Annotated in this window: 44 protein-coding genes and 1 pseudogene (1 of these 45 running past the window's edge); 21 read left to right on the plus strand and 24 right to left on the minus strand. The window is 60.5% G+C overall.

From position 1 onward, the window contains the following. The coding region (locus tag J5J09_RS18085; protein WP_208553635.1) for an Ig-like domain-containing protein at positions 1 to 2,651 on the minus strand (2,651 nt) is incomplete at its 3' end. Here J5J09_RS18085 and J5J09_RS18090 point away from each other — a divergent pair. Further along, complete coding sequence (locus tag J5J09_RS18090; RefSeq protein ID WP_208553636.1) at positions 2,631 to 3,044, plus strand: hypothetical protein; 414 nt, start codon at positions 2,631 to 2,633, stop codon at positions 3,042 to 3,044. The genes J5J09_RS18085 and J5J09_RS18090 overlap by 21 nt on opposite strands. Positions 3,045 to 3,059: 15 nt before the next feature. Further along, positions 3,060 to 3,810, plus strand: a pseudogene (locus tag J5J09_RS18095) (IS6 family transposase). A gap of 66 nt (positions 3,811 to 3,876) precedes the next feature. On the opposite strand, the gene J5J09_RS18100 reads toward J5J09_RS18095, so the two are convergent. The 15 genes from J5J09_RS18100 to tssA form a co-directional block, all read right to left on the minus strand. After that, positions 3,877 to 4,569 carry a GntR family transcriptional regulator gene (locus tag J5J09_RS18100; RefSeq protein WP_208553637.1) on the minus strand — a complete coding sequence of 231 codons (693 nt, stop codon included), beginning with the start codon at positions 4,567 to 4,569 and terminating at the stop codon, positions 3,877 to 3,879. A gap of 843 nt (positions 4,570 to 5,412) precedes the next feature. Beyond that, positions 5,413 to 6,378 carry a serine/threonine-protein kinase gene (locus J5J09_RS18105; protein ID WP_208553638.1) on the minus strand — a complete coding sequence of 322 codons (966 nt, stop codon included), beginning with the start codon at positions 6,376 to 6,378 and terminating at the stop codon, positions 5,413 to 5,415. Further along, positions 6,371 to 7,060, minus strand: a complete 690-nt coding sequence (locus tag J5J09_RS18110; RefSeq protein ID WP_208553639.1) for a protein phosphatase 2C domain-containing protein — start codon at positions 7,058 to 7,060, stop codon at positions 6,371 to 6,373. Before J5J09_RS18110 ends, J5J09_RS18105 begins: the two co-directional genes overlap by 8 nt. A gap of 3 nt (positions 7,061 to 7,063) precedes the next feature. After that, positions 7,064 to 7,795 carry a type VI secretion system-associated protein TagF gene (tagF, locus tag J5J09_RS18115; protein ID WP_208553640.1) on the minus strand — a complete coding sequence of 244 codons (732 nt, stop codon included), beginning with the start codon at positions 7,793 to 7,795 and terminating at the stop codon, positions 7,064 to 7,066. Positions 7,796 to 7,808: 13 nt separating this feature from the next. Further along, a complete protein-coding gene (tssM, locus tag J5J09_RS18120) occupies positions 7,809 to 11,411 on the minus strand; it encodes a type VI secretion system membrane subunit TssM (RefSeq protein WP_208553641.1) in 3,603 nt (1,200 codons plus the stop codon). Between the two features lie 9 nt (positions 11,412 to 11,420). After that, positions 11,421 to 12,221 carry a type IVB secretion system protein IcmH/DotU gene (gene icmH / locus J5J09_RS18125; protein WP_208553642.1) on the minus strand — a complete coding sequence of 267 codons (801 nt, stop codon included), beginning with the start codon at positions 12,219 to 12,221 and terminating at the stop codon, positions 11,421 to 11,423. A gap of 89 nt (positions 12,222 to 12,310) precedes the next feature. Further along, a complete protein-coding gene (tssK, locus tag J5J09_RS18130) occupies positions 12,311 to 13,651 on the minus strand; it encodes a type VI secretion system baseplate subunit TssK (protein ID WP_208553643.1) in 1,341 nt (446 codons plus the stop codon). 62 nt (positions 13,652 to 13,713) lie between these two features. Then, positions 13,714 to 14,196, minus strand: a complete 483-nt coding sequence (gene tssJ, locus J5J09_RS18135) for a type VI secretion system lipoprotein TssJ (RefSeq protein WP_208553644.1) — start codon at positions 14,194 to 14,196, stop codon at positions 13,714 to 13,716. Beyond that, positions 14,193 to 15,923, minus strand: a complete 1,731-nt coding sequence (gene tagH, locus J5J09_RS18140; RefSeq protein WP_208553645.1) for a type VI secretion system-associated FHA domain protein TagH — start codon at positions 15,921 to 15,923, stop codon at positions 14,193 to 14,195. Before tagH ends, tssJ begins: the two co-directional genes overlap by 4 nt. Continuing rightward, complete coding sequence (gene tssG, locus J5J09_RS18145; protein ID WP_208553646.1) at positions 15,920 to 16,978, minus strand: type VI secretion system baseplate subunit TssG; 1,059 nt, start codon at positions 16,976 to 16,978, stop codon at positions 15,920 to 15,922. The genes tagH and tssG overlap by 4 nt, the downstream gene beginning before the upstream one ends. Further along, positions 16,975 to 18,723, minus strand: a complete 1,749-nt coding sequence (gene tssF / locus J5J09_RS18150; protein WP_208553647.1) for a type VI secretion system baseplate subunit TssF — start codon at positions 18,721 to 18,723, stop codon at positions 16,975 to 16,977. Before tssF ends, tssG begins: the two co-directional genes overlap by 4 nt. 13 nt (positions 18,724 to 18,736) lie before the next feature. Then, positions 18,737 to 19,147: a type VI secretion system baseplate subunit TssE gene (tssE, locus tag J5J09_RS18155; protein WP_208553648.1), complete on the minus strand. Its 411-nt coding sequence runs from the start codon at positions 19,145 to 19,147 to the stop codon at positions 18,737 to 18,739. Between the two features lie 80 nt (positions 19,148 to 19,227). Further along, a complete protein-coding gene (gene tssC, locus J5J09_RS18160; RefSeq protein ID WP_208553649.1) occupies positions 19,228 to 20,709 on the minus strand; it encodes a type VI secretion system contractile sheath large subunit in 1,482 nt (493 codons plus the stop codon). Between the two features lie 93 nt (positions 20,710 to 20,802). After that, positions 20,803 to 21,309: a type VI secretion system contractile sheath small subunit gene (gene tssB, locus J5J09_RS18165; protein WP_208553650.1), complete on the minus strand. Its 507-nt coding sequence runs from the start codon at positions 21,307 to 21,309 to the stop codon at positions 20,803 to 20,805. A gap of 172 nt (positions 21,310 to 21,481) precedes the next feature. Beyond that, positions 21,482 to 23,197 (minus strand): type VI secretion system protein TssA, encoded by a 1,716-nt coding sequence (gene tssA / locus J5J09_RS18170; protein WP_208553651.1) that lies wholly within the window; start codon positions 23,195 to 23,197, stop codon positions 21,482 to 21,484. 154 nt (positions 23,198 to 23,351) lie between these two features. Between tssA and J5J09_RS18175 the strand changes: the two genes are divergently transcribed. Genes J5J09_RS18175 through J5J09_RS18190 form a run of 4 tightly spaced genes read left to right on the plus strand, consistent with a single transcriptional unit; the run spans position 23,352 to position 25,489 of the window. Continuing rightward, positions 23,352 to 23,708 (plus strand): STAS domain-containing protein, encoded by a 357-nt coding sequence (locus tag J5J09_RS18175; protein ID WP_208553652.1) that lies wholly within the window; start codon positions 23,352 to 23,354, stop codon positions 23,706 to 23,708. A gap of 9 nt (positions 23,709 to 23,717) precedes the next feature. Continuing rightward, entirely contained in the window at positions 23,718 to 24,155 is a 438-nt protein-coding gene (locus J5J09_RS18180; RefSeq protein ID WP_208553653.1) for an ATP-binding protein, read from the plus strand. A gap of 57 nt (positions 24,156 to 24,212) precedes the next feature. Beyond that, positions 24,213 to 24,656 carry a hypothetical protein gene (locus J5J09_RS18185; RefSeq protein ID WP_208553654.1) on the plus strand — a complete coding sequence of 148 codons (444 nt, stop codon included), beginning with the start codon at positions 24,213 to 24,215 and terminating at the stop codon, positions 24,654 to 24,656. Between the two features lie 56 nt (positions 24,657 to 24,712). Beyond that, on the plus strand, positions 24,713 to 25,489 hold the full coding sequence (locus J5J09_RS18190) for a MinD/ParA family protein (protein ID WP_208553655.1): 777 nt from the start codon (positions 24,713 to 24,715) through the stop codon (positions 25,487 to 25,489). On the opposite strand, the gene J5J09_RS18195 is transcribed toward J5J09_RS18190, so the two are convergent. The 4 genes from J5J09_RS18195 to J5J09_RS18210 form a co-directional block, all read right to left on the minus strand. Then, positions 25,486 to 26,940, minus strand: a complete 1,455-nt coding sequence (locus J5J09_RS18195; RefSeq protein WP_208553656.1) for a serine/threonine-protein kinase — start codon at positions 26,938 to 26,940, stop codon at positions 25,486 to 25,488. The two genes, J5J09_RS18190 and J5J09_RS18195, sit on opposite strands and share 4 nt — an antisense overlap. 97 nt (positions 26,941 to 27,037) lie before the next feature. Continuing rightward, on the minus strand, positions 27,038 to 28,693 hold the full coding sequence (locus tag J5J09_RS18200) for a sigma 54-interacting transcriptional regulator (protein ID WP_208553657.1): 1,656 nt from the start codon (positions 28,691 to 28,693) through the stop codon (positions 27,038 to 27,040). Positions 28,694 to 28,805: 112 nt separating this feature from the next. Beyond that, on the minus strand, positions 28,806 to 31,490 hold the full coding sequence (gene tssH, locus J5J09_RS18205; protein ID WP_348646489.1) for a type VI secretion system ATPase TssH: 2,685 nt from the start codon (positions 31,488 to 31,490) through the stop codon (positions 28,806 to 28,808). A gap of 308 nt (positions 31,491 to 31,798) precedes the next feature. Further along, the gene (locus tag J5J09_RS18210) at positions 31,799 to 32,311 is read right to left on the minus strand and encodes an Hcp family type VI secretion system effector (protein ID WP_208553658.1); all 513 of its coding nucleotides are present in this window, start codon (positions 32,309 to 32,311) and stop codon (positions 31,799 to 31,801) included. A gap of 431 nt (positions 32,312 to 32,742) precedes the next feature. Between J5J09_RS18210 and J5J09_RS18215 the strand changes: the two genes are divergently transcribed. From J5J09_RS18215 to J5J09_RS18275, 13 genes are all read left to right on the plus strand, one after another. Beyond that, positions 32,743 to 35,943, plus strand: a complete 3,201-nt coding sequence (locus J5J09_RS18215; RefSeq protein WP_208553659.1) for a DUF2169 domain-containing protein — start codon at positions 32,743 to 32,745, stop codon at positions 35,941 to 35,943. After that, a complete protein-coding gene (locus J5J09_RS18220) occupies positions 35,936 to 37,048 on the plus strand; it encodes a pentapeptide repeat-containing protein (protein ID WP_208553660.1) in 1,113 nt (370 codons plus the stop codon). Before J5J09_RS18215 ends, J5J09_RS18220 begins: the two co-directional genes overlap by 8 nt. Position 37,049: 1 nt before the next feature. Next, entirely contained in the window at positions 37,050 to 37,454 is a 405-nt protein-coding gene (locus tag J5J09_RS18225; protein WP_208553661.1) for a PAAR-like domain-containing protein, read from the plus strand. A 48-nt stretch (positions 37,455 to 37,502) separates the two neighbouring features. Then, a complete protein-coding gene (gene tssI, locus J5J09_RS18230) occupies positions 37,503 to 39,020 on the plus strand; it encodes a type VI secretion system tip protein TssI/VgrG (protein ID WP_208553662.1) in 1,518 nt (505 codons plus the stop codon). A 42-nt stretch (positions 39,021 to 39,062) separates the two neighbouring features. Beyond that, on the plus strand, positions 39,063 to 40,085 hold the full coding sequence (locus tag J5J09_RS18235; protein ID WP_208553663.1) for a hypothetical protein: 1,023 nt from the start codon (positions 39,063 to 39,065) through the stop codon (positions 40,083 to 40,085). Positions 40,086 to 40,120: 35 nt separating this feature from the next. Next, positions 40,121 to 40,774 carry a DUF3540 domain-containing protein gene (locus J5J09_RS18240; protein ID WP_208553664.1) on the plus strand — a complete coding sequence of 218 codons (654 nt, stop codon included), beginning with the start codon at positions 40,121 to 40,123 and terminating at the stop codon, positions 40,772 to 40,774. A gap of 10 nt (positions 40,775 to 40,784) precedes the next feature. Beyond that, positions 40,785 to 42,647 (plus strand): tetratricopeptide repeat protein, encoded by a 1,863-nt coding sequence (locus J5J09_RS18245; protein ID WP_208553665.1) that lies wholly within the window; start codon positions 40,785 to 40,787, stop codon positions 42,645 to 42,647. Position 42,648: 1 nt separating this feature from the next. Continuing rightward, positions 42,649 to 43,011, plus strand: coding sequence for a hypothetical protein (locus J5J09_RS18250; protein ID WP_208553666.1), 363 nt, complete (start codon positions 42,649 to 42,651; stop codon positions 43,009 to 43,011). 92 nt (positions 43,012 to 43,103) lie between these two features. Continuing rightward, complete coding sequence (locus J5J09_RS18255) at positions 43,104 to 43,892, plus strand: hypothetical protein (protein ID WP_208553667.1); 789 nt, start codon at positions 43,104 to 43,106, stop codon at positions 43,890 to 43,892. A 10-nt stretch (positions 43,893 to 43,902) separates the two neighbouring features. Further along, a complete protein-coding gene (locus tag J5J09_RS18260) occupies positions 43,903 to 46,047 on the plus strand; it encodes an MFS transporter (protein WP_208553668.1) in 2,145 nt (714 codons plus the stop codon). A gap of 34 nt (positions 46,048 to 46,081) precedes the next feature. Beyond that, the gene (locus J5J09_RS18265) at positions 46,082 to 47,113 is read left to right on the plus strand and encodes an ABC transporter substrate-binding protein (protein WP_208553669.1); all 1,032 of its coding nucleotides are present in this window, start codon (positions 46,082 to 46,084) and stop codon (positions 47,111 to 47,113) included. 2 nt (positions 47,114 to 47,115) lie between these two features. Then, positions 47,116 to 49,200, plus strand: coding sequence for a hypothetical protein (locus tag J5J09_RS18270; RefSeq protein ID WP_208553670.1), 2,085 nt, complete (start codon positions 47,116 to 47,118; stop codon positions 49,198 to 49,200). Then, positions 49,190 to 50,887 carry a PP2C family protein-serine/threonine phosphatase gene (locus tag J5J09_RS18275; protein ID WP_208553671.1) on the plus strand — a complete coding sequence of 566 codons (1,698 nt, stop codon included), beginning with the start codon at positions 49,190 to 49,192 and terminating at the stop codon, positions 50,885 to 50,887. The genes J5J09_RS18270 and J5J09_RS18275 overlap by 11 nt, the downstream gene beginning before the upstream one ends. A gap of 62 nt (positions 50,888 to 50,949) precedes the next feature. Here J5J09_RS18275 and J5J09_RS18280 read toward each other — a convergent pair whose 3' ends face one another. The 4 genes from J5J09_RS18280 to J5J09_RS18295 form a co-directional block, all read right to left on the minus strand. Continuing rightward, positions 50,950 to 51,909, minus strand: a complete 960-nt coding sequence (locus tag J5J09_RS18280) for an ABC transporter permease (RefSeq protein WP_208553672.1) — start codon at positions 51,907 to 51,909, stop codon at positions 50,950 to 50,952. Positions 51,910 to 51,917: 8 nt separating this feature from the next. Next, entirely contained in the window at positions 51,918 to 52,967 is a 1,050-nt protein-coding gene (locus tag J5J09_RS18285; RefSeq protein WP_208553673.1) for an ABC transporter permease, read from the minus strand. An 8-nt stretch (positions 52,968 to 52,975) separates the two neighbouring features. Beyond that, positions 52,976 to 54,508 (minus strand): ATP-binding cassette domain-containing protein, encoded by a 1,533-nt coding sequence (locus tag J5J09_RS18290; RefSeq protein WP_208553674.1) that lies wholly within the window; start codon positions 54,506 to 54,508, stop codon positions 52,976 to 52,978. A gap of 122 nt (positions 54,509 to 54,630) precedes the next feature. Next, positions 54,631 to 55,767, minus strand: a complete 1,137-nt coding sequence (locus J5J09_RS18295) for a sugar ABC transporter substrate-binding protein (RefSeq protein ID WP_208553675.1) — start codon at positions 55,765 to 55,767, stop codon at positions 54,631 to 54,633. A 745-nt stretch (positions 55,768 to 56,512) separates the two neighbouring features. Between J5J09_RS18295 and J5J09_RS18300 the strand changes: the two genes are divergently transcribed. Continuing rightward, on the plus strand, positions 56,513 to 57,541 hold the full coding sequence (locus tag J5J09_RS18300) for a four-carbon acid sugar kinase family protein (RefSeq protein ID WP_208553676.1): 1,029 nt from the start codon (positions 56,513 to 56,515) through the stop codon (positions 57,539 to 57,541). A 3-nt stretch (positions 57,542 to 57,544) separates the two neighbouring features. Further along, positions 57,545 to 57,671 carry the 5' end (the start) of a FadR/GntR family transcriptional regulator gene (locus J5J09_RS18305; RefSeq protein WP_208553677.1) on the plus strand. The gene runs 596 nt beyond the window's last position, so 127 of the gene's 723 nt are visible here — the first part of the coding sequence; the start codon lies at positions 57,545 to 57,547; its stop codon lies beyond the right edge, outside the window.

Raw genomic sequence — 57,671 nt, forward strand, 5'->3', positions numbered from 1 at the left:
TACTCCCCAGCAGTCGGACCGAATAGCGTCCCGATGCTGACCGTCGGCGGCGTCGTGTCATAAATGGCGCTGGCGGTGTTGGAGGCCGTGTTGAGGTTGCCGGACCCGTCGGTGAATGCTCCAGCCGGGACCGTCACGGACACCGTTCCATCGCCAATCGGCGTCAGCGTCACGGTGTAGGTGGTACCGGAGCCGGTGAGGGTTGCCGTCGCGTTGACGAGCGTCAGGTCGCTGGCGACAAAGTCAGTTGAGGCCTCGCTGAGGGTTATCGTTGCGGTGTACTCGCCGCCGGCAGGTCCGGACAGTGTTCCTATGCTGACGGTCGGCGGCGTTACGTCGTAGATCGCGGACGCCGTGTTTGATGCAGTGTTGGGATTGCCGGCCCCGTCGGTGAATGCCCCCGCTGGCACCGTGACAGAGACCGTTCCGTCGGCAACTGGCGTCAGCGTCACGGTGTAAGTGGTACCGGAACCGGTGAGGGTTGCGGTGGCGTTGACCAACGTGAGGTCGCCGGAAACAAAATCGGTAGAGGTTTCCGAAAGCGTAATCGTCGCGGTGTACTTGCCGGCGGTCGGACCGGATAGGGCTCCTATGCTGACGGTCGGTGGCGTGGAGTCATAGGTGGCGGACGCGGTGTTCGACGCCGTGTTGGCGATGCCGCCGCCGTTGGTGAAGGCACCGGCGGGAACGGTGACGGAGACCGTCCCGTCCGCCGCCGGCGTCAACGTCACGGTGTAGGTGGTGCCGGAGCCGGTCATGCTTGCCGTGGCGTTGACGAGGCTGAGGTCGCCGACGACGAAGTCCGTGGAGGCATCGCTCAGCGTGATGGTGGCCGTGTACTTGCCGCTGGTCGGTCCCGTGAGTGCGCTGATCGTTGCGGTCGGCGGCGCGGTGACATAGGTGGCCGATGCGGTGTTGGATGCGGTGTTGGCATTGCCGGCATTGTCGGTGAAGGTGCCGGCCGGAACGGTCACCGACACGGTGCCGTCGGCGGAAGGGGTGAGGGTGACCGTGTAGCCGGTGCCCGAGCCGGTCATCGTCGCGGTGGCGTTGACCAGGGTGAGATCGCTAACGACGAAGTCGATCGACGTCTCGGAGAGGGTGATGGTGGCGGTGTATTTGCCGCCGGTCGGTCCGCTGAGCACGCTGATCGATACAGTCGGCGCGGTCCGGTCGGGGGTGATCGAAACGGCATTCGACTGAGTGTTGCTGTTGCCGGCTGCGTCCGTCGCCCTGTTCTGCGGCACGATCACGTTGAGACTGCCGGTGGACCCGGGCGTCAGGGTGATCGTGTAGACCGCACCCGAACCGGTAAGCGTCGCCGTGCCATTGACGACGACAAGATCGCTCGCGGTAAAGCCGGTGACCGGTTCGCTGAAGGTCGCCGTGGTGGTGTAGACACCGGCGGAGACCGTGATGGGGCTGAGGACGACGCTTGGCGGATTGAAAACGAAAAAGCTGGAGGTCGTGGCATTGCGGACGAGTGCGTTGCCGCTCGTGTCCGTGATGCTGGGGGTCGTGGCCTGCGCGAGCGCCACCGTGCCTTCGAGCCCTGCCAGATCGCCTCCCGAAACCGTGACGCGATAGACCGAACCCGACACGGCATCCACCGAGACCGTGCCTCCGGTCACGCCGGTGACGGTGAAGTCCTCAGGACCGACGCCGGTCACCGCTTCGCTGAACGTCACCTCCCAGACCAGCGAGTCAGCGGTCGTCGTCGACGTCGTGGGGCTGTAGCGCGTGATGGACTGCACCTGTGGCCCCACGATGTCGATGGCGGTGCCCTGCAGGCGAATATAGGAACTCGCCTGATCCGGGTCGTTCGATGGAATGATCACGTCGAAGGAAAACGGACCGGGCGACGTCGGCGTATAGGTGAAGTCGTGCGTGCTTGTCGCCCCCTGGATCAGCGAGAAGCTTTTCGCCGATGTGAAGGCCAGGTTGCTGACATTGGTGACGTTGGCGAAGGAAAGGTTGCCATTGCTGGCGAGCACATTGCCGCCGGAGTTCTCGACCGAGATATAGTTGATGCGGGCAGTGCCGGCCTCAACGTTAGAGAATGTGAACGTCGCCCCGTTGGGCAAAGTGGTCGCGCCCTGCTTCAGGTTGATGTTGGGTGGGGCGCAGTCGGGGTCCGCAGACATGTCGATCCCCACATAGTTGGCCGTGCCGGTCTCGGGCGGGGCAATGTCGGGGGACAGCAGCGGCGATCTGTTTTGAGACCAGCTCGAAAGGTCTCTCCAGGCATCATAGAGACCCACATAGTACCGCGACAGGCCCGTTCCCGTGAGGTAGGTTCGATTGACGTCGACCAGGGTTGTCTGGGTCGGCAGTTGTCCGATTGGCACGTTAACATAGCTACCGAGGGAAGTGATCGACCCCGCGCTCTCTATCCAGCCCGCGAGAGTCAAGCTTCGGCCCGGTTGCGTATCAACATTGTAGGCGGTCCAGTTCACCTCGATGTTCGCGGACGTCGCGTTGGCGTATGGCCCCACCATGCAAACGCCGTCGATTACGTAGGTGTAGGTGATGGATGGATTGATCCAGCCTGCCGCCAGGGCGGTCTGCGGAGCCGCGACGACCGACGTCATCAGCGTGACGGCGCAGGCGACCCTCAATGAGAGGCGGGAATGCGTTCGGCTGCCGTCCATCGGGCGACGACACGCGCCCGCCATCCCGACTGCCAACCGCAGGATAAGAACAACGAAACCCAGAACCCGAACCAACATAAGTTTCCCCCCGGCGGCCAAAACCAGGACGTGGCCGCGTGGACGTTTCTTTTTTTGTTGGGACTACAGAACCGGGATATCTTGCGGAATACCAATAAAGCGAATGGTGCATCATCAGGATTCCGAATGATGCACGCTGAATATTTGGAGTTTGACGCAAACGACTGCAGGCGGCGGATGTTTTTTCTGGGTGTCGCAACCCGGATCGAGCGTCACGATGGCTGGCTAGCGGTTAGGCCGTGGACGGGCCTGTCGCAAATTTTCGTGGTTAACGCGCTGTTGACTACGACCGTGGAAATTCCGCTCCCGATGTAGCGGAGCGTAATCACGATTCTGAATGCCATTACCGAGAAGTTGAAGCGCCAGTCGAAGGATGATTTCAAAGGACGGCATTTCGAGGCATGGCTAATAGTGCGGGCAGTGACTTGGTATCAGCGCTATCCGCTCAGCTACCGAGACTTGGAGGAGATGTTCCGGGAGCGAGGCTTCGAAGTGGACCACAGTACGATCAACCGCTGGTCCTTGCCTATGCGCCAGCCATCGAGAAGCGGCTGCGCCAGTTTCGGCGCCCGCATTGTGGTTCGGTCCGGATCGACGAGACTTACGTCAAGAGTCGGGGCAAGTGGCGCTATCTGTATCGCGCCATCGACAAGCACGGAAACCTGATCGACTTCCTGCTTACCGCCAAGCGTGATCTCGACGCTGCCAAGCGCTTCTTCCGCAAAATGCTGAAGGACGAGCCGCTACTCTCCCCGAGAAAGATCTCGGCACCGATGGTGCCAACACCTTTCCCTCAACGATCAAGACGGCCGTCGATGACGGGCTCCTGCATCTCAACCCGGTACATTATGTCACCAACCACCTCCAGCAAGGCATCGGGAGCGACCACTTCCGGGTCAAGAAGAACATGCCGAAGATCGGCGGCTTCCAATCTTTCAATACCGCGCGCAGAACGATCGCGGGCTTCGAAGCGATGCTGTGGCTTCGGAAAGGCTTTGGTTTCACCAGTGATTGGACCGTCAACGATCAGAATGATCTACTCGCGCGGCTCTTCGGACTTCAAAAGGTTAACAAAGCGTGAAAATGCTACCGTTCGCGGGGTAGTCTCAACCTACTGCAAGGTTTGCGACAAGCCCGTTCATATCGATCAGAAATACTGAGGGTACTGCTCTATGATCTGGGGAACCGCCGCGAGTGTCCCGCTTAGGTGTTCCCGGATGGCTCTCGACGTCTCCTCGACATCGCCGGCGGCGATGGCCGTCAGAATTGCGTGGTGATGCTGAAGCACGGACGCCATCTTGCCGGGATCGGGCAGATTAAGCCGCCGCAGGCGGTCGATGTGGCCGGAGCGGCTGGCCACCAGATGATACAGCGAGACGACACCGGCAGCTTCCGCCAGCGAGAAGTGGAACACCCTATCGAGGGTGGTGAACTCGTTGATATCCAGATCCTCACCGGCCATCTTCTGAAGCGCCAGCACGCGCCGCGCCGAGCTGAGCAGTTCCGGTCGTTTCGACATCGCCAGCGCGCGCCCCACTTCGAGTTCGATCGCGATCCTCAGAAACTGGGTTTCCCGCGCGTTGTCGACGTCGATCTTGGTGACCACGGTGCGTGATTGCGGATAAGAGGCCACCAGGCCCTCCTGCTCAAGCCGGTGAATCGCTTCCCGGATCGGCGACTGGCTGAGATTGTAGCGCTCCGCGATCTCGCTGCGCACCAGGTTCGAATGGGGCTCAAGTTCGAGAGAGACAATTTGCGAGCGGATGCCGGTGTAGACGCGAGCGGCGGCGGAGCCCAGCGAACTCGGCCGAAAGAGTTCTTCCTGTGCACCTGTCAGCACCGAGTATAGCGGGTCGGCAGGTCTCAGTCGCCTCCACGAGTGATAGCCGACTTTGCGGGTGTGGCGGCGATCCCAGATATCATGTGGGTTTCCGGATTGTACGCCGCAGTGATACGTTGTTCCGATCTTCTGGAGCGGCAGCCGTTATAGTGTAGAGCGTCAGCTCTCAAGAATTCACCGTTGCTGCTCGGATGATCGATATGTGCGCGCATCCACCCCATCAGTTCAGATCGATATTGGGTCAGAGATTTTGAAACTGATGGCGACGCTCTTCATCACGAGCTGCTCTCGTTTCCGGGGGCGTGAGTTTTCGTCTGTTCAAGCCCGGGACGAGCTTACAAGTCTCGGTGCAATCAGGCCCCCGCAACCAAACGCAAAATTTACTCCCAAACACGCCGAAACCGGATTTCAATCAGATGGGCTAATCTGTCCGATCTAAGCCGATCAGGTGGCCGTTGTACGGTCACAGTGATCTGCAGATTTGCGGGGCTCCTTTTTTTTCCCATGTCGGATGGTTTCACTTACCGCAGATGAACTGCCGACAGGAGGCCATCTTGTGCAGTTAGTTGGGACGGAATTCCTCTCGTCTTCGATCCATCCGTCTTTTCGTCGGAGTGCCGCTTCGGCCTCCGGTAGAGCCGGGATGCGGGCGGAAACATACCGGCTTTCGCTTGGGGCGGATTCATCACGGTAGGGTGGTGGTCCGTGTTGTTCAACCTGCGCTGGCGCTCTGATGGGCGGGAGTTCGGCTGCGGGAAGGCGAGGTTATTCGTCACAGCTTCATCGTCGACGCCTTTTTCAGGGAGATCACAGCTTGGAAGGCGGTCGCCAACCATCGAGCCGTCAACGCAGCCCTAGCCGCCAGGCCGTCTGCGCCCAAGGGCCGCCTGTGAAGAGCCGAGCGAACAATTGGGCATCGGACAGGCGCTTTGCGTCGTCGAGCTTAAGGGCGGCCGAGAGCGCCTGCCATCGCCACCATGACAGACCCTCCGGTCGCTTGATCATCTCGTTCGCTGCAATCGCTTCGGATGCGTCCTTGGACTCGAATGGTCGTCTGCCAGTGAGGGCGATAAAGGCAACCAGGCCCAGCGAAAAAACGTCGTCGCCAGAACTCGGTTCGGCGCCTTGAAGGCGTTGCGGGGATGCATAGGCTGGTGTGAGTGCCCCGAGCCGGGCGAGGATCGCAACGGTATCCTCTTCACTGATCTTGATCGGGCGTGCGACAGGGTAGGCGATATTGAAGTCGATGAGTTTTACCCGACCATTCGTTTCTATGAAGATGTTGGCGGGTTTCAGGTCAGAGTGCACAATGCCGCAGTGATGGGAGAAGTGCAGCGCTGCAGCAACATCCCGCACCAGCCGATCCACTTGAGGTGGATGCAGCCGGTGTCCCTCTGTCTCGCGCAAGACTTTCGCAAGCGATCTGCCTTCGAGATATTCCATGACCATGAAGTGCAGACGACCTTCGCTGTCGATGTCGTAGACGCGGACAATATTGGGATGGATGAGATCACGCAGCCGCCGCGCCTCGCGATGCATCAGAGAAATTATGTCGTCACCGACCTCTGGACCGGCCGTCATGACCTTTACGGCAACCGATGTTTGTGAAAGGCCGGCCTTCACGGCAACGAGGTCGCGCGCCCTGTAGACACGCGAAAGACCGCCACGACCAATTTCCTCGACGAGTTCGAAGCGGCCGCGCAAGGTGCGGGGCATCTTGCCTGATGTTTTTTTGGGTCCAGCCTTGTCGGTCTCGGCTGTCAAATTCGGCTCAGGTGGCGGCCTGGCCCGGTCTTTTTCGTCAGCCATCGTGCCGCGCCCACACGACCACAAGTGTGATGTCGTCGGTCGAACCGCCGGCAACCGCCTTGGCGAGCAGCCGGTCGGCAACACTGTCGCCCCCGGCGGCGAGAATATCGATCATGATCTCCTCCGTCATCCCCTTCAGCAGGCCATCGCTGCACAGGACGAACACGTCGCCATCGGCGATCTCCACCAGACGACGCTCGACGGATACAGTGCCGGCCGAGCCGACGGCTCGGGTTAGCGCCCCACCCTCCGCCGAGTGGTCATCGCTAATCAGGTACAGCCGACCTCTCCGCATCAAATAAAGGCGCGAATCCCCGACCCAAAGACAGCAAGCGTAGCCCTCGCCAACGACGAGGACCACGACCGTCGATCCGCTGATACCGAGGGTCGGGTCGATGATTGTCTCGTTGTACAGTGCGGCATTTGCCTCCTCGATAGCCGTCTGTGCAGCGACAATACGGTCTTCGAATGGCAATGGCTGTTCTAGATTTTGGGCAAGCATCGAGACAATCAGGCCGCTTGCCTTGTGACCGTCGCGATGGCCACCCATGCCGTCGGCAACCGCGAAAACATGCGCGTCGAGGCTGACCATATAGGCGTCCTCGTTGAAACTGTGAGAATAGCCGCGCCGGCTGGCGGCTTCCGCGTCAACTATTGGCGGGTGTCGGGTCGGTTGCACCATGCTCTACATCCCCTCCGTTGTTGCGCGAGGCTGCCAACCTTCTTTCCAGTTGCTGCTGAAAAGCGGCGCGGCGGCAGCACCTACCGGAAGGCCGCGACTGACAAGATGTTGGGGACCAATGGATTCGCCGAGACCGTCGTGCCACCAGTGGCACTCCTGCCGCGTCTCGTCGCCGGTGGCGGTGACGAAAAAGCTCTCCATAGGGACCGTCATCCTCCAGGCTGGCTCCGTGCCGAGAAATATCGCCGCCGCCTCACCCGCGCGCAGGTAGCTGGACGGAGCGGGCGGGTGATGACGAGGGAAGTGTCGAAGCGCGGTGTGCAGTTCAGCGAGGAAAGAATCGCGGTGGCTTTGTGTCTCCATGAAGCCGAGCATCCTGGACTCGATACCGTCCATGATGTGATCGACGGCGGCGTCCGGCTGGCTCGGTATGCCGGCCCCATCAGTCGCAAGCATCACGCAGAACGGAAATATACGTCCTGCGCTATCCACCGAAGTTGCGACGAGGCCCGCCGCGCCGCCGAACCCGCCGCCAGGTATGCCCTCTGGCAACAGAAAGCGCCAAACGGGAGATCGCAACATATCCCGCGCCCAGTCCGGCCCGCCATGGGTACGTCTTTCGGACAACCAGCTGGAGACGATGCCGGCCCAGGCTTCCGTCAGGCGCACCGGAAGGCCGTGAAAGACAAAGTCGCGCGCCGCCGGTACCTTGCCGAAAAATCCAACGGTGTCCACTTGCACCTCCTCCCTAGAGCGACGGGGGGCAGCGGAAGGAGGCAAGCAGACCGCCGTTGAACGGGTTGACAAGGCTCGCCGCCCGCAATCTGAAGGTGGCGCGGATGTTTTCCGTCACCTCGGCGTTCCTGACGGTCTCGGAAGTCTTTTTCTCGATTCCGAATTCGAACTGTTCCTGGCCTGCCGTTCGCGACAGCCCGGAACTCGTCAGCATGCGGAAGACCGCCCAATTGCCGGTCTTTTCTACCGTTTCCGACGTATTATCGAGCAAGGTGATTCGCAGGACGGCGGTACTTGCGTCGCGTTTGCTCGGCCAGACGAAGTCCTGCGCGCGGATAGGGCCATGCCTGTAGATCATCTCGACATCGTCCAGGATGAAAGCTGAACGGAGCGCCTTCGGGTCCAGATAAACCGGTTCGACCGTGAACTTCACTTCTGGCGTTGTCCCCGCAGCACCGAAAAAGGCATCGCGGATTTGCTGCGCCCGGCCGAACTGGGTGAGCGCCTCTGGCGACAAGCCGATACCGCTGCCGCGCGCATCGACCGGAACAATCTGCCGGCCCTGAACGACAACAAACGGGGAGATGTTTTCCTTATAGAACTGATCGACGATGCCGGCCGGTTTAAAGATATCCGCGAAGTCCTGCAGAGATACTTCGTCCGGAGAGGCCGGCGCGAACGGATATCGGTCCCGCAGCATCAGGTCGCAGACAGGAAGCACTTCCTGCTGCCAGCGCTGGTTTATGTGATTATAGGCCAGCCGCCGCAACAGCGTCCATGTTCGGTTGCTTACAAACTCCACCATCGGCCGCACCGGGATCGGTTTGGTGGATGCTTCGGCCCTCAACCTTGAGAAGCTGTCATTCGTCGGGCTCTTTGCCCGCTGCATGACGAAATCGAATGCAGCTGCTTCCGGACTTGGTGCCGAGGCAATGCTTGCGACAGTGCCGTAAAGATCTGCGAACAGTTGCTGCACCTGGGCAAGACTCTGTCCTCCCTGCGGATCGACGAGGGCCGTCAGCGGCGTGAAGGCATCGCGGATCGTGGTACCCGGCCAGGGCGCGTCGCCGAACGCAGTGGAGAGCGCTGTCTGCGCAAGTGCGTCGGTAACAGCGCCCGCGACCGGTTGGGCTACACCCGGCGGCGTCACCGCTTGGGCTGCCTGATCGGCGGCAGTCGGCGTCGGATTGCTGCCCGGAAGCGGCAGCTCGGTATTTTCCCGCAGCTTGGTGAGCAGCGCGATCAGCGGCGATTGCGGGCTGGAGAGATCGCGCAAGACGCCCTGGCCTCTGTTCAGCGTATCGAAATCGGCGGCGCGGACCTGGTTAACCGCATCGCGCCACTTGTCGATGTAATCGCGCACATAAGCCTCGGCGATCTCTCTCGCCAACTGCTGATAGGTATTGTTGGAAAGCCCGCCATCGCCGAGCACCCAGTCCGTTCCCGTTGAACTGCGGATATATTCCGGCAATCTCGGCAGGAAGAACTGGTAAAACCCGTTCTTGGTATAGAGACCCGGTATCACGCCGTTGCCACCGGCCGATGCATCGACCTGCAGCACGCCCGGACCGAGGATGTTTACGATGCTGATCGGCGAGAGTTGATAGCGACGTTCGGCATCGGTCACCATACGAGCATAGATCTCGGTCGCCTGCGGTAGGTCATTCAGTCGCTCCCGCGCCACCTGGACGGTCGGTTGATCCGTCACCGCGGTCGCCGGCAAGAGCTCGACCAGCCTTTCGCTATGGCGATCCATGCGTTGCTTGGCGTCCGGTGACAGGACGAATGCTGCTTCGTTCTGGCGCTGAAACTCGGTCTCGACGCGGTCGCGTTCGTATCGCTGGCCGGTCGTCAGCATCAGGTATGTCTCAAGCTGGTCGCGCAGCAGAAGGTTGTTGGGATCGGCCGACGTCGAAAGCAACTGGATCTGTGTCTGCAAGCGGGCTACCGCGGAGGGCAGGAGGTAACTGCTGAGCAGCTTGTCATAGGTGTCGTCGACTGCAGTCTCCAGCGCCGGACGTGCATTGATCGCAAGCACATCCGGTAGCCCCCAGACCGGCTGGACCATCTCCTGCAGTTCGCGAGCGCTGTCGAGAATCGGCAGAATCGCCTCGAGCGTACGGCTGCCCCCTGCCTGCGCGATTTCCGTCGATATCTTGTCCGCGGCGAGATTTGCGCGGCTGATGAGGTTAAGGGACGAATCAAGTCCAGCCAGCCAGTAGCCGCAAAGCAGCAGTGTCACTGCAACGACACCCGCGTAGGCGCCACTTCTCGCCGCGGCCAGCCGACGTTCCAGCTTGGTATTGCGTCCAACGAGGTTCTGCTCGACGAAGACGATGTCTGTCAGGAGTTTGTTGATAAAGAATGCCTTGCCCTTGCCACTCATCGGCGGCTGGTGGCTGGGAGCGAGCGCGAAGCTGCGCCCCATGGCGCCGAGCAGACGGTCAAAGGGTGTACCCTCCTGCGTGCCGGACGTGAAGTAGACGCCGCGCAGCAGCGGCTGCGCCTCGTACCGATTGAGGCGAAAAACGTCGGTGATGAAGCCCCGCAGGACGGTCGACAAAGATGCAAACTCATGCGGGAAACCATAGATGCGGCAGCGGCGACCGTTGTTGCGCTCTACGGCCAGCTTTGCCGGCAGCCGCTTTTCGATCCGGTCGACGAGATCGGCGAAACCGTTCTCGAAAGCCGCGCCGAATGTCATCTGCTCCTCATCGCGGGGGAAGGTGATACCCCAAACCTGCTCACGGTCAGCCTCGGCTGTGTCGTCGAAGTACTCCTCGAAGCCGGCAATGAGGTCGCACTTGGTCAGAAGCACGTAGACCGGCAGCCGCATCTCGAAGCTGCGGTGGAGTTCGCGCAAGCGTTGGCGCAGGATTTCCGCATGACGTTGCCGTTCGGTGTCGCTAGCCAAGGCGATATCGGCAATGCTGATCGCCAGAAGCACTCCGTTTACCGGTCGCCGGCTGCGGTTTTCCTTGAGTATCTTGAGAAATCCGTTCCATGCGGCGGCATCGATACCCTGGTTGACGTCCTGAGTGGTATAGCGGCCGGCCGTATCGATCAGCACCGCGTCGTTCGAAATCCACCAGTCACAATAGCGGGTGCCGCCCATGCCCTGAAGTGCCGCACTTCCCTCCTCGGCCAGCGGAAACTCGAGCCCGGAGTTCTGGAGGATCGTCGTCTTGCCGGTGCCGGGCGGTCCGATGATGATATACCAGGGCAGATCAAACATGTATTCGCGCTTGCGGCGCCCGTCGAGCGGCCGGTCGCGCAGAGTGGTCAGCGTCTTTTCAAAGCGCTCGCGAATGAGCTCAACCTCGTCGGACGACAGATTGCCACCCATGGAGACCAATTCATCATTGGCGAGCATCGAGTTGATCAGGCGGGCATTGGCACGCCGTGCAAGAAAATAGCGCAGGAAAGTGAAGACGAAGAATGATGTCACCACACCGATTGCGATTGACAGGCGCAGTATGTCGCCCGCGAGTGGATGGTAACCCGCTACTGTGATAGAGGCTCCGAAGAGCCATAGGAGCGTTGCCAACAGAATCAGCAACATCAGGATAAGCAGGTTCGACAGACGCAGCAGATTGGCAAAGTAGGTTCTCAGCATGACCTCATCCTAGCCTGGTGCGAGCGCCGCGATTTTCGACAGCACCGGGGCAAGTGCGCCGGACAGATGAAATTCCAGCGCCAGATAGACGATGACGAGCAGGAGGCCTGCAAGTGTTGCGGTCATCCAGAGCGGCATAAAAGCCCGCACTTTCTTGCCGCCACGTTCACCCTTCGTCACGCGGGAAAGCGGTTGGTCCGATGTCATCTCCGAGGACGCGCGACGGATGGTGCGCGAAATCTCGTTGCGTAGGTCCTCCAGCTGATCGCGACCCCGCTCCAAGACCCTGTAGCGACCTTCGAAACCAAGCATCAGGCAGGCGTGGATCAGTAATATGAGGGGCAGACGCTGCGCTGCCGATTGCTTCACGCGGTCAAGGATGACGAACACTTTCTCGCCGCCCCAAGTTTCGTTGTGATAATGGTTGAGAAGGCTGTTGGAGCTCCACTCGCTACGGCTGCCCCACGGCGTCATCAATACCGTCTCATCTATGGTCGAGCACAAGACATACCGCGCCGCGATGATGTCGCCTGCCTCGATGCCTGTTTTCTGCGCCACTTGTTGAAATCGGTCCATTTCCTCAATGACCTGCCGGCGCAGCGCGGTCACATCGGCGCGCTCGGTCGACGCGCGGAGCTGCGCGACGATGAGCAGCAGCGGTGCCGCCGCACGCACCAGTCTGCGTTCAGGCGCGCTTTCGAGTTGCTGAACAAGTGTGACGGCGCTTGTCAGCGAGTTGCCGTCTGTGGCCGGAGCGGATGTGCTGGCCACCGCAGGCTGCTGGCGGACCACAACGGTCGGCTCGTCCATGCCCGTCTCCGCCCCGGCGAGCGCCGTACGCGCCCGCGGACTGAGTTGGCGCAGGACTGTCGGCGCGTCGTCGTCGTCGCCCGATGTGCTCATGAGCCAGTCTCCCGCTGGATCGCCCATAGCTCAAGAGCGAGCCCCGGATAGTCGCCGCTGATATGCAGGGCGATCGCGGCAGACTCGCGGAAGCGAGTCCACAGCTGATTGCGCGTGTCGACCTCAAAATACACGGCGTTCTGAATGAATGGAATCTCACGCGGCGCGACCGAGAGCGGCTGGATCGCGATACCGGGCAATTGCAGGTTAACCAGGTCGCGGATTTGCTCCACTGGGCCGATCTTGATCTGGATCGGCAGTTGCTGCCGCACGATTTCGAGTGCGACGTTGGCACGCGCGATCAGGACGAAACGGCGTTCGACGAAGGTCATGCGATCTTCGATTGGGCCAATCCAGATGCCGAAGTCGCGCTCGCTCACAGGTATGCTGATGGCGTTTCTTTCGACGATTACGCTGAGCATGGTGCGCAATATGGCAAGAAGCGGATCGAACGTCGCCCTCAGATCAAGATGCTGATAGGCTGGAAATTCAGGAGGCAGGCGCGAGGGTGCAGCGTACGCGGCTAGCTCTGCCGCAAGCGCGATAATCTCCCGATAGATACTTTCCGGCCCATGCAGGCCGACGCGCACCGAATGGGCGAGCGTTGCCTCGAACCGGTTGGCTATGCCCAGCGTCATGATGTCGAGCATGCCGGATCGACCGTCGCCCCCCTGGCCCGCCGCGCCGGCCGCGAGGGACGTCGCTCGGCTGCGCAACAGCCCTCGGATCTGCTCGATGATCGAGACGAGCCGGCGGCTCGCGCCTGTCGCCGTTACCGGCGGTATGAACGTTTCCGATAGTGTCACCTGAGCCAGCGCGTCGACGGCGTCAATCTCGGCGATCGGCAGGACCGTCATTTCGTCGAGAGGCTGATCGTCGAGCATGATGCGTGCGTTCAGCAGGCCGACGGAGATGTCTGCGGCGGCACGGGTAGCACGCGTCGTGTCGATTGCCTGGACGGAGCTGTTGCGGAAACGCTGCGTACCGCCATCGGTTTCGGCTACCTCCACACCTCCGGGCGCGCGGATCGGCAAAGTCAGAAAGACACGCTTGCCCTGGGCTGGCGGACCGACCTGGATGGCGGCCGGAAGCGGCTGCTTTTCGGGCGCGGCATAGGTCGTTCCGTCAGGAAAAACGACATCGATCTCCAAAAGGCGAATCTGACCCACCTTTAGCGCATCCAGGTCGAATGACAGTTTGCGAATGCCCCACGGAAAGGCCGCAAGCGATGCCACTCGCTGGTCGAGATTGCTTTCGATCCAACGATCATACTGTTGTAGATGTTGCGGCCTCAGGAACATACCCTCGAGCCAGAGCGGCTTACCTGTCGATGTCAACCGGACCCCCTTGGGGCCGGTGGCCCCTGCAATGCTTCGAATAAGTCAATCACGCGCCCTGACTAGCCCAAGGTGAACCGCGAATATTTCTGAATTCTGACGGCAAGACTGGTTATGTAAATCATGAAGCGGTTCTGCTTGCTCTTTCGGAGTTCGATACTATCTCGCCAAGTTGCCGATTGAATGTTTCGGAAACTGACGACCACACCGATATAGGCGGCCTCGCTGGAAATCTTGGTATCGTATTTCCGCTCGGAGCCAGGCGTAAGTTCGTATTCACGGCTGGATATCAGGTCCGCGCCCAGCAGTTTCGCGTCGTCGTCGAAATCGAAAAAGCTCGCATTGTTGAAGGCCTTGATGCCTTTGAGCTCATATATGCGCACGACCACTGGAGAGGGCTCGCCAGTGTCGCCTGGATTGACATTGGCATCAGCGCTTATCGACACGTCCACGGGCGTCGGCTTCGGAAGTCCGCTGCAGGCGGCAAGTACCCCCGTAAGCGACAGGCCGGCGACGAAAAGAAGGCTGCGACGCGACTGGTTCATTTGTTGCTCTCCCGGAACTGTGACGCTGAACGCCTTGCCTGTTCTTCTTGCACCTTGGCAAAGGCAGTGCTGATGATCTGGCGTGTCATGCCTTCCAGATTCCCGCTGAGGCGCTGGTGCAATTCACTGTAGATTTCCCACTTGCCCTTGCGGGCGCCGAGTCCGCGCAGGCGCGCGGCGCCTTCGTCCTCCTCACGGGCGATCAGCTTGGGATCGAGTCGTTCAACGATCAGGCGTATGGCGTGCTGCATGGCCGCCATGGTGAGCATCACATGCCCCTTTACGTCGTCGAGCGCCGATGCGGCCGCTTCAGCGGGGGCCTGAAAACCGCCCGAGCGCGTAACGAAAAGCTCGTCCAGCGCCAGTTCCGCGATCTTGAAGTGCTTGAACGGATTGTTTTCCTCCGGCTGGACCTGAGTCTCATCCATTCGGAATTCGGATTTCAGCATCTTCCGCGCCGCCAGCAGGCTCACGAGCCCTTCCGACATCGCGCGGACCATCTCGCCGACCTCGTGCAACACCGCCATTTCACGGCCGGCCGGGATCACCGCGTCCGGGAATCCCATGCCGCGAAACAGGGCCTTTGCCGCCTCCTGGGAATTGGCTTCAGTGGCGATGGCGGCAACGTACGGAGAGGCGGGTGCCGAGGAAGCCGGATTGGTCGCCGTCGACGGGAAAGCTGGTGGCGTAGGGGGCGTGGATGCCATTGAAGGGGCGGCCGACCTTCCTGGCAAGGGTGGGAAGCCGGCGACCGCCGACTTTTCGATCAAGCGGCTCTTCCGCTCGACGCGTCGCGCCCGCATAGCTTCCACCGCGTCCAGCGGATCGGCCGTGCCGCCGCGCGCTTCTGGCGTGACGACCTGATGATCGTCAAGCCGTGCGAGGTCTGCCATCAGCTCCGGGGCGAGCGGTTGGCGCGTCGATGGGATTTCGACGGGTATAAGGGCTGCTGCTGGAGATGGCGTCGGCAAGGGCCGTTGTTCGGCGGCAACCGCCGGCGAGGCGGCAAAGGACGACGGCGATGCCGGCCCACCACGCGGCCCGACAATCATCGAGAGCGGGTCGAAGTCGTCGGGAATCAGTTTTGCGGGTCTTGCCGACGGTGCCGGCGTTTCAACAGGCAGGGCGGCGCCCCGCAACTCCGGCGTGGGCAACGGGTCGCCGATCTGGGGCATTCCCCGTGGCATCGAGATCGGCATCGGGGCGATGGGCGTGGCGGGCGGCGCTGTGAGGGGCCCCATAGTTGCCGACATCGGCGCTGCCCCGCTGGCGCCATCCAAGTAAGCCAGCGGGTCCTGGCTGTTCCTGCCCAAGAGGTCTCCCCATACTTCACGCTCGCGCAGCGCCTGCTCTGCTCCTTGCGGCGTCGAAGTCATCGGAGCAGAAAACGATATCGGGTAGCTCATCGTATGCTTCACGTCGGCAGCCAGCAGCTCCGCACTGATGATGAGTCGCGCTGCCCGGAAGGTGACACCGGATGCCAGCACGATCGTATTGCCTCGTCCGAGCGGTTCGCTGCGGTCGCCGAGGAAGATGCCATTGGTGCTTTCATCGACCAATATGAATCGGTTGGTGTCGAAGAGGATGCGGCCGTGTACCGACGAAAGAATGCGCTCAGGATCCGGCAGAACCCAGTCGCATTTGGGCGAACGGCCAAAAACGCCGCCCTCGGGGCCGAACACGTGACTGGTCGCGTCGCCACCGATCGTAGAAAGGTGGAGTCTCATGCCCGCCCCCCCTCTGTTTCGGCAACCGAATAAAGCCGGTCGTTAACGAAAACCAAAACATCGCTCTCCAGCGCTCCCGGCTCGTCAGCTTGCAACCAGGTGGTCCAGCCTAGCTGGCTGGAGCCAAGCTGAGCAGTTGGCAGCGTGTCCGGCGCGAATGCGAACTTGAGGTCCCATTCCAGCGGCTCACGAGTCGCCATCAGCAAGAGTTCGCAGAACTGGCGGTGACGGGATCCGTTCGGCAGGAACGCCGACAGCCTGTCGAAATCGGCAGGGCCAAGGTGAATGCGAAACTTGCCGAGATCGTCGTCGAGCTCGTAACCAAGGATAGCATCTCCGCCGAGAAGATTGTTGGCCATACCGAGAGTAAGACGGGATTCCCTACCCACATTCACTTTGCGCGGTACGAATTCCTCAATCTGGCAGGGAATGTTGAAGAAGTTCGACAGTGTCGCGCCGACTACCTCCGAGGAGTTGGAAAACAGGGAGATAAGACCAAGGTGCGGCAGAAGAGCGGAGCGGGAAATAACGCCAACCTGGTCTCTATCTTCGATCGGGAAGCCGCAAAGCGCTAGAAAGCGGCGCGATAACGGGTCGCTGCCGCCCGGCCGGTAGCGCAGATAGTAGCGGTTCTTGCGCCAGATCACGTGCAGCAGGCTGATAAGGCGATGATTGAAAAGATCGAGGAAATCCTCAACCGGATCGAGGGTCGCATCGGCCTCGATGATCGACTCGGTATACGCTGGAGGCAACGGCGAGGCGGGGCCGTATAGCCCAAAGAAGTTAACCCGCACGTCGAGACGATCGGTCTTTTCGTCGTAGTCCACCTCGCTGATGTCTGCCGGGCCAAAGCTCAGCGAGCGAGTGGCGCGAAAACGGAGATATTCGGCCGTCGGATCGCCAAGTTCCCCGATTGGCCTCGCGTCGCGTCGCCGCAGTTCCATTAGTGCGACGAGCTGATGGAAGCGGAACTCCCGGAGACCGTCGATATTGGCGGCGGCTATCGGTTCGACACCGACTTCCGTCTCGTCCAGAATGGTGACCGGCTCGTTCATAGGGTTGCGGCCTCGCCCCATTTCGCTGCCCAACGGAAAACGATGTTGGTGTCCAGACCGATCATCGAAAATCGGTGAAGGCTGTTGATGCTCGAATACGATTTCAAAAAGCGGTCAAGGATAGTTCCGAAGAGATACATCTCGCCTTCTCCGCCCATCATGCCCTCCGACACCGATAGAGCCAGTTCAAAGCCGCGCACCGGCCGGCCATGCGTTATGACGTCGACGCCGCGGCGCTCGAAGGTTTTGAAGCTCTGCAGCAGAGTGTCGCGTTGCAGCGCTGCCTGTCGGTCGGTCCGCGCGCGGAAGTCATAGGCGCCAACGACTGTTCGCAGAGCCTCGACGTCGATCATCGAGGAGAAGTTGCGGGCGAGATTGGCGATCAGCGTCCAGAGCACGTCGTCGTCGATCGGGGGAGGAACTTCCGCGAGCACTGGCGTGATGTTCTCAAAGGCGAGTTTCGCCGGCGTGGTGGAGGTTGGCTGGTCGATAGAACCAACCCCCAGGCGCGTCGCCAGCGCGCCATTGGAGCACATCAGCTTCATCGAGATCGTCTCGGTCTCGGGAAGTCCGACCTTACCCAGCCTGGTGACGAATGACAGGTGATGGTCGATGCCATTGCCGAGCAGCGCCGGACGGACCTGGGTGCGAAAATACAGCTTGCGTACGCCGTCTTCGTGCACGTCATGGCGGAAGCTCTCAAAGGGCTCGTATGCAACGCGCCGGCCGCTGCCCTGGACCCATCCTTCCACGCTCTCCACGGTGTGGACGCTGAAATGGCCGGCATCGCCGACGGGACGGACCGGGTATTCCGAGCGTTCATGCGAGACGGTCAGAGCCCGGCCTTCGGTTTCCAGAAGATTCACGGCCGGGGTTGCATTCAGCACGAACACCTCGGCCCCGATGCGGCTGGTATCAGGGAAAGGCTGGCCCAACTCGAACGATAGACTGAAGCTGTCTGCGGCTCGCTCCGACAGTGCCTCAAGGCCGCGGATTCGCAGGAACATGAACTTCTCGGGGCAAGAGAAGTATTCCTGCATCACGCGAAACCCGTCGAAGGAGCCTTCGGGGTAGGGGAGCACCGCCTCCGAGGGCGAGAAGCCCATCGGTTCGATACGCAGGTCGATTGCCTCCGGTTGACGCCCCGGAGTCGAAACGGTCACGGTACGGCGGCGTTCCAGGAGAAACAGGTAGAGCTGGCGCGCCATCGCCACATCCTTCACGCTGTTGAGGAACAGCGTCAGCGGCGCAACTGCAAGCGGCTGCAGTCCGCTGCCGGCGACCCGGTGGATGGTGAGCGTCAGGCGGCTTGAATTCTTCCGGTTGTCCAGTTCGGCGGCGGTCATCTCGAACGGCAGCACCGTGGTGTCGTAGGAGGTGCTGAAGGGCACTGCGTCACCGTCGATCGGACGCGATTGCACCCGCGTCCCGCGCGGTACTTCGATCGAAGTGCCGCTTGCGCCTTCGGCGAAACGGAAGCCTAAGACGGTGATTGGCGGCACAGGACGGAGATAATGCGGCCAGACAAGTTGCAGGAGTGACAAAGCCAGCTCCGGCATTTCGGCGTCGAGACGCTGACGCAGCCGACCGACCATGAAGGCCATGCCTTCGAGCAGGCGCTCGACGTCGGGGTCGGTGGAGTCGCGGCCGAGATGGCGGGCCAGGCGCGGATTAGCCTTGGCGAACAGCGCGCCCATCTCGCGGAGATAGGATAGTTCGTCTCGATAATAGGTGTTGATCGCCATCGCCGCTGCCCCGCTAGCTGTTAAAGCGGATGCGGCCGTCCGAGCCGAGAACGGAGTCGAAACGAACGCGCACTGTTCGGTCCTCGTGCGCCAACTCTCCATCGACATGGAAGACGAATTCGAGAAGACGTGCCTTATCCTCGATCGGTTGCACGAAAACGTTGCGCAGTCTCGGTTCGAAAGCGCGGATCTGCCGCTCCACGTCGCGAGCTATTGCCGTCAGGGCGCTGCGATACTCACCGGTTGCGTTGAAATCCGACAGGCCAAAGTCTGGACGTGTTTCGCAGCAGCACTTTCGGCTGTTCAGGATCATCTGGAGATTGTGCAAAATGCTCTCCAGCACGGCGGAATCTTCCGTGTATTCGCTTGTCCCCGCATTTGCGCCGCCATGGCCAAGCCGCTGCAGAAGACTCACTGATACCATTTCACGACCTCGATCCCCAAAGCGGTTGGCCGGGCATCATCATGCCCGGCCTGATAGCCTCTGCCCTCGACTCGTTTCGATCAGGCCTTGTCCAGCTTGCCCTTGAGCGACAGCGTGAAGTCCGCGCCCATGTATTTGAAGTGCGGCTGAACGGCCATGCTGACACTGTACCAGCCCGGTTCGCCCTCGACGTCCGCGACGACAATTTGCGCCTTGCGCAAAGGCCGCCTGGAGCGAACTTCAGCGGACGGATTTTCCTGATCTGAGACGTACTGACGGATCCAGTTGTTCAGTTCTGATTCCAGTTCGCCGCGGTTTTTCCAGCTGCCGATGTTTTCGCGCTGCAAAACCTTGATGTAGTGTGCCAAACGGTTGACTATCATCAGATAGGGCAGTTGCGTCCCGAGCTTGTAGTTGAGTTCGGCCGCCTTGCCTTCTGTCGTGTTTCCGAAGAACTTCGGCTTCTGAACCGAGTTTGCAGAGAAGAACGCGGCATTGTCGCTGCCCTTGCGCATGGTGAGGGCGATAAAGCCCTGCTCCGCGAGCTCGTATTCCTTGCGGTCCGAAATCAGGACCTCGGTCGGGATTTTGCTCTGCAGCTGGCCCATGGCTTCGAAGGTGTGGACAGGTAAATCCTCGACCGCGCCGCCGGATTGCGGGCCTATGATGTTGGGGCACCAGCGGAACTGGGCGAAGCTATCCGAGAGACGCGTGGCGAGGGCAATCGCCGCGTTGCCCCACAGATAGTTCTCCGTCTTACCGGCCGCGCGCTCCTCGTAATTGAAGCCCTTTACCGGAACCGTGTCTGACCCATATGGCGTCCGCAGCAGGAAACGCGGCATGGCGAGCGCGAAATAGCGGGCGTCCTCAGTCTGACGGAACGAATTCCACTTGGCGTATTTCGGTCCCTCGAAGATCGACTCCATGTCCTTGAGATTGGGGATTTCCTCGAAGCTATCAACGCCGAACATCGACGGCGCGGCGCCCGCGATAAACGGGGCATGGGCCATGGATCCCACGCTAGAGCAATATTGGGCCAGCTTGACGTCCTGGGCACCAGAACCGAAGGCGTAGTTGCAGATAACGGCACCGACCGGCTGGCCGCCGAACTGGCCATACTCGGCCGTATAGATATGTTTATAGAGGCCGGACTTTGCTACCTCCGGGCTATCCTCGAAGTCCGTCAGAAGGTCTTCCTTCGAGACGTTCATGATCTCGATCTTGATGTTCTGTCGGAAGTCGGTCCGGTCGACGGCGAACTTCAAACCGCGCCAGGCCGATTCCAGTGCCGTGAACTGCTCATGATGCAGAACCTCGTCGACCTGCACGGAAAGCTTGCGGTCAATTTCGGCGATCATCTGGTCGATTGCCGCGCTATTGACGGCCTGATCCTGTCGGGTTGGCTTCAGCAGTTCGGCGATGAACGCGCTCACGCCCTTGCGGGCCGTGTCGTATCCATCATCACTCGGCGCTAGCCGGGTCTCCTGCAGGATCTGATCGAGCAGCGACGCCTCCGTCGTTTCGACGGCCACCTGCTGCTGGGCGGATTCTCTCTCAGTCATGGAACGGCTTTCCTTGAGATGAATATCAATGTGCAAGGTCTCACCGGCAATCGCGTCTCCTTGGCCGGAGAGCGCGTCCGCCAGTGGCAAGATTTATTTTTCGGTCTTGCTGGCGGCCATAGCGGTGAGTTCCGCCATAAGGCGTTCGCGCGCCTCGTCATCACCGAGCACGCCTTGAATTGCCTTGCGGAAGGCCGGCATGTTGCCGAGCGGCCCCTTGAGGGCGACCAGAGCCTCGCGCAGTTCGAGCAGCTTGCTGAGTTCCGGGCTCTGGCGGACGATCGCTTCCGGATTAAAGTCGTTAATGCTATCAAACTTCAGCGAAAGTGTCATATCTCCGGCATCTGGATCGTCAGACAGCTTGTTCGGCACTGAGATGTCCAGCGCCAGGTCATGACCCTTCATCACTTCGTTGAAATTGTCCTTGTTGACGTTCACCAGAGCGCGGTCTTCGACGGGCGTGTCGTCAGCGCGAAGTGTATAATCGCCGAGAAACACCATCTTCAGGGGGAGTTCGACTTCTTCCTTCGCGTCGCCGGTGGCCGGCTTGTAACGAATATTCACACGCTCCTTCGGTGCAACGGTCGAGTCTTTCGACATGTTCAAGTCCCCCGGTAAAATCGCCACGATAGTCAAATAACTAGCAAATTCAGGGTATTAAATATTGATCAGTGAAGCTGATCGTCCCTTTAACCCCGTAACCCCGCCTCGATGCATCTTGGTGGCAGTTTGTTTAACTTTTATAACGCCTCGAAAAATTCTTGTGGTTGTGTTATCCGGCAGTTAGCCGCACCGCTTGTACGATGTCAAGGCTGCTCAACTGTTCGGCAAGTCTGTTCTTGCCCTGCTGCGCGGCCTGTTCACCGATCACACGCACTGCGTTCTTGTGGGCGTGGCATTGCCAGGCGAGCACCAGGAGCTTGACGGACAGCGCAGGCTCCCAACGCGCCAGTCCCTGGTTTTCGGCAAGCTTTTCTAGCGACTGCACGAGGGCCAAGACCGGTTGGATCAGATCGTGACGAAGGCAGAACTCGCCAATCTCGAGTTTCGCGAGAAAGTGTTCCCGGCCGCTGGGAGCCGCGTCGGCAAAATCAGATAGAAGTTTCAGCCCTTCGAGAACCTTGCCTTGCTGCGCGAGACGCGCGGCGTCGCCAGACAGCTTGTCGATCGCGCCTGCGGCCGAGACACTCCCGCCGCCGACCAATACTTCCTCGTCGATCCAGGCCCGGGTCTCGGCGTCGGCGAACGGCGTGCCGTCGGCGAAGCTCAGATCAACCAAAGCCGGCACGCGTCTCAAAAGCACGGCGAGCGTGCCTGCGATTGCCTCCCGAGCCGCGTCATAATCGCTGCCGAGAGCGCGCATCATCGCTGTAGTGGTGTGCTGCATCGTCAGCCAGTATGGGGAGGTCACGAAGGCGCTTTCGGCTGCGAGAAGCAAACCCTGGTGGTTATTGGCTGCGGTCAGCGCGGCGAGTTCCTGGAGTTTGTTTCGCTGCGGCGGCGGAAGGGTCGTTTTGCCGGCCTTGTCCGGCGGGGCGATCATGATGCCGCTCCAGGCGCCGAAGCGGGACGCGAGGTAGATACGCGGATCGGCGGGTGCCGCATCGCGCAATGCGCCGGACACCTTGGTGGCGGCGGAGAACAGCGCCTCGAACGCGGGGTCAATTCCGGCGGCGACCGGCATGTCGGCGAGAACCGGCGCCACGACCGGGGCGGCCGTTGCGACCGGAACTGGCGCGTCCGGCGGCGGCGCTTCGGCTTTGGCCGGAGGCTCGGGCGCTGGGGCTTGCTGTAGAGGCGCCTCCGCGATCTCGTGTGCGGCGGCCTCGGCCCTTGCCTTCGCCTCCAGTTCGCCGCGGACTTCCTGGGCAACCGATCTTAGTGCCCGGACCAGGGGGCCGAGCGCGACCGGAAACTTCTGCATCTTCTCAGCCAGCAAACCGTCCAGTTCGACCAGTCGCTCATAGGCGACAAGCGCGGCAAGCCTTGCCTCGGCCCCTACCGGGGGCTGCGCCTCTACGAGCTGCCCTAGCCGCTCGGCCATCCAGTCGACCGTACCGGCTCGAGCGCGCTCCCGCTTCACGCCGGGAAACAGAGTGTCCCAGTGCCCTGCCACCATGCCGCGAACGATCGAGCTGCCGACCGCAAGGCCCTTATAGCCTTCCTCGTGGTGAAGCCCGTAGACGAGCCGACATGCGAGTACGATGTCCTTGGAACGGCCAGCGAGGATATCCAGGGTGCGACGGTTCAGCTGCCGCCAGTCGACCGCCTTCGGGCCATCCGTTTCCATTTTCCGGAATTCGGTCTCCAACTGGTCAAATTCCGGGTCGTCCCGTAGATCGATACCGCTGGGCAGATCGTCCGAGATGGCCGCTAAGCCAATGGTAGAACGGGGATCGGCAAGAAGTGCGTCGAGGTCGAGGTCTAGCATTGCGAGGCTTGAATCCTTGTTGCGGGCAATGGTCACGACGCGCAAAGCGAGATACACATGCGGTTGCTGCGACCACTGATACGTGTATCTAAAAATCAATTTATGGTCATAGTCATGTAAATTGTAACTTCTATGAACAGTGTAGGAGGGCGCTCCGTGCTACAACGCGTGGGTGTGTTCCGTTCGAGATGACGAAAGGCTATTTCCAAAGATGATCGAGATTTCTGACAGTGTCGACGATGGTGTGGTCGTCGTCCGTCCCAGAGGAAAGATCGACACGTTGACCGCAAAAACGTTCGAAGCCCATCTGAAGAATCACATCGATACCGGTGACGGCGCGTTGTTGGTCGATATGGCTCACGTCGACTATGTCAGCAGTTTCGGTTTGCGTTCGATGTTGGTTGCAGCAAAACTTCTGGCGCCGACGGGCCGCAAATACGTGCTTTTCGGCCTCAATCCGCAGGTGCACGAGGTCCTGCGCGTGTCTGGTTTTCTCCGCATCATTCCGGTCGTTGCCGCCGAGGCGGAGGCTCTCGCACTGGCAAGCCCTCCGGGCGGCTCTAGCTAGGACAATTCCATGGCGGGCCCCTCTTGCACGATCGAGGTGACCAACGGCCTGGACCAGCTCACGACGGTCCAGGATGCACTGGAAGATTTCGTGCAGAACAGCGGTCTTGACGACGACGTCCGGCATACCCTGTTGCTCGTGGTCGAAGAACTCTTTGTCAACACGGTGCATTACGGCTATGAGGAGGCGGAACCGGACACGATCGCGATTTCGGTCGGTCTGCGCCAGAATGGCGACGTTCACCTGACCATCTGCGACCAGGCACGGCCTTTCGATGCGTCGCAGCCGCCGCGCGTTCCGAGCGGCGAGGAAAGCCTTGAAGATATCCAGATCGGTGGCCTCGGGCTTTTTCTGGTCCATGAATTGGCGCGCCAGATTCTGCACCGGCGGCAGGGAAACTCGAACATTACCGAAGTAATCCTGCCCGGCGTCGGGACGGTGGCATGAGAGGGGACGCTGCAGCCTGTGCGCTTCGGGCAGGGTCTGGAACTTGGGGGAGCCAAGATGGAAAAGCGTGAAAGAGAAGATGGTGAGGCGGACCGGCGGCGGGCGATGGGCAGCCTGGTGTTGACATGCGAGGCGATCGCCGGAGGACAGTTCGACGACATGGAGCAACTGTTTGCCATCCTCGCCGACGAGATGTTGCCGGGAGACATTCGTGAACTGGCTGAAACCTTTGCAAGCATGGTGGTTCAGATCGAGGCACGCGAATTTCACGCAAACCAGCTGATCGAGCAATTGCGCGAGACGCAGCGACAGCTCGAGGCAGCTGAACAGGCGCTGCGTAAGGAAAACAAAGACTTGAAACAGCGCCTGAAAAAGCTTGAGGTGCAGTTCGATCAGGAGCAGGCCGCACAGGAAATCCGGGAAATCGCCGAGAGCGAGTATTTCGTCGACCTGCAGCAGCGCGCCAAGTCGCTCCGGCAGCGCTTCAAGCTCAAGGACTGATTTTCCAACGCGGTCGCCGCGTTCTCTGTTCACGTTCCAATCACGGCAAGGCTTGAATGACCAAAATCATTTCCACACATTCCTACCGCGGCGGTACCGGAAAATCGAACCTCACGGCCAATCTGGCGGCAGGACTTGCGCTGCGTGGTCACAGGGTCGGGGTCGTGGACACCGACATCCAGTCACCTGGCATCCATACCCTGTTTCGGGTCGATCCCCACGCTGTCCATTTTACCCTGAACGATTATCTCTGGGGAAAGTGCGGCGTTCGCGAGGCCGCGCTCGATGTGACCTCGGGCGTCGTCGATGAGTCGGGCAAACCGTTGGTGCCCGATGAGGGCAAGGTCTTCCTCGTGCCGTCGAGCATTAAGACGGGCGAGATAGCCCGCATCCTGAAGGAGAAGTATGATGTCGAGGATCTCAACAACGGTTTCCACGATCTCTGCCAGGAGTTGAACCTCGACTATCTACTGATTGACACCCATCCGGGTGTAAACGAGGAGACCCTTCTATCAATTGCGATATCGGACACGCTGATGTTGCTTCTGAGACCTGACATCCAAGACTATCAGGGGACTGCCGTGACGTTGGAACTGGCGCGCAAACTCGAGGTTCCCCAATTGCTTCTGGTCGTCAACAAGGCGTTGGACAGTTTCGATTTCCGGGAGTTGGCGCAGCGGGTATTCGCTAGTTATCGCACGCCGGTTGCGGCGGTTCTACCGCTGTCGACCGACCTGATCCGCGTCGGCAGCACAGGGCTGGTGCGGGCCATGTATCCGGATCATCCTTTTTCGAGCGGCATAGAGACCCTGATCGACGCGATCGAGGACTAGGTTTCGAACAGCGCAGCGGCAAACGCATCGACAGACTCCGGACGCTCGCTGCGGTCAAAACTCAGTGCCTTCCTGAGCGCATCCCATGCCATCGGGTCGAGGTCGGGAATTTGCTCCGGCGCAAGTCCCCGGTCGCGCGCCTCGTTCGAGGCTTGCATCGAAAAGGGATGGAAACCGACGAGCATCTGATAGGCGATGCAACCGAGGGCGAAAATGTCGTCGCGCGGGTCGCGCTCGGCGCCCTCGAACATTTCGGGGCTTGCATACGCGGCCGTCAGCGCGCCGAGCTGCACAGCATCAAATCCCGCTCCGTTCCCAGCCGTGGCGAGACCGAAATCGAGGAGCTTAACCAGCCTGTCATCGCCTACGAAGATGTTGCCCGGTTTCAGGTCGGAATGCACAACGCCGTTGGCATGGGCATGGGCAAGTCCGCCGCAGATGCCCCTCAGGACGGCGGCGGCAAGAGATGCTTCCATCGCCTGGCCTGTCCTCTCCGATAGCAGCCGGTTCAGCGGTTGGCCGGTCAGGAGTTCCATAACGATAAAGACCTCGGTCTTGTCCCGATCGAAATCGAAGACCGTTGCAATGTTCGGATGGGCAAGACTCTGCGCCTTGCGCGCCTCAGCCTCCAGCGTGCGTAAGGCGTTGGAGTTTGCGCGGAAGGCATCGTTCAGAAGCTTAAGCGCGACATAGGGTTGCTGGCTCCCTGCCTCCAGCCTGCGGCGGTCGACGGCGGAGTAGACGACGCCCATCCCGCCTCGGCCGATTTCCGTGTCCAGGATGAAACGGTCGCGCAGGATAGAACCCACTCCGGCGCGCTGGCTCGAATAGTCCGCCAGCTTGTTGAGAGGTGTACCATCGCCGGCGCCCTCGCGTACCACTCGGCGTGCCGTGGAACGGAAGCGGGCACTGCGATACGTTCCGAGCAGATTGTTGAGCTGGTCTGGGCGGCGGCCGTTGGCGTCGTCAGCGGGTGGATTCGACGATCCGCGCAACGCCTTGTAGTCGCCTATTAGCCCTGAGAGTACGACATCATCGACGCGGGTGCGCAATTCGTCAAATCCCGGCAGAGCTTCGGCCGCATGCATCGGCTGGACGGGAGGCAGGACGCCGACGGCAGGCGTGGGCGCGCGGGATGGAACCTCGGTGGCGAATGTCTGGTTCACAGCGGTTGCCGTAATCCGTCCGTCTGCCGCGGGCCATGCCGGCACGAACGCGTGCGGAATGGTCGCTTCCTCGAACAGCTGCATTTCCCTCGATTGACCTTGGTTGTCGCCTGGCGGCGGCGCCATCTTGTCGTCTGCCAGCAGAGGCAACTGGCCGAGCAAGATAGCGGCAATATCAGCCGGCAGACGGCCCGTTTCGGCGACGTCGGACACGGCTCGCACGACGGCTGGTGCGTTGTCGGCGGCCGCAGCCTTCAATCTTGAGACCAGGATCTCATAGCTCATCCGCCCGCCAAGAAATGCATTAAGAGCCTCCTCGGGCCGATCGGTCCCAAGATTGTCCTGACGTCCGCTCGCCTTGCTTCCGAACAGTCTCAGTGGTCTAGTCTTTCGACGTTGCAGTGTCCGTCGCGCCGGGACGGCGGATGGAATACCGGTTGAGCTTCTCGACCATCGTGCGCCGACTGACGTTCAGGTTCCGTGCCGCGTGGCTCTGATTCCAGTTTGCCTCGCGCAGTCTCGCCTCGATGACCATTGCTTCGTATTGTCCCACAATCGACTTCAGATCGCCATGGGGAATGTGGTTTGGATGCGCGCCGTGTAGGGTCTCCTCGCGGAATCCAGAGATTTCCGCTGGCAGGTGTTCACGGTCGATCGCCTGACCCCGGTTGGCAAGCAGGGCGGCGCGTTCAAGGATGTTCTTGAGTTCGCGGACATTACCGGGATAAGCCCAGCGCAACAGGGTGTCGAGCGCATCCGCTGTGAGCTCCGGCCGCTCGCCGTCTCCACCGACCGCCTCGGTCAGAAAATGGTCTATCAGACGCGGAATGTCGGAGGGTCGCTCCCGCAAAGGGGGCACGACGATCGGAAACACGTTAAGCCGATAGTAGAGATCCTTGCGAAACTCGCCGCGTTCGATCTTTTCCTCAAGATTGACGTTCGTGGCCGCCACTATCCTGACATCGACGATTTCGGTCTTCGTCGACCCGACCCGGCGAATCTCGCCCTCCTGCAGTAGGCGCAGCACCTTGGCCTGGAGACCGGGGGGCATGTCGCCCACCTCGTCCAGGAAGAGGGTGCCTCCATGCGCCTCGTGGACGAGGCCAGGCTTGTTGGCGAGGGCGCCGGTGAATGCACCCTTCACGTGGCCGAAAAGCTCGCTTTCCAGCAGGCTCTCCGGCAATGCCGCGCAGTTCTGCGCGACGAAGGCGCTGCGGCTGCGCTCGCTGGAGAGATGTATGTAGTTTGCCATCATCTCCTTGCCCGTCCCCGTCTCGCCCCGCAGTAGGATTGGCACCGAAGATCCGGCAGCACGCTCGATCAGGTCGAACACTTTCTCCATTGGCGCGCTGTTGCCAATCAGGCCCTTTGGCTTCTTCGACTTGAAGGCCGCGGCCTTGCTCATCAAACGAGTGTTTTCCTGCTGCAATTCGTCATTCATCCGGCCGAGTTGTCGGATGAGCCTCTGGTTTTCCTCGAACAGCCGGGCGTTGCGGATGGCGGCTGCGGCATGGGAAGCCAGTCCCTGCATCGGTCGCACCACGTGCTTCGGTAGCGTTCCGGAGGAACCGCCAGCCCTGTCCGGCAGGTTAACCAATTGCAGAATTCCAATCGTTTCCTCACCGCCCACCGTCAATGGGAGGATTGTGAGCGAACGCGTGCGAAAGTTTATCGCCTTGTCGGAGTCGCGAATGACGTCGAATTCGAAGCCCGGCGCATTGTCTATGTCGGCCACGGCGACCAGCGTGGAAGTCGAAACGGCGAAAGTGGCAGGATCGCGCAGGTTCGGCGCCAATGACTTGTCGTAAATCGAGATGCGGGCTTCGGACTGATTGGCGGTGGTGATGCCGCGATAATTGAAGCAGACGCGGTGCAGGTGACGGGCGAGGCGGTCCAGGGTAAAGATCGCGGCGCCTTCGGCCCGAGATAGACGGAGCGCGGCGTCGAGAACATGCACGAGAAGTGCCTCCACCCGCCGCTCCTTGGCGAGCGTTATCGTCAGTTCCAGCAGATCCTCGTAGATCGTCTCGTTGCTCATCGCCCAGCTTTCACGATCACGCCGCTTTGCCTGCCGGTCAGAGTTGTCCCGGTCCGCCGAGCAGGCCGGTGCCCTGAGCGGCGCCCCCCGGATGGCGTGCCTGACCTGACCATCATGACAGGCTATAGACGAACTGGCCCTGCTCCCCGACATTGATGGATACTCCGCTGAAGGATTTGCTGTCGTCACCCATGTTGCTGAGCAGTTCCGTCGCCATGTCCGGAAGGATGGTCCGGTTCACGATGTGGTCGATGTTGCGCGCACCGGTTTCCACCTCCGTGCACCGCGCCGCGATGGCGCTGACCACGGCATCGTCATACGAGAATTCCATCTTCTGGCTTTCACGTAGCCGCTTGCCCACTTTGTTGAGCTTCAGACGGACTATCTTTTCGAGCGGAGCGCCCACCAGCGGATAGAACGGGATGATCTGCATGCGAGCGAGGAGCGCCGGCTTGAAATGGGCGCTGAGTGTCGGACGTATCGCGTCGACAAGTTCCTCGACTGTCGGTCGCGCTTCGCGTGTCCCAAGTTGGGTCAGCACGTCGGTCGCGAGATTGGAGGTCAGCACCACGATCGTGTTCTTGAAGTCGATCTGCCGACCTTCGCCGTCCGACAGGACACCTTTGTCGAACACCTGGTAGAAGACGTTCATCACTTCAAGATCGGCCTTCTCCACCTCGTCGAGCAAGACGACGGAGTACGGTCGCTGGCGCACCGCCTCGGTCAGAACGCCGCCCTCACCATAGCCGACATATCCTGGGGGGGAGCCGACGAGCTTGGAGACGGTGTGCTTTTCCTGAAATTCCGACATGTTGATCGATATCAGGAAACGCTCGCCGCCGAACAACTGGTCGGCAATGGCGGTGGCAAGCTCGGTCTTACCGACGCCGGAGGGGCCGACGAACAGGAAGACGCCCATCGGCGCATCGGGGTTTTGCAGACCCGCCTTGGAAACGCGTACGCCATGGTCGATGGCCTCGACCGCCTGGTCCTGGCCGATGACACGACCCTTCAGGTTTTCCGACAGGGTCAGGATCGACTGGGCCTCATCCTTCACCATGTTGCCGAGCGGGATACCAGTCCATTCTGCGATCACCTGGCCGACAACCTCTTCGGTCACCTCGAAGGCGACAAGAGGATTGCCTTTCTGTATCTTCTTGAGCGCGTCGACAGCGTCACGGAATTCTACGCGCAACTTTTCCTGATCGAGGTCGACGATCGAGTCGGCTGCGGCTTCGTCCGCCCTCTCTGTCTCGGCGCTGTCAACTTCGAGCGACAGTCCGAGCTTGCCACGGATCTCCAGGATCTTGTGGACCAGGGCAAGCTCATTGTCGCGTTTCTCCACCAGCGTGGCGATTTCCGCCTTGAGCCGATCAATGTCCCGCTCGATCGCCTCGATGCGCGCCTCGTCTCCGTCCTGGCTGGAATGACGGTCGCGCTTCAGCGCCTCGAAAGCCCGGCTTTGCTCGCCGACCCGTTTCTGTTTGAGTTCGATCGACGGCGGCGTGGAGGACAGGGACAGCTTGACGCGGGCACAGGCCGTATCGAGCACGTCGACAGCCTTGTCCGGCAATTGACGACCGGAGATGTAGCGCGCCGACATCTTGGCTGCGGCCTCGACGGCGCTATCACGAATATAGACGCCATGGGCCTTCTCGTAGGATTTTCTCAGGCCGCGCAGGATGGTGATGGCTTGGTCCGGCGAGGGCTCGTCGAGCTTGACGAGTTGGAAGCGTCGGGCGAGGGCCGGATCTTTCTCGAAATATTTCTTGTACTCGCTCCAGGTCGTGGCGGCGACGGTGCGCAGTTCGCCGCGCGCCAGCGCCGGCTTCAGCAGGTTCGCGGCATCGGCGCCGCCCGCCGCGCCACCGGCGCCGATCAGCATGTGTGCCTCGTCGATGAACAGTACAATCGGCTTCGGCGAGGCCTTTACCTCGTCGATAATCCCCTTCAGGCGGTTCTCGAACTCACCCTTCACGCCAGCACCAGCCTGCAGCATGCCGAGGTCCATGCCAATCAGCTCGACGTCCTTCAGAAAGTCCGGTACGTCACCCTCGGCGATCTTCAGTGCCAGGCCCTCGACGACGGCGGTCTTCCCGACACCCGGCTCGCCGACGCAGATTGGATTGTTCTTGCGGCGCCGGCCGAGAATGTCGATCATCTGCTGGATTTCGCGGTCGCGCGTGAAGACGGCGTCGATCCGTCCGCTTCGCGCCTGCTCGGTGAAATTGGTGCAGAACCGTGCCAGCGCCGAGTCTCCGCCGATGCCCGGGACGGCCGCCGTCTGCGATTGATCCCCGCCGGCCATTGCGCCCGCGGTCGTTTCCTGCGAGCCGGCGGTGGCGGCGTTGAATTCCGATTTGAGCCGCGCATATGTGATTGAGTCTAAACCGGTCAGCCACCGGTCGTCGCCGAAGCGGTTCGGTCGCGCGAAAATGGCTGCGAACAGGGCGCCGGAACGGCATTGGTCGAGCGAGAACTCGATCGATCCAATCAGCCATGCCTCGGTCAGCCATTCAACCAGCAGGGGCGAAAAGACCGGCCGTCCCTGGTTGCCGGTGCGAAAAGTCTCAATGACTGTTTGCAGACGGCGCTTGAAGCCAGCAATATCGATCTCGAAATGACGACATGCCGCCTGGACGTCGTGCTGGCTATCCTCCAGGAATACCAGGAGCACGTGCTCGATCGACACTTCATAATGACCACGGGACACGGCAAGACCGGCGGCCGACTCAAGGGCGCGACGCGAATAGGTGTTAAGGCGGTTGATGAGACGGCGGAGATCGATATCTATCACTGCTTAAATCCGGTTTCGGGGCCGCGGGCGGCCAAAAAAGTATTTTCCAATCCGTGCTGCGGTTTAGGCCTCACAACGCTTTTCTGCGATGCGCGGGCTTTTGACATGCGGCGAGGAAGCCGTCACTTCGTCTGTTATTCCCCCATGAAGCCGCCAATGGCGGCACGCCTGATCGGCGGGCACCCAGTCCCGACATCCTTGGTTCAGGCTATCGGTAAGGCGGTCGTGTGACAAGAATTTTTCAATCCCAGATAAAGCCTGTGGACGGGAGGGTGGCCAGAAGCGCCACCCTCGGATGTGACTGCCGGTCAGACGGCGGGCTTGCGCCAGTCGTCTGTGGCTGACGTGCCGGCGACCTCATGGGTCCAATCGCATTGGCGATAGGCAAAGGACCACTGTTCTTGGTGAACGCGATTGGCATTTGCGTCGTCATTGGTGTCGGGCAGGATGATCTTGCCACCGACGAGGACGGCATCGGTCCACTTTATGGTGTAATAATGCTGCTGCTTGCCGTCGATCGCCGTGCGGAAGAACTGCATTTCGATCTCCAGGTTTTCGCCGGTCGCCAGAGCCTGCCACAGGAGCGGCGAGGCCTTGTCGAGCGGCTTGATGAAGGTCGAAGGCTCGTGACGGCGCGAGCCGATTGCGGTGCCGGAATTCGGGTCGCGCGGAACGATGGCGTTGCTTTCGAAGAAGAAGACCATAGACTGATCAGCATGGCCTTCCTGCCACATGTTGCCGATCGACTTGTCGCTCGATGCTTCCTTAGTGATCTCACCCTGGGTTTTGCCGGTGATCTTGACGTATGCGATGGTTGCCATTGTGCTCTCCAACAGGTGCTTGGGACTGTGAAACTGCTATCAGCCGCAGCCGATAACAATGAGTTTGCAATGGCTGTGCCAGTTCTGGTTGTGACAAATTTTTTCTTTCTAAATCAATATATTAAGTGATTTTTGGTAGGCTTCTGTGTCAATCGGGACTGCGCAGTTTTCTTCTCAGTTCTGATGGCAACCGCGCAGATTTTCACCGTTTCCTGGGGCTGAAAACCATCGAAGAGGATGGAGACGCGACCGGAGTGGAGAAGGAGGCCAATTGAAAATAAAGGAGAATTCCTGTTTTCTGATAAAAGCTGCTGCCGTGGTGCGCGAATTTTTGCGAATTGACCGCGTCGCGAACCGGTGGAATTCTTTCAAGCCATTGACGGCGCTTCTGGCAACCAGAAGTTCATGGGCCTCTGGAGGATGTTTGAAGAATGCCTGCGATCATCAAGCCATCACGCCTTGCGGCGGCAGTGCGCGCCGAGCCGGCGCCACACGGTGGCCTGCTCACAGTCTCGGCCTTTCTGCTGTCCGACTTCGAACGTCCGCGTGATTTCCTTAGCGAGCAGGCGCTCTGGCCAATGACGGTCGAGCAGATGAATGGCGGCATCTTCGACAAGGGCTATCTGAAGCCACGCGGCGAGTGGATCGTGGCGGGTGCGGCGATGGCGCCAGGCGAGGAAGCGGTGCGCGGTATCACGGTCATCGCAAGACTGGGTGGACTGGAAAAGCGCCTCTCCGTGTTTGGCGACCGTTACTGGCGGCAAACCGAGCGGGGAATCGAGCTGATCCCAGCGGTTCCGTTTCACAAAATGCCGATTGTTGAGGGCAACGCCTTTGGCGGGCCGCGGTTCGCTGCCAATCCCCGCGGCAAGGGACACGGCGCGCGGGCGCTCCTCGATGCCGGGCTCGACGCGCCGCTTCCCAATGTCGAGGACGCGGCACGGCCCGTGCGCTCGCCTGACGACGCGCCCAATCCCGCCCATCTAGGACCGCTCGCTCCGGATGCCGCGTCGCGCATGCGCTATGTCGGCACCTATGACGAGGCTTGGTTGAAAACGCTTGCGCCGCTGCGTCCAGCCGACTTCAATCCGCTATTTCACTGCGACGCCCCGGAAGAGCAGCGCATTTCGGGCTATTTTTCCGGCAACGAGACCTTCTCCATCTCGGGAATGACCCGCGGCGGCATCGCCGGCGGTCAGCTGCCGGCAGTAACGGTCCGGGGCTTCGCCCACCGTCCTGTCGACGGCAGTCTGACCGAGTTCCGGCTGGTGTGCGATACGGTTACCCTGTTTCCGAACATCACCAAGATGGCGCTGGCCTTCCGCGGCGTGGTTAAGTGCGTAGACGCGTTCGCCGAGGATATCGGATCGATTATGCTGGCGGTCGAGCATATCGAGGACCAGGCCCGGCCTTCTGCCTATTTCGGAGAGATATTTGGGCTTCGCACGGATCCGGCCCAGGCTCACAAACATGCGCTTTCGGACTTTCAGTTGATGCCGAAACGCGACGAGGCGGTCGTCGGCTTACGCCGCGCCCAGCGGCTGGAGAAGGCGAAAGCCGACCGGGAAAGGTTCATGGACAATCAGGAGTGGATGGCCCGCAAGCTGATGTCCGAACAAGGCATGTCGCCGGATCTCGTTCCCCCATCGGACAGGACCATGTTCACCGAACTGCCGCTGGTCGCGATGCCGACCAGCGAGGATATCGCGAACGGCGATCTGGATCTTGCCGAAGTGCTCGATGACGTCGAGAGGCTGTCGGACGCCTTGATGGAAACGGGCCGCAAGGAAATGGCGCGGGCCGAACTTGTCCGCCGCACCATGGCGGCGAAAGCGCCCGCGGGCAAAACGAGGTCAGCACTCGAAAAGCCCGTCGTAAATGACGAGGAGCTTTCACACTACCCCGAACTCGCCGACGAGCTCGCCGAGCAATACGATGTCGACATCTCCTGGCCAGACGCGGCCGCTTTCGCGAACGCGGACCTGTCGGAATTCCCCGAGGACGCCATCGATAGTCTTAACGCCACGCTCGATGACATGTTTGCTACCCTCGACGAGGCGTCCGGGTTCAACGAGGCGGAGGCCGACGCGCAGTATGAAAAGGCCCTGGCGCGCGCGCTTGGTCTACCCGAGGGCAGTCTGTTCGCGGATGCTCGCGCGACGGCAGCGAACATTTCCTTCGATTTCGAGCCCGATGCCGACCTGTTCGATGACGACGAGCCGGTGGTTCGTCAGATTGGCGAGCGTATGGCAGCGATCGCACAGATGCCGCACAAGCCAGTCCCAGGTTCACCCGCATCCGGCTTTTCATTGCCCGTGGACGATGACTTCCCGGTTGACACCGCACCGATTACCGCGGCCGAAACCGCGATGGTGCCGGTTCTGGAAAGGATCCTTCCCAATCTGAAGTCGATCAAGGCCGGCGGATCCTCGCGGGACATTATGGCGGAGTTGGCGGCCGCGATGCCGGTCGAGGGAGATAAGCCCGCGCTGACCATTGGCGAACATCTCCGCGAGGCTAAACAACAAGTCGAGAACCGGCTGGACGAAGCGGAGACGTCGCTCGACGCCGCGATGCGCGATGCGCGGCAGGAATCCCCGGTGGCGATCTTCCCGATGGAAATCTTTCTGCCCGGCGTCGCAGAGCGTTTCGGAGCGACCTTGCGGCAGCGGGGTGCGGAAGGTCACGATTTTCGCGGAGCCGACCTTGCAGGCGCCGACCTGAACGGCATCGATCTCAGCGGACGCGACTTGAGCGGGACACTGTTCGAGCGCTGTGATTTGAGGAACGCCAATTTCTCTGACTGCGACCTTGATGGAGCCGTGTTTGCAGAGGCCGATCTGACGGGGGCCGATTTCACCTCGGCGCGACTTGGGAAGGCTAACTTCGGCGGCGCCGTTCTGGCCGGCGCCCGCTTCGACCGCTGCGTATTCGAAGACGGAAAGTTCATCCGGGTCAAGTTCGATGGCATGTCGTGGCGCCAGGGGCGGATGGCGCGGGTCGTCTTCATCGAATGCAGCCTCGATGGAGCGGATTTCTCCGGTTCGACGCTCTCCGAGGTGCAATTGCTAAAGGGGACGGCGGCGCGTCTGACCGTCGATGACGGCATTCTCGACCGCGTCACCCTGGTGCAGATTCCGCTCGTGGGAGCGAGTTTCGCCAATGCCAGTTTCGATCGCGTCGGGCTGACGGAGATCGAAGCGTCCAAGGCGGTTTTCAGAGGCGCGCGTTTCAAGAGCACGGGCTTTTTCGGCGCGACATCGCTTTCCGACAGCAACTTCGAGGCAATAACCGCCCGTGACACCTCCTGGAACACCGCCGACCTTGCGCGCGCCTGTCTGTTGCGCGCCGACATGGACAGTTGTCTCTTCAATGCATGTGACCTGTCATCCGCCGACATGCGTCTCGTTACACTGAAGAACTCCCGGCTCGACAAATCCGTGCTTATTGGGGCCGATCTGTTCGCGGCCAACCTCTATGGTGCTTCACTTAGCTATTGCGACATGACACGCGCCTCGCTCAGAGGTGCCAATCTTTACTATGCCGCGCTAGACCGCGCCGAATTGGCGAGTTGCGATCTTACGGGCGCCAATGTTGGCGGGACAAGGATGGGGCGGGTGGCCAATGCCTGACATCGAGACCAAGCCCGCCGACCGGACGGAAATCCTCGAATACCACACCCATGAGCAGCCGGTGATGCTGAAGGAGGCGCGCGGCATCGATCTGGCCTCCGCGCCACTCGCCAAGGCACATTTCGTCCAGTGCGATTTTTCGAGCGCCGATTTTCGCGGCGCCGATCTGTCGGAGGCCAGTTTCGTCAAGTGTCGAATGATTGGATGCATCTTCCAGGGCGCTGCCCTTGGCGGCACCTCCTTCATCGATTGCGAGCTCGACAGAGCGGATTTCGGAGACTGCAGTCTGACTGAAACCCGCTTCGTCGCCGGTAAGACGAGCATGGCAACGCTGCGGGGTGCCTCTCTTGATCGCACGTCCTTTGTCGCAACGGATCTGTCGTCGGCGGACATCAGCGAGGCGACGCTGGAGCGCTGCTCTTTTCTCGAGTGCCCGATCGCTGGCGTTTCCTTCGCAGGAAGTGTGCTCAACACAATTTTCATGACGAAATCGGAATTGCGCAAGGCGGATCTGAGTGGCGCCCACATCGATGTCGGGTTGTTTGCCGAAGCAGACATGTCGGGTATGGACCTCTCCGGACAGTCTTGGCAGCATTGCACTTTCCATCAGGGGAAGTTTCACGGCACACGCATGGACAACGCCCGCCTCGGCGGCAGTGTTTTCAACGAATGCGATTTTTCGGAAGCCTCGCTCAAGGCCGTCCACGCGCCCATGACGTGCTTCACGGTCAGCCGGATGGAGAGGGTGGACCTGACCAGCAGCCATTTGGCGCTGGCGAATTTCCACCGCGCCAATCTGTCCGGCGCAGTTTTGAACGACTGCGTACTTTCCTCGGCAGTCCTCAGCGAGGCCAAATGTAGCAATGCTCAGTTCGAACGCTGCGACCTGACGCAGTCGGAATTGTCACACAGCGACCTGCGCGGCGCCAATCTGTCGAGTGCAAGCTTTGCCAATACGAAGCTTCATGCGGCGAAGACGGAAGGAACGCTTTTCTTCGGCGCATCCGGTTCTACCATCGGAACGGATCAGGAGAGGGCGATCGCTGAGCTTTATTCGACGAAGCGGGTCACGCTTGATGGCGAGACCATGCCAGGGGGGAGTTGAGATGCCGTTCGTCAATTCGCAGGGGCCAATACCGGGCATGGATTTCTCGGTTCCCGACGTCTACCTGCAGCCAACACCCGTCGGCCCGATACCGGTGCCGCTGTTCTCCATGGGCATGCGTCCAACCGACATCCCGATTTGCCTGCGCTTCTACCTGACGTGCATGCCGGGCCATAACCTTATGAACATGGCTCCGGTCTCGATCGCCGGACCTGGGCCGGGCGTGCTATCCGGCATGGTGTGCTCCAAAAGCGCTAACCTGAAGGGCTCCGTGAAGCTCTTCGTGCAGGCGATGCCGGCCACCCGGGCGCTGATGGATCCGACGATCCAGAACGGCATATCGCCAAACTCCTTCGGGACGACGATCGTTCCGTCGCAAATCCGTCTACTCAATCCGAGCGGCTGACCGCCGAACAAACCGTTTCCGACCGGAGGCCTCGCCGAGGTGAACGCCATGCAGAATGCTCAGGAAATCAGGATATCGCTACCCAATCTGGACGAGGACGCCGTGCACGCCGATCAGGTGCGCGGGCGGGAAGCCCTGAGCGAACTCTACGAGTTCGAGGTCGATGTCATATCGCCCAAAGTTCTCGACCTTGAGTCGATGCTCGGCAAGGCGGCCAAGCTGACGATCAAGGTTCTCGACGAAACGTTTGAGGTTAAAGGGATCATCCTATTCGCGGGCAGTCTCGACCCGACCCGAAATCGGGAATTCGTCTATCGTATCGTCATCGGGCCGGCTATGTCGCTGATGCGGCTCAGCGGCCAAAACCAGGTTTACGGTACCGACCGCGACATGACCGTGCTCGACATCATCGACGCCGAGCTCAGCGATGCGGTCAAGTCGGGTTCCGTGACTGGCGGCAATCGCGCGGCGCGTCGCATCCCGCACCGGATGCTTGCGAGTGGCGCATATCCGAAGCTTCCCTTTGTCCTGCAATATCTCGAGAGCGATTTCGCCTTCTTCTCGCGGCTTTGTGAAAAGTTCGGCATCTTTTATGCCTTCGATCACAAAGGCGAGCAGGAAGAGCTGCTGATCTGCGACCGCAACGTCCATTTCAACCGGATGGCCGGCAAGGATCTGACCGAAGAATTGCCGTTCCGAAGTGGCGAGCAACTGATCGGATCAGGTGGTTTCGCGGTACGGTCCTTCAATTCCGCCTGGACGGTGAAACCCGGCCATGTGCAGCTGCGCGACTACAATGACGACACGCCGAGCGTCGACCTGAAAGTCACCGCCAGTACCTCGTTCGAAGGGCAGGGGATCGAGGTCCGCTACGGCGAGCACTACGCGACCCCACAGGATGGCCAGTCGCTTGCGAAGGTCCGTGCGGAGATGCTGGAGGCCGAGCGCCTGCGTTTCATCGGTAAGAGCAATATCCCGCTGATGCGTCCGGGCATGTTCTTCAAACTCGTCGACCATCCAGACAGCGCCTTTGAGCGCCATTACGTAGTAACGGAGGTCGTGCACCGTATCGCCGAGCCGACACCTAGCGGCTTCTCCTCGCCGGATAAAGTGGCCGAGCCTTATTCCAACGAGTTCGTCTGCCTCCCGATGGACGCGCCGTTCCGCCCCTCGCTAAAGACACCGAAACCTATCGTGCACGGGCTGTTGCATGCGGTCATAGACGGTTCGGAGGGGGCCGATCGCGCCGAACTCGACGACCAGGGGCGCTATCATGTGCGCATCCTAGACGAGGAAAGCGGCTTGTCCGGTGGCAAGGCAAGTCACACGGTTCGCAAGGCGGAACCTTATGGCGGTGGCGATGGCTATGGCTCCCATTCAACTCTTCTCGTCGGCACCGAGGTTTTGCTCGCGTTCATCAACGGCGATCCTGACCGTCCGGTGATCGCGGGCGCGATGTCCAACGGGGAAAAAAGCAATCCGGTGTCGGAGCGAAATGCCGCCGTCGCGCATCGCACGCGCACCGCCTCGGGTATCGTGTTCGAATTCAATGATGGCGGGCTTTAAGCTCGGCGGGCACCGGGATCGACAGGACGAAAGGAACAACGCATGCCTATCACACAGAGTCAGGGAAGCGGGGGGAAACCCGTCACCGGGCAAAAATCCTCCATTCAGGATGGATCGGCTCATCTTTTCGTGCCCTACAATGCCGGGCGCTCGCGGACTTCCTCCGCCGACGATTCGAGGGCGCCGGGCGCGATCCTTCGATTGGGCGGTTACTCCAGTGTCGAGGCTGCCGCGACGGATCTCAGCGCTTTTTATCCTGAACACCACATGGACTCTGAGGGGGCGAATGCGCTCGCCAATGCCAGTGGTCCATCCTCCGGCGGCTATCGCGGGGGAATTCTGCTGTCGTGCGACGGCCGAATGTTGCTTCGCGCCGGCGAGAAGTTCTTTCTCCAATCGAAAGCGGGCATGAATATAGACACGCAATCGACGCTCGACATCACGGCGGATAAGGCGATCAAAGTGGAGTCGCAGTCCACCATAACCATACGCTCTAAAAATGCATCGCAGATCCTCATCGAGGCTCTTGGCGGTACGGCGACCGACGGTGTCAAAGAGGCGTTGGTGACAATCAAGGCGAACAAGGCGACCAAGAATATTGACGGAAAAGATTACGAATATATAGTAGATGATAAATACACATACACGGACGCCAATACCTATTCAATCAAATACGGCAATGACACCAAGTTCACTAACGGTATATCTGACAGTATATATTTCGGTGGGACGACGAGCGTGTTTCTAGGTGGTGCGTTCTCATATACTCTTTCCGTCGCGCTGAGTATCAAGACAGTCGATGTCGTTATATATCTGGCAAAGTCAGATATCGGCCTCTACAAAATGGACATTGTTCAGTGGAAGACCGAGCTCAAGAGCGGGTCTTTAACCTGTGATGCAATTGGGGTGAAAATGGAGAACGTCAGATCCGCGCTCAACGCCATTGAGGCAAAGACCGGCGCGATAACTGCTATCTCTAACGGTATCGACTCCGTCAAGGGTGGGATCAAGTCCGGCCTCGAGGGATTGGCAAGTTATACGAACGGCCTGACCAGCTACATTTGAAGCGTGTTCGACCCGCGTAAGGAAGGAATGCCGGCATGTCAAAAAACGAACGACTGTTGATCGTCGAGAGGGCGATCGAGGAACGGATTGGCGAAGCCGCGGTGTCAGCGGTCGAAAATGGGATGCTGCGGGCCACCGTTCGGGCCTTTGTGACGACCAGCGAGGCAATCCTCGAAACCGACGCGGGTGATAGTCTGGTCGCCCGTCAGGCGGCGAGCTGCCTGCTTGCACCGGCGATGGGCGATCGCGTGCTCGTTCATGTTGGGGATCGCGACGCCTTTATCCTCGCCGTGCTTGAACGGCAATCCGAGCGCGTGGCGGAACTCGGCGTACCGGGTGCAACGGATGCGGTGCTGCAGGTCGCCGGCCGTCTCGGGGTGAAGGCCGCGACAATTAGTCTTGCAGCGCCGCGCGTCGAGCTTATGGCGCGCGCATTGCTACAGGCCGGAGAGAGCCTGACCAGCAATTTCCGCCGCATCACGGAGACGGTTGTCGACAAGATCGTCGGCGCCCGGACCGTCACCACCACCGCGCAATCGCGGACGACCGCGGTACGGGAGGTCGACGTGCTCGAGGCCGGTTCATTGGTGCAGACGATCTCGAGCGTCGTCACCCAGAACAGCGAGATCGCCCTCATCACCGCCAAGCGCGACGTCCGGCTGGACGGCGAGCGCGTCAGCGTTGGCTGAGGCGACGGCGATGATATCGATCGAGGAGAGACTGGCCGCCGCCGCCGCCCATCAAAGCGAGGGCCGGTTTGACAGCGCGCTGATGCTCTATCAGCTCGTGCTTGACGTCAATCCGCGACACCGTCATGCCCTGAAGGCGATCGCCGGGATATTCGCGGACCAGGGTCGCAGCGCCGAGGCCTTGGAGGCAATTTCAGCTGCCGTGGCGCTGGCGCCGGACGATGTAGATGCGCTTGCGCTTCTCGCTCGATGTGCGGAACGGAGCGGCGAGCCCGAGCGCGCCGTGGCTGCGATCGACCAGATCGTCCTCCTCGATCCGAACGGTGTGTCGACCGCCCGACTTCGCTCTGAGCGGGCCGCTGCTCTCGGTGACCCGGCCGCGTCCGAACGCATTCTGGTCGAGGCGCTGCGGCAGGAACCCCAGAATACCGAACTCATCTCGGCGCTTTCGCGTCTCTATTTTGCTGGAGGCATGGTCGAGGACGCTCTGTCGCTTGCCGAACGCGCCACGGCCCTGGCACCGGAAGACGCATCGTGCCATGCGCTTCTGGCAAGCCAGTTGCTGGCGCTCGGTGATCATCGCGGCGCGCTACACCGTTACGAGCGCGCGCTGCTCCTAGCGCCGGCGGATATTGCCGTGTTGATCGATCTCGTCGAATGCCACGCAAATTGCGGAGAGCTTTCGGAGGCGAGGCGCCTTGCCGCGCGGGCGATCGCGATCCGCCCCGACCTGCTGGTGGCGTGGCGGGCCCATGTCCGGGTCGAGATCCTCCGGGGCGAAGGTGAGGCGGCGCTGAAGCGTTTTAGCGAAGTGGCGCGCGCGCATCCGAACCGGATCGACGCATTGATCTGTCTGGCAGATTGCTATCGCCTGTCGGGCGCGCATACTGTCTGCCTCAAGCTGCTCGCTCCGCTTGCCGATCGTGTTTCGCCCGTGCAGGCGCTTCTTGTCGACGGTCTGCGTCGGGAATCGTCGCTGGCTCTGGGCGATTTCAAGGCCGCCGCCGCGACGCTTGCCAACCTCGATGCCTTTGTCGAATCGCTCGCCAGTGATGTCGCCAATTTGCCGATCACCGTCTCCATCCCGCCCACGACCAGTTCCATCGACATTGTACCACTCCTGCGGCTTGCGCATCTGGCAAAAGTCGGACGCCCGGTGGAATGGACCGGTTCGGCGCTGTTTTCGGATATCGCCGCGCTCGTGCCCGGAATGTCCTTTCGGCCGGTGGCTGCGGGTACGCCGGCCCCGCCCGGCATCTCGCTGCCGGCGCTGATCGGCTTGGCGGATATCTCCCCCGAGATGTTGGGCGCGACCGTCCCGTACTTGGAGCCGCCGGTGCAGCAGCGCGCCATCTGGCGCGCGGCGCTGGCCGAATTTCCGCGACCGCTTGTCGCCTTGGCGTGGAATGCCGAGCGGCCCGGACTGTTGCTCGACGATCTCCGTCCCATCCTGGGGGAATTTTCAGGCACGTTCATCTCGGTCGTCTGGGACGAGGGCCGGCATCAGTTGAGCGCTTTCCCGCATGTCATCGACGCAGGCGCGCATATGGCGGGGATGGCCGATGTGGCGGCCGCGATTGCCGAGTGTGATTTCGTCCTCGCCCCGGATTGCGTGCCGCTCCATCTCGCCGGTGCGATGGGTGTGCGTGGCCTAGCGTTGACGCAACCGAACGCGGTCTGGTACTGGTTTGCAAAGGATGATCGCTCCGTCTGGTACCCTTCGATCGAGGTGGCGCAGACGCGATGCGTCGGTCCCTGGGCTGTCAGCCGCGACGAAGTGATCGCCGACATTCGCCGCTGTCTGGATGATCTTGCAAGCCCGAGCGTCGGAATTCCGGTCGACACCGAGACGGTCGATGAGGAGGTTGCCTGATATGGGGGGCTGGAGACCGCTTGCAAGTGAACCGGATGCGCTGAAGGCTGCTTTGCTCGATTACCTTCGCGATCGCGCCGGCCTCGTCTATCGCGAGGCCACGCCGAGCGGGGGAAGCCTCGGACAGGTAACGACGATCATTGCCGACGGACGAAAACTGGCGATAGAATTATCGATGCTACCAGACCGCAAACGCGACTTCAGCGGACGCCAGGCGCTGGTGTTTACAATCTCGGGGCAGGCGGCGGACACCCGGCTCGGATACAGGGTAGACGGTGAGGCGGTGGTCGACACAGAAACCAGCTGTTTCCTGTCACTCGACGTCAAGGTGTCGAGCTTCGAGAGGGGCGATTTAAGGCGGTAAGGATCGCTTGCCGGACGGTTGACGGCAGTCACGGAAGTGTCAATAGCAGGTGGTACACCTCGGCGGCACGATTTTAGGTAAGGATATTGCGAATGCGCATCGGCTTGCGCGTCTACGTTTACAGTATGCTTGTGATCGTCGCGGCGCTGGCGCTCCTCGGGCTGATGAGCATTGTGAAATACGAAACCATCCTGACTGAAACCATGTCAAAGCGCCTTGCCGTGGTGATCGAGGATGCGCGTGCCTCCGTCGAGAAGGCCGGCTCGCTTGGCGTGAGCCTGAGGGCTCTGGCACAGCAGCCCAGCGGGCCGCTTTCCGTGGCATCGCAACTGATCGACGACGATGCGCGGGTCGTCGTTGTCGATGCTCGTGGCGAGCTAGTGTCGATGCCGGGGCAAGTCGGTGGGCTGCCCGTTGCGTCAGCGCCCCTGCTGACGCATATCGCTGCCCGGGACAAGAGCTGGAGCTTCCGCGATGGCGGCTATCTGATTGTCGGCAGCACCATCGTGAATTCTTTCGGCGAGTCCGAGGGTGCGATCGTGGCACTGCAGCCGGATGCGGTCATCACCGAACGCGACAACGCAATGTTGCGGCGTATTATCTCCTATTCCTTCATTACACTGATGCCGATCGCTCTGCTGGCCGCCATGGTGGTTTTCGTCAGCCTGAGGCCGCTCGGTCGGTCGATCCAGGCAATGCGCTCGGTTGTCGAGGAGCGCGACGAAACGCGGGTGGCCAATGCCAGCGGGCCGCTGGCTCCGACGCTTCATTGGTTCGGGCGTATCTTCGGCGACCTTGAGCAGCAGCGTAAGGAAGCCACCCAGACACTCGATGCAATTGAGATGCTTGCCAACGCCGAAAGCCGCAAGAATGGTCAATGACACTGATAGCATGACGAGCAGCGAACGACTGGTCGATAGCGCCGCCCAGCGTATCACGCGCCATGTCGGCCTTGCCGTAGCGCTGCTTGTCGTCGTTGCGAGTTGCGCCCTTTTCGTGATGACGATCCAGGCTTTCCAGAAGGATCTCGAGCCGGACATTCACGCGGCGAGTACGCAGATCGCCCAGTCGGTGACCAATACGCTCGACATGGCCGCCGATCTTGGTATTCCGGCCGCAGATCTCGCTGGCGTGGAAGACTTCTTTGTCCTGACAATCGAGAACAACTCCCAGATACAGTCGTTACAACTCAAGGACCCCGAGGGAAACGTTCTGGCGAGCGTTGGACGGGGCAAGGATACGCCAGCGGCTGCGAAGACAGCGCGGGCGGCACTTCCCGAGAGCGTCGAGTCTAACCAGGACAGCACAGTTCCGGAAAACGACCGATTGAGCCTGATACTTCTTTCCGGCGCTGAAAGACTTCTCGGCATTTTCTCAAGCAACGCGCCCGTGCTCGAGCAACCGATTATGAGGGGCGATCAGATTTATGCAGTTCTTAGCGTCGAGATCGCCCCTGATTTCATCAACGGTCAGTTCCGTGACATCCTGTTTGACATGGTGGTCATTCTAATTGTCTCGCTGCTTGTCGCGTTCGAGATCATGACCGCATTCATCCTGTTTCACATCGTCACGCCGATCCGGCGACTGATCTTCCTGGTAGTCAACGGCGCGCATGGCAAGTTCGACACCTATATCGATCCGAAGAACAACGACGAGATCGGCCAGATAACCAGGCGTGTGTCCGACGTGGTAATCTCGCTGCACCGGCGGTTCGTCACCCTGGTGGCGTCGCTCTCGAATGCCGCTCCTTCTGTCCACAATCAGCTTCAGACAGTCTCCTCCCGCTTCAGCCTCAGTTCTGCTGGTCCCAAGCGTCTGTTTATCGGCAGTTTCGTGGATGTGCGCGTACCGCTCTTCCTGTTCAGCTTTGCGGATGAGTTGCAGAAATCCTGGCTTCCGCTCTACGCTACAAGTCTCGCCGGCTCGAATTCCCTGATTTCGCAGGAGGTTCTGGTCGGATTGCCGATATCGGTCTACATGGGCACTATTGCCATCGTTACGCCTTTCGCGTCGCGTTGGGCGGACGACTATGGCGCACGCCTTATGTTCATGATCGGCTTGGCCCCGGCGATCGTCGGCTACATGATCTGCGCCATGGCGCCCGATACGCTTGCTCTGGTCATCGGTCGCGGCGTGACCGCGTTTGGTTACGCCATTATCATCATTTCGTGCCAGGGGTATATCGCCGCGATTGCAACTAGCGAGAACCGCGGACGGGCGATGGCCATGTTCGTCGGGGTGTTGATGAGCGCGACGATGTGCGGCACGGCAATAGGCGGCGTTCTCGCTGACCGTGTCGGATACCGCACGGTTTTCTGGATTTCCGTCGGCCTTTCGCTCGCTGCCGGTCTGCTGGCTCGCTCGATGCTAATTTCCGAGCTAGCGGCTGATAAGACGCCGAAAATGAGCCTTATACGGGGCATTGCGGCGCTCATGCAGAATACCCGTTACACGGCGATGATCCTTCTAGCGGCGATCCCATCGAAGATTCTGCTGACCGGATTTTTATTCTATATGGTTCCGCTTTACCTGGCCAATCTCGGCTCCAACGAGGCGGAAATCGGCCGGGTCATGCTGCTCTATTCGCTGACAATTATTCTACTCGGATCGGCGAGCGGACGTATTGTCGACTGGCTTGGCCGGACCGGGTTCATGCTGGCTTTCGGCGGCGTCATATCGGCGATCGGTCTCATTGTCTTTGCGGATTGGCAAAACATCTGGGGCGTCGTGCTCATGGTGTTTATAATGGGGCTCGGCCATTCGGTGACGAAGAGCCCGCAGATCGCCTACGCGCTGGAAATCGCGGACGAAGAGGCAGCTCGGATTGGCCGTACCACCGTGCTCGGCGTCTTGCGCACCACGGAACGCATCGGAAGCGTGCTCGGTCCGCTGTTCGCCGCATTTCTGGTGGTCCAGTTCGGGTTCCAGATGGCGATTCAGATCGTCGGTATAGGCATCGTTGCTGCGTCCGCCTTATTCTACATCATCATCGCGAGGGAAGGCGCCAGTGGCGCCAAGCCCGCGGTCTCGGGATGAGGCCGCTGACGGTCGCAGACCGGAGGAGGGAAGCATGTCCTGTTTGAAGAGGATGTCGGTGACGGCCGTCTCGGCCCTCATGCTGGTAGGATTCCTTGGCGGATTCGTCCGGGCTCAGGAGAGTGGACAACGGTTCACGATCTACATGGCGGCCTGGCGTGGGTGCGAGGAGGCTTGTCAGGGTTTCGTCGACTACATCAAGGAGAGCGGCATGCCGGCGGATGTCGTTATCCGCGACGCCAAGACGGACAAGGCAGCCCTGCCCACATTCGTCGAGGAAATCAAACAAATGCGTCCAGACCTTGTTATCACCTGGGGCACCAATGTGACTGCGGAACTGGTCGGCACCTACGACGCGCCGGATCCTTCGAAATACATTGGCGACATTCCGAGCGTGTTCATGGTTGTAGCGGATCCGGTCGCGGCGAAGATTGCCAAGTCCTATGAATCTTCGGGCCGGCCGTATGTAAGCGGCACGCGCAACCGCGTGCCCGAGATCACGCAATTGAAGGCGATGCTGGAATACAGGCCGTTCAAGCGTTTTGGAATCATCTACAACGAGAATGAACTGAACTCCAAGCTGAACGCCGACGTGGTCAAGCGCGCCGCGGATGAACTTGGCCTTGAGCTCGTGATGTTGCCGATGCCACTCACCAATGGCGAGCCCGATCCTAAGGATATTCCGCAATTGATCCAGGAGGCGGCCGACCGCGGCGTCGAATTTCTCTATATCGGCAGCAGCTCGTTCATCACCGTCAATGCCGACGTCTACACCGAAGCGGCGATCGAGGCCGGTATTCCGGTGGCGTCGAGCTACGAGACATCGGTGACCGAGAGTTCTGCGCTGCTTGCCGTCGCTTCCAAATACGCGATGATCGGCCGGCTGGCCGGCTACCAGGCGAAGCGTATCCTGGTCGACAAGGTCAAGCCGATCGACCTGCCGATCGCTGCGCTGGACCGCCACTCCTACATCGTCAACATGAAGACGGCCGCGGCGCTCAAGCTTTATCCGCCTATGACCTTGCTCAGTTACGCCGAAATCGTAAATCCGCCCGAAGGCCAGTGACGATGCGCGGACGCGGCGAGGGGAGCGTGCCGCTGCTCCGGCGGGTAGCCTTCTGGCTGGTGGCCATGGTGCTGCTCGGTGGTGGACTTTTCGCGCTGGAGCGCATGGTTGAACAACGGCTTGACCTGCGCGTGACGGAAAGCGTTTCGTCGATCGCTGATTCCTATGTCGGGCACGCTGAGGCTTCATTGGATTACGGGCTTTCTCTGACTGGTCCGGGCAGTGTAGAAGCCTTTCTTCAACCGCCGCCGTCCTTGGCATCGGGCAAAGATGCACTGAGCCTCAGGCTGGAAGCGCTGAGCCTTTCCGCCGACGGACATCGTCCAGCTGCCAATACGATCCGGTCCGACGTCGATGCGCTTGTGGTGGAACGTGCAATCCTCGACAGTCACGGTGAAGCCACAAGCCGTCTCATTTTGTCTCGATCGATCACCGGTGAACGGGACGCGGCGCAATGGCGTCGGACGGCTCTTTCGGTCGGCCTTGCGATATTCGGCGTCGCACTCGCTCTGTTTGTCGGCTTCTTGCCGTTGCGCCGCGTGGCACTGATCGCCGCTGCTGCGTTTGTTTCTACGTCCCTGCTGCTGTTGGTAGCCTTTGGCATCCAGTCGACGGCAATCTCCCGGCAGGCAGCCGTGCTTGCCGTCGCGGAGACCGCGTCGGACATCGACCGTGCCGCCCAGCTCGGCATGCGGTTCGATCAACTGGTTGGCATGCAGGATTTTCTGGCCCGGCAACTCGGGACCAACTCCGCTATCAATCAATTGACGGTCAAAGGCGTGGACGGCTTGCAGTTCCAGGCCGGTACCGAAAGTTTCGGCTCCACAGTGGCCACCCTGTTGTCGGCGCCGCCACTGTCTCGGCTGGTCGATCTGGGAGTTGGCCAGGTTCTCGCAAACGGTATCCGTGTCGATGCGGTTGTCAGCGTCCATCCGATCCTGGTGGACCTTGGAAGCCTGGCGGTGGCGGTGGGAGTCTTCTGGGTTTGTGGTGGCGCGCTGTTGCTTGGGTTGGCAGACGGTCGCGTGAGCGGCGCGGAACGCTCACCCCTGGCCGCCGCGGTCGCGCCGGCATTGCTGTTTCTGATCCTGTTCAGCCCGTTCGCTGACCTTGGTCCCTCGACTTTTCCGCAAGGTCTAAAAATCGCTTCGCTCGCGGTCGGCCTGATCCTCGGCCTCTTGCTTCGTGCGCGGTTGGCAATGCTGGCGATGGGTATAGCGGTCGTCTCAATTCTACTCGGCCTTTGGTTCGAAGTCGCGCTCGCCTATGGCGGAACTGGCCTGCTTGTCGGGGTGGCATTCATCTCGCATGGGCAATCGATCCGGACACTGCACCTTCTGGTCGCCATGCTGCCCTGCGTTGTGCTTATGGGTGCGGAGATGCTCGGTTCCGTGACTGTCGGAGCGCCTGTTGCTGTCGCCGTTCTGGTACTGGCCGTCGCGTCGATCGCGATTTCGCCCCAGGTGGGCAAGTTGTCGGCGTGGCGAGGGCAGTCACGCGCCGACTGGCAGCTTGCCGGCCTTCCCGACCTTCCATGGATATGGCTTTGCCTTGGGCTTATGCAGACGTCCCTTTTTCTTCTCGTCGTCCTTGCCGCTCGCCAAGAGCGGGATTGGCTGGCCGCTGGCGCGCTCTCTTATGTTCTGTGCTGCTTCATCCTACATCTCGTCAGCTATCGGCTGGCAGGAGCGATCAATCCCGGATTGAAAGGACGTGTGGCTCTGTTTGAGGTCTGCATCTTCGCCGCAGTGATGTTTGTCGCCGCCGCCTATATCGGCGGGTGGAGCGTCGTTGTCTGCACCGCTCTCGCCGCCGCCTTGTCGGGTGCGGCGGCTCGTCTGAGTGTCGAGTTACCCTTTCTCGTTCGGATCGGCGACGGGGCGAAGACAATGCTGACCTACGTTCGGCTGATCGCGCTGGTCACCGCCATGGCCCTCGGCCTCTTCGTCGAAACGCCGGAGGATTTCGCGCTTCCGGCCGTGATGGCCTGCCTCGTCGCACTGGCTCCGCTTGCCTATGCGACCCTCGCCGGTCTGGATCCCGCCTGGACCCGCCGCCGGAGCGCGGAGCGCATCCATGCCTCTTAGGTCTCGTATCGCCCTTTTTGTCGGGATCGCGACGCTGATCCTCAGCGTCATCTTCGTTGCCCAGGTCGTGGTGAGCGTGCGTGTCACCGATCAGGCGGCTCGTCGCGACATGACCGTTCTCATCCAAGCGATGTGGCAGAACCATGTGGATGACGAGAGCGCGGTTGAGGAGGATATCGCCAGCCGCATTCGCCGCGATGTGGAGCTTTTGAACGCCGTCTTCCAGCAGCGCCCCGATGCCGTTCTTGAGCGTATAGATGTGGGAGCCATGACCGAGGGGCGCTCAATCATCATTCTCGACCAGAAGCTTGCGCCGATATACACAAGCTTGGGTCACCGCCCGCCTGCGGATTTCGGGGATGTCGTCTCGCGGATGGTGCGCACCAGCGACACCGAGGGTTTCGCCGACCTGGATATAGGTGACGGTTCGTCCACTTATCGGCTCAAGATTGTGCCGTTGCGGTTCCGGTTCGGCGTCGTTGGTTACGCGATCGTCGCAACGCCGCTTTCGCGTATCGTCGAGCATTTCGATCAGGGTGTCGATCTTGATGTCCAGCTTCTGGCCGCCGGCGTCGATGGCGCACCACCCGAAACCGGAAGCGCAAGGTCCGGAGCGACGCTGATCCCGCTTGCCGACGGCTTCACGCACGGTCGGGTGCTTGGCTATCTCGTCGTGTCGAACGAAGCTTCTGCCGAACTGCGTCAGACCCAATGGTTTCAATGGTTGACGGGCGGTCTCGTCGTGGTGTTCGTAGGACATCTGCTCGGCGGCCTGGTGTGGATGGTCAAGCGTGCCTTCCGGCCTCTGGATGCAGCGATCGACGTCATCGACCGTCTGACGCGCGGCGAAGAGGCACCGCCACTCGATACCAGCACCGGCACGATAGAGATTCAGCGCCTTTCGAAGGCTGTAGAGGCGCTGCGTGCCGCCCATGCAAACCAGGAGGCGCTGCATCGGCTGCAGGCCGAGCTCGCGATTGCCTCGGAGTTGCAGCAGGCACTGTTACCGCGGGGTCCGCTGCTGGCAGAGGGCGTCGCCTTTCATGGGCAGATGGTTCCGTCGCAGGAGGTGGCCGGCGACTATTTCGACTATTTCACCATAGACGACAGTCGCGTCGGTTTCCTGATCGCCGACGTTTGCGGCAAGGGCACACCGGCGGCGCTGTTCATGGCCATGTCGAGAACAGTGGTCCGCTCGCTGGCGATGACCGGTCGTCCGCCGGGCGAGGTGCTTGCCGAAGCCAACCGTGTGCTGTCGGAATCCAACGACCAGAACCTTTTCGTGACCATGTTTTACGGCATTTTCGACCGTACCGAGCGACGGCTGCGCTATGCCAATGCAGGTCATGTTTCGCCGATCCTGAAATCGGGCGAGGGGGATGTCACCTATCTGCCGGAAACGGGCGACTTGGTGCTTGGAATGATTCCGGACGTCTCGTACGCCACGATTGATCTGCCGCTTTCGCCGCGCAGTCTGCTGGTGTGCTACACCGACGGCATTCCGGAAGCCTTCGATGACAGCGACGCCCAGTTCGGTGACGAGCGGCTAATCAAGCTGGTGCGGCAGACCCCCAACCGTGATCCGGCCGATTTGATGCAGGAACTGCAGACGGCGGTACTCGACTTCGCCGGTCGCCGGCCGCAATATGACGACATCACGCTGTGCATCGGCTCGTTTTCGGGCTGAGGATCCGTTTAGCGCTCCCGTCTTTAGCCGCGTTACGTCATTCCGAATCGGCTCCGGCCTGGTCAGGAGCTCACCTTCGCGCCGCGGCCATAAACGAGCAACATGCCGACGATGACGGTGCCGTAGATGATCTGCCGTGCCGCCTCAGGCATCTGCATGATGGAGAGAACCGAGTTCAGGAGGACGATCAGCACTACGCCGACAAGAGTGCCGATGTATCTGCCCTGTCCGCCGAGAATGCGCGTTCCGCCGAGCACGACGGCGGCGATGGCTGGGAGCAGGTAAGGTAGACCCATGCCCTGATAGGCCTTGGCCGAGTAGCCGGCGAGAAGCACGCCGGCAAGGGCTGCGCACACGCCGGAAACCATGAACGCGCCAATGATGACGAAATGGGTGCGGATGCCGGAGAGGTAGGCGGCACCTTCGCTGTTGCCGGTTGCGTAGATGGAGCGCCCGAAACTCGTGCGGCTCAGCGTCAGCGCAATGCAGATCGAAACCAAGATCCACACGAAAATCGCCATCGGAACTCCCAGCAGGCGATCAGCAGCGAGAAAACGCATCAGCGGTGTCGCCTGGTCCTGCGGGGCAAAGCCACCGGTATGGGCGACCATCAGTCCACGCAACACCGAATCGACGCCCAGGGTGAAGATCATGGACGGAATGCGCAGATAGGCGACGCCCAGTCCGTTGACGAGGCCAACTGCGAGCCCGACCGCAATGCCGGCGGGCAGGGCCATGTCACCGCCCACGCTTGCTGCCATCATGGCTGCTGCGGTCAGGGTCCACGGGACGGACAGGTCTATATGCCCCAGCAGGATGACCATCATCATGCCCGCCGCAACGATGCCGAGAAACGAGCCCGTCTGCAATTGCTGCAGGAGGTAATTGGGTGACAGAAGCGGTGCGGTTCCCTGGACGCTAAGTGTGTAGCCGGTGCCAATCGTCAGGATGACGAGTATGAAGAGCGAAGCGATGAGGATTGGCTTGTTCTCAGGCCGGATTTTCGATGGAAAGCTGTTCATCATGTCACCTAGCGAAAGAGATCAAGTCGGTTCCTGACACGCAGTGTGCGCAAGGCGCCGAGGCTGACGGCCGCCAGCAGCACGATGCCTTCGATCAGCGGTTGTAGCAGCGGATCAATCGAAACGATGCGGAAATAGAAGGACATGACGCGCAGAATGCAGGCGCCGACCAGCGATGCGATCGCACCGCCGACGCCGCCAAGCAGCGACGTACCGCCGAGCACCACCGCCGCGATGGAATTGAGCGTATAGGCGCCCGCCTGCATCACGTCGGCATTTCCCGAGGAGGTCTGGATCGCCAGATAAAGCCCGCCGCAGGCGGATAAGAAGCCAGCCAGCGCAAAGGCCGCAATCTTAGCCCGGTTGACCGGCAGGCCGGACATGTATGCCGCTCCTTCTGCCGAGCCGATGGCATAGACGGTCCGCCCGGTAACGGACTTGCGGAAGGGCATCCAGATTGCGAAGGCCACCAAAAGCACCAGAATGAGCGGGGTGGGAATCCATGCGAAGGGCGAGAACCAGGCCGCGTCCGGGTCAAACAGCTGGTAGGTGTCAACCAAATCCCAAAGACTGTTGGTAAAGGCCCAGTTCAGGTCTCCGTCGATCTCGCCGCCCGGTTTTGGACGGATGAAAAGCGCAAGGCCGATAGCGATGGCACCGGTTGCGAGTGTGACGATGATCGGCTGAAGCCGCCCATAGACGATAACAATACCGTTCATCAACCCGAATGCCGTGCCGGCGAGGAGGGTGACCAATATGCCCCACAGGATCTCGGCGGGAGAGCCGTTGACCAGCTCGGATGCAATGCATGATGTCAGAGTCATGACAGCGCCGACACTGAGGTCGAGGCCGCCCATGAGGACAGGCACCGTCTGGGCCATCGCCAGAAAAGCGATAGCGACAGTCTCATTGGCATTTTGGACGAGTACGGCTGAAGAAAAACCGCGTGGATGAAGAATGTTGTAAATCAGGTAGATAGTAAGAAGAAGGGCCAACGCGCCATAAAAGGCGCGGCCCTGCTTCAAGCGTGTCGAGAAAGCGGTCTTGAGATTTTCCATGATCGCTATCAGGCCGCCGGTTGCGCGTTGATATTGAGCGAGGCTGCGACAACGGCTTCCTCGTTGATCGCATCACCGCTGAGTTCGGTGGTGATGACGCCGTCATACATGACAGCAATCCGGTCGCAGCAGCCGATCAGCTCGGCATAATCTGTCGAATAGAAAAGGATCGCCTTACCCTCTCCAGCCAGGTCACGCATTAATTTGTAGATTTCCTGTTTTGTGCCGACATCAATGCCGCGCGTGGGGTCGTTCAACAGAATGACATCGGGTTCGGTCATCAGCCACTTGGCAATGACCACCTTCTGCTGGTTGCCGCCCGAGAGTGTTGCTACAGGGTCGGTTGCCTTGTTGATTTTGATCTGAAGCTTGCGGATTCCGTCCTCGACGGCAGCGTGTTCCTTGCCGCTGTCGATGAAGGCACCGGTGGATACCTTGTCAAAGGAAGCGGCCAGCAGATTGTCGGCAATCGACATGGGCAGCATCAGGCCCTCCGTCTTGCGATCCTCGGGTACGAGTGCGATGCGTGTCTTGCCGGTCTTGGCCTCATAGGGGGACGATGGCGAAACAACCGATCCGCCTGCTTTGACCTCTCCGCCAACGCCACGCAGAACGCCGAAGAGGGCCAGCAAAAGTTCCTTCTGGCCCTGACCATCAAGCCCGCCGAGGCCTACGATCTCACCCTTTCCGACGCTCAGATTGACCCCGTTGAGCCGGCTTTCCCAGGAGAGGTTGTTGATTTCGAAAAAGGAGACGGTTTTGCGCGGTGCGGGCCTAGGTGGAAAATGCGCCTCGACGTCGCGCCCAATCATCATCCGGACGATCTCGCCGGGCGAGCGCTCGCCCTTGGCGAATGTGTCCACATGATTGCCGTTGCGGAAGACGGACAGGGTGTCGCAAAGCCTATCCACCTCGTGCATGCGGTGTGAGATGAAAAGCGACGCGACGTTCTCATTCTTAAGGTCACCCAGAAGCCCATAAACTGTTTCGACATCGCGGCTGGTTAGGGCTGATGTTGCTTCGTCCAGGATTAGAACCTTGGGGTTCATACCCAGAGCCTTCGCGATTTCCACCATCTGACGACGAGACAGGGAGAGATTGCGCACCAGAGCATTGGGGTCTACGTCTTCGCATTTGATACGCGCGAGAAGCGCTTCGGCGCGGCGCCTCTGCGCGCGCCCGTCGATCAGGCCGAAGCGTCGCGGCGGATCGGCAATGGAGATATTGTCCGCGACGGTGAGGTCGGGCAAGAGCGACAGTTCCTGGAAGATGCAGACGATTCCGGACTTGGCAGCCTCTGCCGGTGAACGAAAACGCACGGGCTCCCCGTTCAGAAAGAGTTCGCCCTTGTCGGGCTGCAGAACGCCGGACATGATTTTGATCAACGTCGACTTGCCGGCTCCGTTTTCGCCAAGGATCGCGTGTGTGCTGCCGCTTCGACAAGAAAAATCAACGTCTTCCAGCGCCTTGGCGCCTGAAAACGATTTGGAAACTCCCCGCAATCCAACGATCGGAACATCCGGACGAGTCTTGTCGTTCACGATTTGCTACTCCACCGATCCGCTACACCATAAATCACACGCTCAAGCCGCCCCGGGCGGATCGTAGGGCAGCCGGACGAAGGCATGCCGACCCGAGCCGGCATGCTTCCTGACATACCGACTTATTTCGTGTCGGACTCGTCCTGTGCCATGATGGCGGGGCCCGAGATGTTCACGCCGCAGGGCGGGAACTCGTTAACGGTGAAGAAGTTGTCCGGAAGATTGGACCAGTAGTTCTCGCCGTCCTTAAGCTCCTTATAGGTTGCGACTGGCAGCGGCACCGAGATGAGCTGGGGCATGACATTGCCTTCGAGCGCCGAGATCGCCGCCTTCATGGCGATCGCCACGAGGCCTGGTGACTGGCCGATTGAAATGCCCTTGAGGCCATCAGCTGAATGCTCTGCAATCGCCTTGCGGAAGCCGTTTTCGGATTCGCCGGCAATCGGAACCCAGGGATGGCCTGCATCCTTCAGCGCCTGGATGACACCATTGGATCCGCCCTGTCCGACCACGGCGTCGAACTGGCCGTGAACGGCGATCGCGTCGGCAACAACCTTCTGGGTCGTGCCGTCGTCCCAGTTGCCGACGACAGAGACCATCTCCCACTTGCCACCATCCTTCGTGAACACCTCGTTGATGCCTATCGAACGGTCACGGTCAACGGAGTTTCCCGGCAGGCCACGGACCTCGAGGATCTTCCCGTCCTTTGTGCCCTTGGCATGCAGTTCGTCCAAAGCGAACTGGCCCCACATGCGGCCCATCTCAAGCTGGTTCTCGTTCACCTGCATGACCTTGTCGGTGTCGAGAACATTGTCGAATGGAACTAGGACGACATTGTTCTTGTCGGCAAGCCGTATGACGCGATCGAAACCGTCAGGGGCGACCGCGATGGTCACGATGGCGTCGTAACCCTGATTGATGAAATCCTCGATGGCGCCAAGCTGGGCCGGTGCATCCGTTCCTGTCGAGACCACCTTGAACTCGGAAATCTTGTCCTTTACCGCCGGGTCTTCAGCATAGGCCTTGGCCGTCTTGATCATTTGGATGCGCCAGGTATTGCCGACGAAGCCGTTGACGATCGCAACCTTGAACGGACCGTCCTTCTTGGGCCACTGCATGTATTTTGTGTCAGCGCTCCACGGCGCAAAACACTCGGGCTCGACGCCAGGACCTGCGACAACCTCGGGGCCGGCAAACGCCATGGCGGCGCTCAGCAGCACAGATGCCGTCGTTGAAATCAATAAAGCCTTCAGTTTCATGCTCCTCCTCCTTGGCACTTTCCACGGTGCCCATCTTGATGGACGCCACACGATGCGTGCGTCTTATGTCACTGCTGGAGGGCCTCCTCCTTCCAGCAGCATTCCTGACCTCATGCCTCGAAGCTTTGAAGCTCCGTTGGAGCAGAGTCTTTCTTCTGTCCTGCTCGCCCGGCTCCAGTGAGGTAACAGCGTCCCTGTGTCCCCACCCCGGCGGTTTTCGAAAAGGTCGGTCGCGTCCCGGTACGAAACCGCCCGATAGCTCGTCGGTCGTCAAATGCGAATTCAGGCGATGACCACAGAGTGAGCACGCCCAATAAGCTGCGCCGCGGCATCGCCGGACGCTTCGGCGTTCCAATTCTGTGGATTTATTTGTGGGACAATTAACAGACTGCCACGGCCGTGGTCAATAATATTATTAGTAATTTTAATAAAGATTCAAAACTTCAGGCTTTTCTGTTCGCTGCTTCCCCCGGATAACTGCTTGGGCTAGTCCTAAAATTCCATTGTAAAATCGAGTTGTGCGGGAGCTATCCGAACCCGTGACTTTTGATATTCCGGCCCGCCGATAGGCCGGATACCGCTTCAGCTTCATGTCTGTCCCTGTTGATGGGCCATCCTCCTATCCATTCCGCTCCTAGCCTCCCACGTGGCCTCCATAAATTTGTAATACATCGGACAAGATATCTCTGGAAAGAATAGGAAAATACGGTCATAAAAGATGACAACAGCGGGAGGAGGAAGTCAGTTGCTCGCTATAGTCGCCGACGACCTCACCGGGGCGCTCGATACAGGTTCTCCCTTTGCCGGCCGAGGTCTGCATACACAGGTTGCGATTGGCATTGAGGCGATCGCCGACGCGCTGGCGGAAGAGCCTGCTGTTTTGTCAATCAATCTCGGATCGCGCGAGTTCGATGAGGCGCACGCCGCCGCGCTTGCGCGGGCTGCCTATCAGGCACTGCCGCGGGGAACACGGATATTCAAGAAGGTGGATTCCCGTCTGAAAGGGCATGTGGCGGCGGAACTGGATGCGATCTCCTACAGGAAAGCTCTGGTGGCGCCTGCTATTCCGGCGTTCGGGCGGATCGTTCGAGATGGATGTGTCGAGGGATTCGGTGTCGCGCGACCAATCCGGATCGCCGATCGGCTCGGAGGACATGCGGAGCGGTGTCGGGTCGCGGATACGGTAAGCGACGAAGACATGGACGCGGCGCTCGAAACTGCCGAGCGGGAGGACCTGGATCTGCTCGTCGGCGCGAGGGGGCTTGCGGAGGCGCTCGCGCGCAGGATGACAGGCGGTAAGATACCTCAATCCGTCGAGCCTCCCGAGGGAGCCGGACTTTTCGTCATCGGTTCGCATGATCCGATCACGTTGGCGCAGGTCGAGACATTGCGCGCACGGGGCGACGTCGACTATCTCTCAGCCCCCAACGGACGGCTCGACACGGTATCGCCCAAGGGCGGGCGTTTCGTGTTGGTCCAGGCCACACAAGGCAGTGAAGCGGTCTCGGCGCAGGATGTCTCTGCCTGCCTGGCCGGGGGTGTTCACCCGGAGCTCACGTCGCGCGCCCGGACCCTGCTGCTGTCCGGCGGGGCAACGGCGGAGGCCGTGCTGTCCCGGATGGGAGTCAGGCGCTTCAGGCTCGACGGCGAGTGTTTGCCGGGTCTGGGGATCGCCTATGCTGGCGACCAATGTATCATCGCGAAATCCGGGGGATTCGGAGCGCCGGATACGCTCGCCATTCTGGCGTCTCGCATGCTCCGGGACATGGATTGACGAATGGGACTGCAAAGCGGAACAGCGCGGAAAAGTCTTGCCGATCTGGTGTTCGAACGAATGCACAGGGCGATCAAGTCGGGTGCCTATCAGGCCGATGAACGCCTGCCGACCGAACACGATCTGGCGA

It is taken from the genome of Ciceribacter sp. L1K22 (genome assembly GCF_017599385.1).
GTDB lineage: Bacteria > Pseudomonadota > Alphaproteobacteria > Rhizobiales > Rhizobiaceae > Allorhizobium.

Coding starts and splice junctions, on each gene's coding strand:
- J5J09_RS18090 (WP_208553636.1), top strand. CDS start 2,631: ATGCGTTCGGCTGCCGTCCATCGGGCGACGACACGCGCCCGCCATCCC.
- J5J09_RS18105 (WP_208553638.1), bottom strand. CDS start 6,378: ATGGCTGACGAAAAAGACCGGGCCAGGCCGCCACCTGAGCCGAATTTG.
- J5J09_RS18110 (WP_208553639.1), bottom strand. CDS start 7,060: ATGGTGCAACCGACCCGACACCCGCCAATAGTTGACGCGGAAGCCGCC.
- tssM (WP_208553641.1), bottom strand. CDS start 11,411: ATGCTGAGAACCTACTTTGCCAATCTGCTGCGTCTGTCGAACCTGCTT.
- icmH (WP_208553642.1), bottom strand. CDS start 12,221: ATGGACGAGCCGACCGTTGTGGTCCGCCAGCAGCCTGCGGTGGCCAGC.
- tssJ (WP_208553644.1), bottom strand. CDS start 14,196: ATGAACCAGTCGCGTCGCAGCCTTCTTTTCGTCGCCGGCCTGTCGCTT.
- tagH (WP_208553645.1), bottom strand. CDS start 15,923: ATGAGACTCCACCTTTCTACGATCGGTGGCGACGCGACCAGTCACGTG.
- tssG (WP_208553646.1), bottom strand. CDS start 16,978: ATGAACGAGCCGGTCACCATTCTGGACGAGACGGAAGTCGGTGTCGAA.
- tssF (WP_208553647.1), bottom strand. CDS start 18,723: ATGGCGATCAACACCTATTATCGAGACGAACTATCCTATCTCCGCGAG.
- tssE (WP_208553648.1), bottom strand. CDS start 19,147: ATGGTATCAGTGAGTCTTCTGCAGCGGCTTGGCCATGGCGGCGCAAAT.
- tssC (WP_208553649.1), bottom strand. CDS start 20,709: ATGACTGAGAGAGAATCCGCCCAGCAGCAGGTGGCCGTCGAAACGACG.
- tssB (WP_208553650.1), bottom strand. CDS start 21,309: ATGTCGAAAGACTCGACCGTTGCACCGAAGGAGCGTGTGAATATTCGT.
- J5J09_RS18175 (WP_208553652.1), top strand. CDS start 23,352: ATGATCGAGATTTCTGACAGTGTCGACGATGGTGTGGTCGTCGTCCGT.
- J5J09_RS18180 (WP_208553653.1), top strand. CDS start 23,718: ATGGCGGGCCCCTCTTGCACGATCGAGGTGACCAACGGCCTGGACCAG.
- J5J09_RS18185 (WP_208553654.1), top strand. CDS start 24,213: ATGGAAAAGCGTGAAAGAGAAGATGGTGAGGCGGACCGGCGGCGGGCG.
- J5J09_RS18190 (WP_208553655.1), top strand. CDS start 24,713: ATGACCAAAATCATTTCCACACATTCCTACCGCGGCGGTACCGGAAAA.
- J5J09_RS18195 (WP_208553656.1), bottom strand. CDS start 26,940: ATGAGCTATGAGATCCTGGTCTCAAGATTGAAGGCTGCGGCCGCCGAC.
- J5J09_RS18200 (WP_208553657.1), bottom strand. CDS start 28,693: ATGAGCAACGAGACGATCTACGAGGATCTGCTGGAACTGACGATAACG.
- J5J09_RS18210 (WP_208553658.1), bottom strand. CDS start 32,311: ATGGCAACCATCGCATACGTCAAGATCACCGGCAAAACCCAGGGTGAG.
- J5J09_RS18215 (WP_208553659.1), top strand. CDS start 32,743: ATGCCTGCGATCATCAAGCCATCACGCCTTGCGGCGGCAGTGCGCGCC.
- J5J09_RS18220 (WP_208553660.1), top strand. CDS start 35,936: ATGCCTGACATCGAGACCAAGCCCGCCGACCGGACGGAAATCCTCGAA.
- J5J09_RS18225 (WP_208553661.1), top strand. CDS start 37,050: ATGCCGTTCGTCAATTCGCAGGGGCCAATACCGGGCATGGATTTCTCG.
- tssI (WP_208553662.1), top strand. CDS start 37,503: ATGCAGAATGCTCAGGAAATCAGGATATCGCTACCCAATCTGGACGAG.
- J5J09_RS18235 (WP_208553663.1), top strand. CDS start 39,063: ATGCCTATCACACAGAGTCAGGGAAGCGGGGGGAAACCCGTCACCGGG.
- J5J09_RS18240 (WP_208553664.1), top strand. CDS start 40,121: ATGTCAAAAAACGAACGACTGTTGATCGTCGAGAGGGCGATCGAGGAA.
- J5J09_RS18245 (WP_208553665.1), top strand. CDS start 40,785: ATGATATCGATCGAGGAGAGACTGGCCGCCGCCGCCGCCCATCAAAGC.
- J5J09_RS18250 (WP_208553666.1), top strand. CDS start 42,649: ATGGGGGGCTGGAGACCGCTTGCAAGTGAACCGGATGCGCTGAAGGCT.
- J5J09_RS18255 (WP_208553667.1), top strand. CDS start 43,104: ATGCGCATCGGCTTGCGCGTCTACGTTTACAGTATGCTTGTGATCGTC.
- J5J09_RS18260 (WP_208553668.1), top strand. CDS start 43,903: ATGACGAGCAGCGAACGACTGGTCGATAGCGCCGCCCAGCGTATCACG.
- J5J09_RS18265 (WP_208553669.1), top strand. CDS start 46,082: ATGTCCTGTTTGAAGAGGATGTCGGTGACGGCCGTCTCGGCCCTCATG.
- J5J09_RS18270 (WP_208553670.1), top strand. CDS start 47,116: ATGCGCGGACGCGGCGAGGGGAGCGTGCCGCTGCTCCGGCGGGTAGCC.
- J5J09_RS18275 (WP_208553671.1), top strand. CDS start 49,190: ATGCCTCTTAGGTCTCGTATCGCCCTTTTTGTCGGGATCGCGACGCTG.
- J5J09_RS18280 (WP_208553672.1), bottom strand. CDS start 51,909: ATGAACAGCTTTCCATCGAAAATCCGGCCTGAGAACAAGCCAATCCTC.
- J5J09_RS18285 (WP_208553673.1), bottom strand. CDS start 52,967: ATGGAAAATCTCAAGACCGCTTTCTCGACACGCTTGAAGCAGGGCCGC.
- J5J09_RS18295 (WP_208553675.1), bottom strand. CDS start 55,767: ATGAAACTGAAGGCTTTATTGATTTCAACGACGGCATCTGTGCTGCTG.